Here is a 56547-nt window from a genome sequence, read left to right on the forward strand (position 1 = left end):
ACAACACGGTGGGCGCGGACTGCGCACGCACGCTGATGAACGACTTGCTCACGCGCGGGAGCGTGGAGGGGCTGACGCCGTCGTGCGGCACGAGCCTCACCCGGCCGCCCTTCTTCACCTCCTTCGCCGGCCCGGTGCCTTGAGATGATTGAAGCCAGGAACCTGCACAAGCGCTTCGGCGCGGTGACGGCGGTGGAGGACGTGTCCTTCACCGCGCGGGACGGCGTGATTACGGGCCTCTTGGGCCCCAACGGCGCGGGCAAGACGACGACGCTGCGCATGCTCTACACGCTGGTGCGCCCGGACGGGGGCACCGCGCTGGTGGACGGCGTGGACGTGGTGCAGCGGCCCGAAGACGCGCGCCGCGCCCTGGGTGTGCTGCCGGATGCGCGCGGCCTCTACCCGCGCCTCACCGCCCGCGAGCACGCGCGCTACTACGGCGAGCTGCACGGCCTGTCCGGCGCGGTGCTCGACAAGCGCGTGGACGAGCTCATCGAGTTGCTGGACATGAAGGACATCGCGGACCGGCGCGCCGAGGGCTTCAGCCAGGGCCAGCGGGTGAAGGTGGCGCTGGCGCGCGCGCTGGTGCACGGGCCACGCAACGTGCTGCTGGACGAGCCCACCAACGGACTGGACGTGATGAGCACCCGCGCGGTGCGCACGCTGCTGCGACAGTTGAAGGCGGAGGGACGGTGCGTGGTGTTCTCCAGCCACGTCATGCAGGAGGTGGCCGCGCTGTGTGACCGCATCGTCGTGGTGGCGCACGGCCGCGTGGTGGCGGACGGGACGCCGGATGAGCTGCGCGCGCGCACCGGCAAGGACAGCCTGGAGGAGGCCTTCGTGGCCACCATCGGCAGCGAGCAGGGGCTGATGCAATGAGGCACCTGGCCGGCACCGTCTTCCGCAAGGAATTGAAGGACCACCTGCGCGACAGGCGCTCGGTGCTCACCGCGGTGATGTTCCCGCTGTTGGGCCCCGTCGTCTTCCTGGTGATGTTCAACCTGCTGGCCTCCTGGTACCGGCAGGACCGGCCGCTGGAGCTGCCGGTGGTGGGGCGCGAGCATGCGCCCAGTCTGATGGCCTTCCTGGAGCGCTACGGGGCCACGCTGAAGGAGGCGCCAGCGGACTACGAGGCGCTCATCCGCTCGGGCACGCTGGACGCGGTGCTCATCGTCCCGGAGGACTACGGCAAGGAGTTCTCCTCCGGGCGCACCGCCGAGGTGCAGCTCGTCGTGGACAGCTCACGCCAGTCCGCGCGCCACTCCACCCTGCGCGCGCGCCGGCTGCTGGAGGCGTATGCGGGACTCCTGGGCAACCAGCGCCTCTACGCACGCGGCATCGCGCCGGAGCTGGCCATCCCCGTGCGGGTGGAGGAGCTCGACCTGTCCACGCCCGAGCGCACCGCCGCGGGCGTGCTCAACATGGTGCCCCTCTTCCTGGTGCTGGCCGCCTTCGCGGGCGGCATGCAGCTGGCCAGCGACACCATGGCCGGCGAGCGCGAGCGCGGCTCGCTGGAGCCACTGCTGCTCAACCCCGCGCCGCGCGGCGCGGTGGTGGCGGGCAAGTGGATGGCCACCGTCACCATGGCGGCCGGCGCGGTGCTGCTGACGCTGGTGGGCTACCTGCTCGTGGTGCGGCGCGTGCCATTGGAGGATTTGGGCGTGAAGGCCCGCTTCGACGCGCCCGCCGCCCTGGGCATGGCCGCGGCGGTGCTGCCGCTGACGCTGGCCGCTTCGTCCGTGCAGATGTGGGTGTCCACGTATGCACGCTCGTTCAAGGAGGCGCAGACGTACCTGTCGCTCCTCATGGTGGTGCCCATGCTGCCGGGCATGGTGCTGGCGCTGTCACCGCTGCAGACGAAGCTGTGGATGTTCGCGGTGCCGGTGCTCGGGCAGGAATTGCTGGCGGGCGAGGTGATGCGCGGCGAAGCGCTGGGGCCGCTGCCCTTCTTCATCGCCGCGGCCTCCAGCCTCGCGGTGGCGGCGCTGGCCCTGCGCATCACCTCTCGCCTGCTCACCCAGGAGCGCATCATCTTCGGCCGCGGCTAAGGGTCGGCACGCACCCGCGTGGCTCGGCGCGCACCCGTGTGGCTCGACCGCCCGCCTGCCCTCGCACGCCTTCCGTTTCCTTCCGGACGGTGTGAGGCTGTCGTGCAGATGCCCTCCGAGCCGATGACCCGCGCGATGGTGTTCGACCTCCTCTTCATCAAGGGCCTGCGTGCGGACGGTGCGCTCGTGGAGTTGCTGCGGGGCGAGGGCGTGGAGCTTCGCTCCCTGAAGCCGGAGTACCCCATCCGGGTGCTGAACCGGTGCGTGGACGCCACCTGCGCGCACCTGTATCCGGATCTGGAGATTGAAGACGCACGGCTGCGGCTGGGCCGCGGCTTCGTGCAGGGCTTCGTCCAGACGCTGCTGGGCAAGGCGGTGGCGGTGGGCCTGCCCATGCTGGGCCCGGTGCGCTACCTCAAGCGCTTCCCGGACTACGTGTTGATGGACGACTCTCCGCTGCGGGTGACGCTGGTGCAGCTGGGGGAGCGCACCTTCCGCATGGAGTTCCGCAACGAGTTCCAGGTGCTGTCGGGCTTCATGTCCGGCGTCCTGCTGGAGTGGCTGAAGCTGGCGCGCGCCGAGGCGACCATCACCACCGAGCGCCACTCGCCCATGAGTTTCGATCTACACATCAGCTGGTAGCCCCCTGGGGCGGCAATGTCGGCGGGTGGCCCTTGGTGGGCGACGACGGGTGACATCCGCCCGCGGTTGTCCTCCAATAGGGGCAGATGACGCCCGAGCGAGAAGCCTCCCTTCCCCCCGCACCGGCCTCCGTGGCCTCGGCGCGAGGTGAGCCCCGATTTGGCACATACCAGGGCGAGCTGCCCGAGGTGGACCTCCCCAAGCTGCAGGGGCAGTGGTCCCCCACGCGCACCACGCGCCTGCTCAAGCGCAAGCGGTGGCACTACACCTTCGCGGCCACTCCGGAAGTGGCTGCCCTCTTCGCGGTGGTGGACCTGGGCTACACGGCCAGCGCCTTCGCGGTGGCGCTGGACCTCAAGGAGCGCCGGCCGCTGTGTGACGTGAGCTTCCTGGGCGCGCCCGGGCCCATGGTGGAGCTGGGCGACAAACCGGGGGCGGGGCTCAACGCCCGCTTCCGGACGCTGGGCGGCCGGCTGTCGGTGCGGCGCGGCGAGGAGGACGAGCGCTACCACGTGGAGGTGGACGTCAGCCGGCTGCGCACCGGCAGCCTCCAGTCCTTCCAGTGGGCCGGAGACTTGCTGGTGGCTGGTGGCCCGCCCGCGCTGACGGTGATTGCGCCGGTGGCGGGCGACGGGCTCGTCAACGTGACGATGAAGCGCAACGGCCTGCTGTCCTTCGGCAGCCTGGAGGCGGGCGGCAAGCGCTTCCGGCTCGACGGCGGCGTGGGCGGCATGGACTACACGCAGGGCTACCTGGCGCGGCACACGGCGTGGCGCTGGGCCTTCGCCGCCGGACGGCTGGCGGATGGGACGCCGATAGGCGTCAACCTCGTGGAGGGCTTCAACGAGGGCAACGTCGAGGCGAACGAGAATGCGCTGTGGCTGGGGGACAGGCTGTACCCGCTGGCGCGGGCGCGCTTCGAGTACAACCCGAAGGAGCTGATGGAGCCGTGGCGGCTGACGACGGTGGATGGCGCGGTGGACCTGCGCTTCCAGCCCTTCCACGTGCACCGCGAGGAGCGCGACTTGCGCCTCGTGGTGAGTCACTTCGCGCAGCCGGTGGGCTTCTTCCAGGGCACGGTGAAGGTGGGCGGGCGCACGCTGGAGCTGTCCAACGTGCCCGGCGTCACCGAGGACCAGGACATGCTGTGGTGACGGAGCGGCTTCAGGCCGGACTCTCCCTGGTCCGGCCCAGCCGCAAGAGGCCCAGCATCATGGCGTAGATGGCGGCGTCCACGAGCAGGGCCAGCACGAGGTGCATCGTGCTCTCGTGCCAGTCCATGCTCCAGCGGCCCCAGCCCTGGTTCAGCTCCTCCGCGAGCAGCAGGAACGACATGCCCTCGAACAGCGCGAAGCGCAGCCAGCAGCGCCACGGGACATCGTCGAGCAGGCGTGAGGAGAGCAGGGCAATCAGGGCCGCTGGGACGACCATCATCAGCCTGAGGGCCCAGAAGTCCCCCTTGGTTCCCTCGTACATGCCCCAGAAGGCCATGAAGGCGAGGAAGCCTCCGCCGCAGAGGCATGCCACGTCGAACAGAATGCTCAACCCGTGTCTCAACCACTTCCGCACGGCCACCCCCTTGAAGAAGGCGTGAACCTACCGGCAGGGGTCGCTCACGGCACGGAACAAGCCCGGGGCTCATTGATAACTACTGGTTATCGGTGAGGACGAGCGTCAGGGCGACGTGTGCATGAGCTCGGAGGTGAGTTGTCCCTCGGGGCGGACCTGCTCCAGCCACTCCAGCAGGCCCTGGGCGTTGGCTCTCGCCCGCGCCATGTGAGCCCCGACGGTCAGCGTGAGCGCGCCGGCGGAGGGCTCACGGCGCAGCGTGAGCTCCGTCGGAGCGGTGGCGTCGTCGCCCGGGCGGTACACGTCGAGCACCACCTCCGGCCTGTCTCCGGACAAGAGCCACCTGTGCACGGCGAGGCGCACGTCGTCGTCCGTGGCGAGTCCCCGCTTCGAGGTGAAGGTGCCCTTCAGGACGCGCGGACCCTGGCGTCCCTCGTAGCGGTAGGTGGTGCCGGGGACGGTGAGCCCCTCCGGGCTGGAGGGCTGGGCGTTGGAGGCGGGCGGCTCCTTCTCGCGCCGCAGTGTCACCTGCAAGGCCAGGGCGCCATCCTCCGCGCGAGCATGACGCAGCTCCGTCAGGTGGCCCCGCTCATCGGTGAGCGTGGTGGTGGTGACGTCCTCCGCGCGCAACGTGCCATCCGCACCGGGCAGCAGCAGGCTGGTGGTGGACTCGGTGCGCGTGCGGCCGGGCGCCTCGCTCCTCGACGTGCGCCACTCGAAGCCGGCGAGCCTGCCGTCCAGCTTCAGCACGTGGAGCTCTTCGCCTCGCTCGACCGGACGCGGGTGGCCCGGCGACTGGAGCGTGCGGGCCAGGTCCAGGGTGATGCGGCGGAACGTCCGCGCGTAGCCGGGCTCGTCGTGCGCGCACAGCAGCGGCAGCTCCCGGCTCGTGCTCACCATCAGCTTCATCTGCCCCGGTGCGGTCGTCTCGTAGTCCACGCGGAAGAACAGGGCCGGCGCTCCGTCCACCACGGCAACCTCGGTGGGCAACATGCGCCGCACCGTGACGCCCGGGCCTTCCCGCACCGCCTTCGCCACCGCGAGCAGCGCGCCCGCGGCGTCGAGCGGCCGCTCATAGACGAAGCACGCCAGCGCGGCCCCGGTGCCCAGCGGAATGTCGATGCGCGTGGAGCCTTCATTGCGCGCCAGCGTGGGCGCGGTGCTGGCCTCCACCTCCGCGGTGAAGACGCGCTCGGGTGAGTCCACGCGGTGCTTCGGCAGCGGTGGCAACTCGCGCGCGAAGGGGCCCGTGGGCTCGGGCTCTCGCGGCCCGGTAGAGGTCCCCGTCGTGGCCCCACCCTCCGGGGCCCCGGGTCGCCCGGCTTCCGGCCGCGACATCCGTGTCGGGCCGGCACAGGCGGTGGCGAGGCACAGCAGGAGGGCGAATCGCCGCATCGATGGACTCGGAGCACGGAATGGCACCCGCCAAGAAGGCGCGCGGGACGACGCTATCCCGGTCTGGCGGCGCCTCGAGGGCGCCCTGTTCGGAAATGTCGGGGGGTTTGCGGCGACAAATGTCCCGACATTTCCGAACAGGACGCTCCCGGACCCGCTCACCCGCCCGTGGCGCGGCCCCGGCGTGACTCGACGATGGCGCGGAAGGAGCGGCTGCGCAGTTCCTCCAGGGTGAGGCCCGCGGCGAGCACCTCGTCCTGGTTGAGGGCGCCGCAGCTCAGCCCGCGCAGGAAGAAGTTGAGCAGTCCCTGTCCGGTGGCCGCGTCGTCGAACACGTCGCCCACCAGCGTGGCCTGCGCGGCCTTCTCCAGGAACGCCTTCAGCCGGCGCGAGGCGGCGTCCAGCCCCTCCAGGAAGAACGCGTACACCGCCGCGTAGCGCACGGGCAGCTGCCCCGGGTGCAAATCCCACCCCTGGTACCACGCGCGCTCCAGCGAGTGCCGGATGTGCCGGTACGACAGCTGCCACACCCGGTGCACCGCCTCCATGTTCTCCCGCCGCTGCGTGGGCAGCACCGACTCCTCGCCCTCCGCCCTGTGCGGGGGAATCGGCATGACGTGGGTGGCGCCGTCGGCCAGCAGGATGCCGGTGCCGGCGAGCGACACCTGCACCACGTCCCGCAGGAAGTCGCAGGCCGGGTGCAACATGCTTTGCACGTGCGCGCTGACGCTGAGGGCCGCGGTGTAGTCGTACACACCCAGGTGCACGGTGGTGCAGCGCCCCGCGCCCGCCGCCACCAGCCGGGGCAGGTGCAGCCGTCCCTCCCCGTCGAAGAGGGCCTGCGGCGTCTCCACCATCAGCTCCAGGCCCAGCGCGCCCGGCGTCAGCCCCTTCTCCGTCTCGAACACCTCCAGCATGCGCGCGAGCGCCGCCACCTGCTCGGGCAGTGACACCTTGGGCAGGGTGACGACGAAGGACGGCGGCAGCTTCCCGCCCGTGCGCTCCAGCAGGGTGGTGAGGAACAAATCCAACGTGCGCGAGGAGCGCTCGAACAGCTCCTCCGTGAAGGACTTCACCCGGATGCCGATGAACGGCGGCAGCGTGCCCTGCTCCAGGCCGCGCGCCATCTCCTCGGCGGCGGAGATGGCGTGCCCGTCCTCCTCCGCGTCGGGGCGGTGGCCGTAGCCGTCCTCGAAGTCGACGCGCAAATCCTCCACCGGCTCGCGCTCGAGCTTGTCCACCACGCGCCCGTAGACGCGCTGGGCGAAGCGGCCGCGCTGGGGCAGCCCCAGGCCGTGGGCCAGCTCGGCCGCGTCCGGGGCGTACTCCTTCAGCGCGGCGAGCGCGAGGTCCCCCAGCTTCCGCGCCGTCGTCGCGCGGAAGAGGTGGGCCCCGCCGTACACCACATGTACAGGTTGCCGTCGCGGCGACTCGCCGGGGTACGTCCGCTCGAAGGCGGCGTTGGCCCGGCGCAGGGCCTCGCGGGCGCTGGAGAGACTGGCGGGCGTCAGCGTCGTCTTCACGGCTGCTTCTTCAGCCACGCGGACACCTCGGAAGCGCAGCGCTCACGCAGCGCCACGTCCTGGGACAGCCGCTCCAGCGTCTGTGCGGTGGCTTGCTGCGCCTCGGGCACGGGGTTGGCCTGCAGGAGCGCCTTCATCTGCTCCAGGTGCTCGCGCGTGCGCAGCATGCCCAGGGCCTCGACGATGCGGCGCAGCAGCATGGGCGCGCTGCCCGTGCGGGCCGTCACGTCCTTCCACCGCTTCTGCATCTGCGCCCACCAGTTCTCCCGGCCGGTGCGGTTGCCCAACAGGCCCGCCACGAAGCTGGCCACGTCCTGCGTCTTCACCGTGTCGGTGAAGAGCAGCCCCTGCGCGCGCTCGGCGAGCGCCGGGTTCTCGAAGCCGGTAATCGCCATCAGGTAGCGGCGCTGCGTGGCCGGGTCTGGCTCCTTCGGCATCCGCTGGAGGAAGGTCTCGAAGAGGGCCGTGTCCCCGGCGCGCGCCACCATGGCCACCGCCGCGTCCAGCAGGTTGGGCTCCAGCGCGTCCTTGTCGCCGTCCAGCATGCGGGCCACGCGCGGGCGGGCCTCCGCGAGCGCCTCGGGGCTGCGCGCCAGGCCGCCCACCGCGCGCACCAGCGCCGCGCGCCGCAGCTTCACCCGGTCCGACTCGCCCTTCGCCGCCTGCCAGCCCATCTTCTTGAGGCCGGGGCCGAGCAGCCGCTCCACCCACCGCCGGAAGCGCTCCTGCTCCTCGCCGTCCACCAGCCGGCTCTCCACGTACGCCAGCCGGCCCACCAGTTCGTCCAGGACGGAGTCGTCCTCCTCGTCGCCGAAGCGGCCGGCCAGGTCCAGCAGGTCCGCAATCGACGCCTGCCCGGAGCGCACCAGCGCCCACTGGTCCGCCAGCAGGGAGATGCGCTCGGAGGGCGCGAGCACCTTCACGTTGGCCGCCAGCTTCTCCAGCGCGGGCTTGTCGTACGCCACGCGGTAGAAGCCAGTGGAGCCGGCGTTGGCGGTGAGCCACTTCACCTCGCCCGAGCCCTCCAGCTTCACCGCGGCCTGCGCGTCACGCAGCAGCACGCGCTGCTCGCGCGCGCCCGAGCCGTCCTCGAAGCGCAGCACCATGGGCACCGGCCACTTCTCGCCGCTCTGCACGCCGGGCTCCGAGTAGAAGCGCCGCTGCGACAGGTGCAGGGTGCGCCCGTCCAGCTTCGCCGTCACCAGGGGGAAGCCGCTCTGGCCCACCCACGCGGTGGCCAGCTCCTCCACCGGCTGCTTCGCGGCCTCGCCCAGCGCGTTCCAGAGGTCTTCCTTCACCGCGTTGGCGCGCGCGTGCTTGCGCATGTACTGGCGGATGCCCTCGCGGAAGGGGCCCTCTCCGAGGAAGCCCTCAATCATCCGCAGCACCGCGCCGCCCTTCTCATACGTAATCGCGTCGAAGCTCTCACCGGCCTCGCCCGCGTTGCGCACCACCCCGTGGATGGGGTGCGTGGACTTGAGCGCGTCCAGGTGCAGCGCGCTGGCCCGGTGCGCGTCGAAGTCCAGCCACATGCGCCACTCGGGGCGCCACTGGTCGACAATCTTGAAGGCCATCCACGTGGCGAAGGCCTCGTTCAGCCAGAGGTCGTCCCACCACACCATGGTGACCCAGTTGCCGAACCACTGATGCGCCAGCTCGTGCGTCACCACCTCCGCCACGCGCTTCTGCACGGACAGCGGCGCGGTGGCCGGGTCCAGCAGCAGTGCCACCTCGCGGTAGGTGATGAGGCCGGCGTTCTCCATGGCGCCGGCCTCGAAGTCGGGGATGCCCACCTGGTCCACCTTGGTGAAGGCATAGGGCAGACCGAAGTAGTCCTGGAGCCGGGGCAGCACCGCCAGCGCCGCGTCCTGGCCGAAGCGCGTCAGGTGCGCCTTCTCCGGCAGGGACCAGGTGCGCACCGGCACGCCCTCCACCTTCTGCTCATCGGTGCCCACCAACGGGCCGACGACGAGGGCGATGAGGTAGCTGCTCAGCACCTCTGTCTCCTGGAACGTCACCTTGCGCAGGCCAGCGTCGGGCTCGTCCTTCACCACCGGGCTGTTGCCCAGCACGGTGAGCCCCTGCGGCACGCGCACGGAGAGGGCCCACTTCGCCTTGAAGGCCGGCTCGTCGAAGCAGGGGAAGAGGCGGCGTGCGTCGGCGGCCTCGAACTGCGTGGCCGCCACCTTGCCCGCCTGGTAGAGGCCGCGCAGGCCTTCGGTGAAGCGGCCCGTCCACGACACGTCCAGCGACGCGGCCCCGGCGGGCAGCGGCGTGTCGAAGCGGAGCACCACCGTCTCGCTCTGTGCCATGGGCTGGAGGGAGGACGGCTTGCGCTGCTCGCCACCCGCGCGGAACGTCACCTCACCCAATTGCAGGGCAATGGCGTGGAGGATGATTTCCTTCGACGGCTCGGCCAGCTCCAGCTCGATGGTCTGCTGTCCGGAGAAGGCCCGCGCGTCCAGGTCGAGCGTGACGGTGGCCACGTGACGACGGGGACGGATGGTGTTGGGCAGGCGGAAGTTCTTGTCTTCGGTCGGATGCGCCATAGGGAAGTAGGAATGTATCGTCCGGGCCGCTTCGTGCCTGGACTTAAGTGGCGGGTGTCAGCCGTCACACCCTTGAAGTGCGGGGGCGGCGGCGGGAGGGGGAGGTGGTCGGCCGTGGGACGAGCTGGTGGAAGAGGCTGGACTCGCGCTTGAAGAAGCCTTCCGTATGGAAGGAGTGGGGCAGCTCCAGGAGCAGGAAGTCCAGGTGATGACACAGCTCGTGGAGGAAGGTGCGCAGGTACGTGCGGAAGGCGACCACGCGCGCGTGTCTCGCCGTGCGCATCCACACCTGGAGGCGGGGGCGGCGGCCCGGCGCCCGCGTGTAGAGGCCGTGCAATTCGCCCGTCTCGAAAGAGGGCCGCACCTCCAGCACCTCCACCTTCGCGGGGGCCACGTCGAGCCGCTCGCACAGCGAGTCGCTCAGCCGGGCGGTGGCGTCTTCCAGGGGGGCGCGCTCACCCGAGGCCAGGGCCAGGCGCAGGGCCTCCACGTGGGGCGCCAGCGCGTGGGGCTCGCGCACCCGCAGCGCGGCGACGCCGTCGCTCATCCGGTAGACGCGCTGCTGGGCCGTGGAGAGGTTGTCGTAGTAGTCGAAAGTCACAAGGGTCGAACTCCAACGGCCTGAAGCTAGGGACGCCCCGGACCGCGGGGCACCCTGTGCCGCCCACCTGTCGGGTGGGGCCGGCGGGGGAGCGGGGACGGACGTGCGCTCCCTTGCACCGCCGCCCTTCCTAGCACCCGGCCGGGCACACCCGTGCTGCATACCTTCGCCTGGGGGTTGTCCATGGCACGTCGCGCCATGTTGCTCGCACTGTGCTTCGTGGCGCTGAAGTTCCTCAGCCTGCGCTTCGTGTACCCCCCTCTGATGAGCGCGCTGCTGTGGCTGCCCGCGGGGGTGAGCCTGGCCTTCCTGCTCCGCTCCCCCACGCGCATGTGGCCGGCCCTGCTGGCCGCCATCTTCGTGGCGGAGGCGGGGACGGTGGTACTGGAGGGCATCCCCGTGTCGGTGGCGGTCATCTGGGGGGTGGGCAACGTGCTGCGCGCCCTGCTGGGCGCGGCGCTGCTGCGGCGCTTCGTGGGAGGGCCGGTGCTCTTCCACCGGGTGCGCGACGTGGCCGGGGTGCTCGTCCTGGGGGGCCTGGTGGGCACGCTGCCCAGCGCTCTGCTGGGAGCGGCGGGCGCCGGGCTGTGGGTGGGCACCATGCCCTTCTGGAACGAGTTCCTGGCCTGGTGGCTCAGCGATGCGCTGGGCACCGTGCTGGCGGCGCCGGTGCTGCTGACGTGGTGGCCGCTGGGCCGTGAGGTGCGGGACTCCCGTCGGCTGGCGGAGCTGGGGGCGCTGCTGGCGCTGGTGGCCGGCATCACCGCCCTCATCTTCCAGCGCTCCGGAGCGGCCCCGATGGGGCTGCTCGCCACGCTGCCCTATGCGGCCTTTCCGCTCGTCATCGCCGCGGCGCTGCGCCACGGGCCGCGGGGGGCGTCCAGCGCCATCCTGGTGATGGGGACGCTGGCGGTGGCGTACACGAGTCACGGCCGCGGCCCCTTCGGGGTGCTGCCCATGTCGGTGGCGGAGCGGGTCCTCGCCGTGCAGATTTTCGTGGCGGTGCTCAGCCTGTCCGCGCTCACGCTGGCGGCGGTGGTGGCGGAGCGGCACCGGGCGGAGGTGGCCCAGCGCGTGCTGGCCACCGCGGGCGCGGAGCTGGCGTCGTCGCCGGACTGGGGCGCCACGCTGCCGCGCGTGGTGCGGCTCATCGTCCCGGAGCTGTGCGTCGGCGCCGCCATCTGGATGGTGGACACGCATGGCCTGGTGCAGCGGGTGGCGGCGGCGGGGTGGACGCCCGGGCGCGAGGCGGCGCTGCGCGGCCAGCTGCCTCCGCTGCCCTGCGAGTCGCGCCGCTGGCGGGGGCCCCTGGGCTCGGGGGTGCTGGTACCGCTGCGGGTGCGCGAGGCGGTGGTGGGGGCGCTCGCGCTGGTGGCGGACACCGACGACCACCCACTGGGCCGGCGTGACGTGCTGCTGGCGGAGGACCTGTCGCGCCGGTGCGCCATGGCGATGGAGAACGCGCGGCTGCTCGATGAGGCACACGAGGCCATTGGCGCGCGGGACGAGTTCATCTCCGTGGCGGCGCACGAGCTGCGCACGCCGCTGGCCACGCTCACCCTGCGCGTGCAGAGCCTGATGTCCCAGCTGCGCCGCGCGGGCGAGGGGGACGGGGTGATGGAGCGGCTGGGCTTCATCTCCCGGCAGGTGGCGCGGCTGACGGCGCTGGTGGAGAGCGTGCTGGACGTGGGCCGCGCCAACGCGGGCACGCTGGAGTTGCGGCGCGAGCAGGTGGACCTCACCGCGCTGGTGGAGGAGTGCGTGGACCGCCTCGCGGACGAGGCCGGGCGCGCCGGCTGCGAGCTGCGACTGCGGACGGTGGCCCCGCACGTGTCGGGATATCTGGACCGGGGGCGCGTGGAGCAGGCGCTCACGCACATCCTGGGCAACGCCATCAAGTTCGGTATCGGCGCGCCGGTGGACGTGGAGCTGGCCCAGATGGACGGCCGTGCGCGGCTGACGGTGACGGACCATGGCATCGGCATCCCTCCCGAGGCGCTGAAGCGCATCTTCGGGCGCTTCGAGCGCGGCGTGTCCTCGCGCCAGTACGGGGGACTGGGGCTGGGACTGTTCTTCAGCCGTCAGATTGTCGAGGCCCACGGCGGCTCCATCCACGTGGAGAGCGAGGCCGGCGCGGGGGCCACCTTCGTGCTGGAGCTGCCCGTGCTGCCGGGCCAGTCGCTCCAGCAGGAGCCGGCGCGGCCCCAGCCCGGAGCGTGAGACCGCTTCCGGGGGACTGCGTGGCGCCGCCACGGGCTTCGGCGGGGCCGGATGTTTCCATCATGGGTCGCCCCACAGTCCCGTGTGGGAAATCAATTCCACACAGGGGCAGCCCCGCCGACCCGGGCAGGTGTCGACAGCTGGACGAGCCAGCGGCCGTGCGGGCGCGGCACGCGGGTTGCTCTGACGCGCGGGCATGCATCGTGGAGTGTGGCTGGGGGCGGTGGTGGGGATGCTGCTGTGGGGCGGTGAGGCGGAGGCCGTGCGCAGGAGCACGCCGAAGCGTCAGACAACCGTCTCGCTGGCGGAGCGGGCCGTGTGGCGGGCGAAGGCGTGGGTGGGGCTGAGCTCGCTGCGGACCGTGAGTACGACGGTGAACGACGACTGCTCGGGCTTCACGCAGCTGGCCTACCGAAAGCCGGGGCTGAGCCTGATGCCGGCGGTGACGTTTCCGGGGGAGAATGGCGTGAAGGCCATCTACCGGAAGGCCGTGGACCTGGGCACGGTGCGCGAGACGCCTCGGGCGGGGGACATGGTCTTCTTCCGGGACACGCATGACCGGAACAAGGACGGCAAGCTCAACGACGGCCTCACGCACATCGGCATCGTCGAGCGCGTGTCCGAGGACGGCACCGTGACGTTCGTCCACAAGGCCGGCGGCCTGGTGAAGCGCGGCCGGTTCAACCTGTCGCATCCGGATGAGCGCAAGGATGAGCAGGGCCGCGTCCTCAACGACTGGCTGCGGCGCCGTGACAAGCGCAACCGCGGGTATCTCGCGGGAGAGCTGGTCGCCGGCTTCGCCTCCGTGGACGACCGCTGGGCGGACACGCCGGCGCCGAAGCGTGCGTCGACGAAGCTCGCGTCGGCGAAGCGCCGGTAGGACTTCCGGGGTCGCCTGCCTGCCTGCTGAAGCCGGGTGCGCCCGGGTGGAGGGGTGACGTCAGGGCCGGGAGGCGGTATGCACGGGCCCGATGTCCCCATCGGATGGTCGGCCAGCGCCGGGGCCCGCGGAACCCGAGCACGCGCACACGGCACCCGCGACGCCCGAGCGGGGCCATACCTCTTCCAGCACGGTGACGCCGCTGGCTCCGGTCTCCGGCGCCGCTTCGACTCAGGGGCGCAGGTCTCCGCGCCGCAAGGTGCTGCTCGCGCTCGCCGTGCTGTTCGTCGCGTTCGCCGTGTACGAGTACGTCACGCTGCCGGACGCCGCCCAGTTCGAGAAGGAGAACCCGAAGACCACGGCGCTCATCGAGAAGCGCGCGGAGGAGGCGCGGGAGGCGGGGAAGAAGGTCCGCCGCCGCCAGCAGTGGGTGCCGCTGACGGCCGTCTCCAAGCACGCGGTGGCCGCGGTGCTCATCTCCGAGGACGCGGGCTTCTACGTCCACGAGGGCGTGGACACCTCCGAGGTGCGCAAGGCGCTGGAGGAGGCGTGGGAGAAGGGCCACCTGGGCCGGGGCGCTTCCACCATCACCCAGCAGCTCGCGAAGAACCTCTGGCTGTCCACGGACCGCAGCCTGCTGCGCAAGGCGAAGGAGCTGGTGCTGACGCGCAGGCTGGAGGACGCGCTCACCAAGAAGCGCATCCTCACGCTGTACCTCAACGTCGCCGAGTGGGGGCAGGGCGTCTACGGAATCGAGGCCGGCGCGCGCGAGCACTTCGGCGTGTCCGCGTCGCAGCTCACGGTGGCGCAGGGGGCGATTCTGGCCGCCATGCTGCCAGCGCCCCGCAAGCGCTCGCCGTCCTCCGGCTCGCGGGCGCTGTGGAAGCGCGCGCACTGGATTGTGGACCAGCTCGCGTCGGTGAATCGCATCAACGCCGCGCAGGCGGACGAGGCGCGCTCGGACATCGACCGGCTGCTGGGGCGCAAGCCGGCGGCGGACAGCGCCGCCGACGATGATGACACCGACGAGCGGTGAGGCCGCTCACCCCACCCGGGGCCCGGCGAAGCGCTGGTAGACGAGGGCGCAGACGGCGACGGCGGCCACCCAGGCGATGAGTGTCCCCACGAAGAAGAACACCGCCGTGCAGGCCACCAGCGACAGGATGGCCGCGTGGGACATGGGCCCGCGCAGCAGCTTCACGGCGGCGGCCATGGACAGCACGTAGGTGGCCAGGAACGATGAAGTGGAGAACGGCAGCAGGTCCGCGATGCGCAGCCGGCCCAGCCACGTCACCGAGAGGGCCACCAGGACGACGGCGCACAGCGCCGCGAGCGCCCGGTGCGGCGTGCCCGACGCGGACGTGACGCCGAGCCACGAGGGGAGCTGCCGGCGCTCACCCAGCGCGAAGGCGAGGCGGCTGGTGCCCGCGACGTACGCATTCACCGGGATGAACGAGAGCAGCAGCCCGGCAATCCCCACCACGCGCGAGGCGCTCGGCCCGAAGACCTTCGCCGCCAGGAGGACGAGCGGCGTCTGCGCATGCGCCGCGTCCCCGTGCCCCGTGGCGCCAATGGTGACGATGGCCAGCGGCAGGTAGACGAGGGCGACGATGCCCACCGCGAGCATGCTCGCGCGCCAGATGTCGCGTGGGTCCTTGAACTCGCGGGCCAGCGGCGTAATCGCCTCCCACCCGACGAAGGCCCAGAAGAGCTGCACGGACGCGAGCCCGACGGCGACGGGCCCCTTGGAGAAGAAGGGCGTGAAGGCCCGGGGCTCCACCTCCGGGAGCGCGCGTCCGACAATCAGCGCCAGCCCGACGACAATCACCGCGAGCGTCACCAGCTGCGCCGTCGCGCTGACGCGCAGGCCCACGAAGTTGAGCGCATACGCGGTGACGACCATCGCCGCGCCGAACGCGAAGGCCAGGTCCTGGCCTCCGCCGACCACGCTCGCGCCGTACTCCCCGGCGATGAGCGCCACCACCGAGGTCCCCATGGGCACCTGCGCCAGGAAGAGCCAGCCCGCGACGGCGCCCCAGCGGGGACCGAAGGCGCGTTCAATCGCATCCGAGAACCCGGCCGCATCGGCCCGCTGCCGCGAGAGCGCGGCATAGGTGAGCGCCAGCGGCACCGACAGCAATATCAGCCCCAGCCACGCCAGCACCGACGCGGGGCCCGCCGTGTCCGCGGCGATGGCCGGCAGCACGAGCACCCCGGACCCCAGCACCGAGCCGACGTAGAGCGAGACGCCCTGCCACAGCCCCAGCGTCCGCCGCAGCGACGGGCTCTCTGCGTGGGCAGCGGGAGGGATGTGGGTCGCAGTGACGCTGCTGGATGACATGGGACCTCTCTTTCACGCGCACGTATTCCTCAATGCAGTGGTCGGTACAATGGCCACTCCACGTCGAATCGATATGACCACTGCTCACGCTGCTACGGGCAGAGGAGCTAGCATGCGGCCATGGGCCTTCCCTCCCGTGCGCTCCTGCTGTGTCTCTCCGTGCTGCTCGCGGGCCTGCCCGCCGCCGCGGAGCCCGCGTCACCGTCCGCCGAGCCGGTGGTGGCCATCCTCCCCCTGGGCAAGGTGGACCAGGACGTGCTGGACCGGGTGGCCAAGGAAATCCAGGCGCGGCTGCGCGTGCAGATACGCTTCGAGTCCCCACGCGAACTGCCCAAGGCCGCCTGGTACGCGCCCCGCAAGCGCTGGCGCGCGGAGAAGCTGCTGGAGGCCATCGACGCGGACCCGCCGAAGGGCGCGTGGAAGGTGGTGGCCGTCACCGAGGGCGAAATCTCCACCACCAAGGGGGACATCCACGACTGGGGCATCGCCGGGCTGGGCAACATGGGTGGCCTGTCCTGCGTGCTGTCCACGCACATCTACCGGAAGCACAGCAAGACGAAGGCGGTGCTGCTGCGGCGCGTGGGGGACCTGACCATCCACGAGTTCGGCCACACGCTGGGCTTCGACCACTGCGAGACGGACGGCTGCGTCATGGCGGACGCGAAGGGCAAGGCCATCAGCTCCGCCGACCACAGCTCGGGCAACTACTGCGGGCGGTGCCTCGGGCAGCTGTCACCCGAGGTCCGCGCGTGGATGAAGGAGGAGCGCGCCGCGCCCGCTCCCCACTAGCAGCGCTACAGCCCGCCCACCTCCAGCGCACCGCCCAGCCCGGGGAAGGGCTTGGTGAGGACGGCCTGGAAGATGATGTCCTCGAGCAGGATGTTCACCGGGAACACGGGCGCGCCGATGCCGCTGCGCACCACCGTGTTGCTGACGATGAACCAGACGCGGCGCTTGCCGATGGCGTCCTTCAGCGCGGGCGAGTCGATGCGCACCGCCGTGCGGGAGCCAGGCGCGAAGTCGCGCACGGCGAGGATTTCCGCCGCGCGGTTGTAGTAGGCGGGCCGGTTCACATCCGTGTACGTCTTCGGCTGGTCCGGCGTGGCGGTGCCCTCGAAGGACAGCCGCGCGGACGTGCGCAGCGTCAGGAGGTTCGACGGGTTCACCACGGTGAGCGTGGCGGCCACCTCGTCCACGACGATGTCCAGCCCCTCGGTGTCGACCGTCTCCTCGGGCAAATCGAGCGCCACTTCCGCGTAGGCGGGCTCGAGGACGGAGGTGACGGGGACCGTCGCGTCAAAGGGCTCGGTCTGCACGGAGATTTCCGCCGAGCACGAGGTCAGCAGCAGGAAGCACGAAGCGAAGAGGGCGCGGGTCATCATCGGAAGGTCCAGGAGAGGTCGAGGACGGGAAGCACGGGGAGGCTCTCACCAGGGAGGGCCGGGTCGCTCAGGTCCACGTAGGCGGCGCCGAGCCCGAAGCCCAGGCCGTCACCGCCGTAGCGAATGCCGGCCGCCGCGCGGAAGGCGGAGCCGCCCTTCACGCGCACGCCAGCCTCGGCCACCACGGACCAGTGGCCGGCGAAGTTGAGCCCGGCACCGCCGGTGAAGGAGAGGTAGTCGGTGGTGTAGTGGCCGTAGCGCGCTTCGCCCTGGAGCTGGAGGGGCCCCAGCACCAGGCCATACACGCCGTAGAAGGACGGGCCGGACAGCTCCGGCTCGAAGCTCTGGATGGCGGGGGCCTCGGACTCGACGGTGTCCGAGTAGACGGAGGCACCCACGAAGTGCGTGTAGCGCGCGCCGAGCACGATGCGGTGCGGGCCGGCGGCCAGGGCCCAGCGCAGGCCCAGGTTGGGGGCCAGCAGCGCGTCCGCGTACAGCGACGTGTCTACCGCCACTCCGGCGAACAGCGGTATCGCCGTGCGCTGGAGGCCGAGCACCGGCGCGTCGATGACCTCCGCCGCGTCCGTGGTCATCAAGCGCGCGGTGTTGGTGCGCACGCCCACGGGCTCGGCTTCGGCGGATGCGAGGACAGGGGAGAACAGGGCAGCGAAGGCACAGGCCAGGCGTGTGGATTTCAAACCACGTGCTCCTGAGGAGAGGGGCGTGACTCTTATTGCGGAATCGTGCCACCGGTGGCTCGCCGCCGCTTGATGTGTCGACTGCTGGTCGCCGCAAACACGCGCGCGGTCATGGGGGACCTCGGGGAGATGCATCAGTCCTGGTGATTCACGCCGGAAGTCCGGGCAACCGCCTGCCTGGCCGGCCCCGAGCGTTTGGATTGCGACCGCGTTTCCATGCGCGTACCTTCCGCGCAAGTTACATGGGTTCCCATATAAATCGCGGCGCGGGCGTGGAGCAGGGCGAGGTGCGGGAGGTGATGGACGGCGTCCGCCGCCTCGTGCGGCTCCTGCGCGTCTCCGCCCGGGCGTCCGAGCGGCTGGTGGGCATCAGCGGCGCGCAGCTCTTCATCCTGCAGCGACTGGCGGAAGCCGGGCCCTGCTCCATCAACACCCTGGCCGAGCACACCCTCACGCACCAGAGCAGCGTGTCGGTGGTGGTGGCGCGCCTCATCGAGCGGGGGCTCGTCACGCGGCGGCCTTCGCCGGAGGACGGGCGTCGGGTGGAGGTGGCGCTGGCGCCGGCGGGCAGGGCGCTGCTGCGCGAGGCCCCACCCATGGCGCAGGCCCTCCTCATCAACGGCCTGCGGAAGCTGGAGCCCGGTGTCCGTGAGGGACTGGCGCGCGGACTGTCCGCGCTGGTGGCGGAGCTGGGACTGGACGGAAACGAGGCTCCACTCCTCTTCGAGGACGAGCCGAAGCCGCGCAAGCGGCGCAAGGAGAAGCTGAATGGAGCGGCCTGAAGTAACGCGCGTCGAGGAGGGCCTGGGCACCGGCCCCGAGGCGCGGGAGAAGCTGCCCGTGGCTCCTTCCATGGGGCCCACGCTCGCCGGGGTGCGCGCGCCACGGGTGATGGAGCCGGTGGACCGGCGGGTGGTCTACATCAGCGCCCTCGCGGTGGTGCTGGCCGTGGCGGCGGGGCTGGTGGCGCAGCTGCTGGGCTCGCTCATCTACTTCTTCACCAACCTGGCCTGGTTCGGCCGGCTCTCCGTGGCGCCGGTGTCCCCTGGGGACAACACGCTGGGCGTGTGGGGCATCCTCGTGCCGGTGGTGGGCGCCGTCATCGTCGGCTTCATGGCGCGCTATGGCTCGCGGGCCATCCGCGGGCACGGCATCCCCGAGGCGATGGAGCAGGTGCTCTACAACCAGAGCCGCATTCCACCGCGCATGACGTTCCTCAAGCCGCTGTCGTCGGCGGTGGCCATCGGCACCGGCGGTCCGTTCGGCGCGGAAGGGCCCATCATCGCCACGGGCGGGGCGCTGGGCTCGCTGCTGGGACAGTTGCTGCACGTCACGGCGGACGAGCGCAAGGCGCTCCTGGCCTCGGGCGCCGCGGCGGGCATGGCGGCGACCTTCGGCGCGCCGGTGTCCGCGGTGCTGCTGGCGGTGGAGCTGCTGCTGTTCGAGTACCGGCCGCGCTCCGTCATCCCCGTGGCGCTGGCCACCGCCACCGCGACGGGCGTGCGCCTGGCCTTCGTGGGCGGCGCGCCGGCCTTCGCCATGCCGGACCTGGCGTCGCCGAGCGGCGCCGCGCTGGCCTTCTACGTCGTGCTGGGCGCGGTGGTGGGCGTGGCGTCCACGCTGGTGACCCGGGCGGTGTATGCCATCGAGGACGCCTTCGAGAAGCTGCCGCTGCACTGGATGTGGTGGCCGGCGCTGGGCGCGGTGGTGGTGGGCGTGGTGGGCTACTTCTCCCCGCGCACGCTGGGCGTGGGCTACACCAACATCGAGGACATCCTCTCCGGCCGCTTCGTGGGCACGGCCATGGTGGTGTTCTGCGTCCTGAAGTTCATCTCCTGGTCGGTGGCGCTGGGCAGCGGCACCTCGGGCGGCACGCTGGCGCCACTGTTCACGCTCGGCGGTGGGCTGGGCTCCGGCCTGGGCCTGCTGGCGACGTACGTGGCGCCGGGCCTGGGCGTGGACGTGCGCGTGGCGGCGCTGGTGGGCATGGCGGCCATCTTCGCGGGTGCGTCGCGCGCGCTGCTGGCCTCGGTGGTGTTCGCCTTCGAGACCACGCGCCAGCCCATGGGTCTGCTGCCGCTGCTGGGCGGGTGCGCTGCGGCCTACCTCGTGTCCGCGCTGCTGATGCGCCACTCCATCATGACGGAGAAGCTGGCCCGGCGCGGCGGGCGCGTCCTCACCGAGTACGGCGTAGATGCGCTGGGACAGGCGCTGGTGCGCGACGTGGGGCTGCGCACGGTGGTGTCGTTGGAGGCGGACCGGCCGCTGGACGAGGTGCGCGCGTGGCTCGCCACCGGTGTGCCGGGCACCACGCACCAGGGCTTCCCGGTGGTGGCGGGCGGTGAGCTCGTGGGCGTCATCACGCGGCGGGACCTGCTGGACGGGCGGGAGGCCACGGGCCGGCGTGTGCGTGAGTTGGTGAAGCGTCCTCCGGCGGTGGCGTACGCGGACAGCTCGCTGCGCGAGGCGGCGGACCTGATGGTGGAGGAGGGCGTGGGCCGGCTGCCGGTGGTGCACCGCGAGGCACCCACGCGCGTGGTGGGCATCCTCACCCGCAGCGATTTGCTCGGCGCCAACCGCCGCCGGCTGGACGAATCGCGGCGGAAGGAGCGCGGCGTGGGCGGCCCCCGGCGGACGGGGCCGCAGCCGGCATGAAGCGGAAGCCCACAGAGGCGTCGCCCGAGGTGGCCGCGGCCGAGCGCGCGCGGGTGCTGGAGCTGCTGCGCCAGTACGGGTGGAACGCCACGTCCTTCCAGGTGCTCCAGCCGGGCTTCTGCTACTGGTTCGACCCGGCGGGCGACGCGTGCGTGGCCTACGTGGACACGGGCGGCGCGTGGGTGGCGGCGGGCGGGCCCATCGCCTCGCCGGAGCGGCTGCCCGCGGTGGTCGCCGGCTTCCAGGAGGCCGCGCGCGCGAAAGGGCGGCGCGTGTGCTTCTTCGCCACCGAGCCGCGCTTCACGCAGCTGGTGCCCATGCAGGCCCTGCCCGTGGGCGAGCAGCCCGTGTGGGACCCGACCCACTGGGACGAGGTGGTGCGCGGCAGCCGCAACCTGCGCGAGCAGCTGCGCCGCGCCCGCAAGCACGGCGTGACGGTGCGCGAGGTGCCCGCGCCCGTGCTGGAGGACCCCACGCACCCCACGCGCCGCGCGCTGGACGGGCTCAAGTCGCGGTGGCTGGCGTCGCGCCGCATGGCCCCCATGGGCTTCCTGGTGCAGCTGCGCCCGTACGCCTTCGCGCGAGAGCGCCGCGCCTTCGCCGCCGAGGTGGAAGGAAAGGTCGTGGGCTTCCTCGCGGTGTCCCCCGTGTACGCGCGCGAGGGCTGGTTCCTTCAAGACTTGCTGCGAGACCCGGAGGCGCCCAACGGCACGGCGGAGACGCTGGTGGACGCGGCCATGCGCGCGGCGGCGGCGGAGGGCCGGCGCTACGTGACGCTGGGGCTGGCGCCGCTGTCCGGGCCGGTGCGGCCCTGGCTGCGGCTGGCGCGCGTGTGCGGGCGGCCGCTGTTCGACTTCGAGGGCCTGCGCGCCTTCAAGGCGAAGTTCCGTCCCGACACCTGGGTGCCCATCCACGTGGCCTGGCCCGAGCCGAGCGGCGGGCTGGCCGCGGTGTACGACGCGCTGCGCGCCTTCGCGCGGGGCAGCCTGGTGCGCTTCGGCGTGGCCACGGTGCTGCGGCGTCCCCGGCTGCTGGTGCATGCGCTGGCCCTGCTGCTGGTACCCTGGACGGCGCTGCTGGCGCTCCCCCTCACCCGGCGCTGGTTCCCCTCCCTGTCGGTGCAGTGGGGCTGGGTGCTGTTCGACGTGGGGCTGTCGGTGGGCCTCTTCTCGCTGGTGCGGCGCTGGCGCGACTCGCTGGCCACGGCGCTGGGGATGCTCACCGCGTCGGATGCGTGCCTCACCTTCGTGCAGGCCGCGACGTTCAATGTGGCACGGGCGCGCGGTCCGGTGGACTGGGCCGTCATCACCGCCGCGGTGCTCGCGCCCGCGACGGCCTCCGCGCTGCTCTTCCGCTCACGAGACTTGCGCCTGCCCGGGCGTCAGGCCTGAGCGGGGGCGCCCGCCTCTTCGCTCTCGACGGGGACTTTGACGCCGTGGCCGGGGTGGAGGAAGGCCTCGCCGTGCTCCACGCGGTCCACCGCGTGGAAGCGCACCATGAACTCGCGCTGCGCCGGTGAGCCCTGCTCCAGTTCGAAGTGCGTGTCTCCCACGTGCACCACCGTGCCGAGCCTCCGCCCCTCCAGGTCCTTCACGGTCATTCCCTCGCGCAGCTCTCCCGGGTCCACCATCTGACGCCTCCTGCATGGGCAACCCTTCAGTGGCCGACACTCGTTCCCCCCAGAGTCTGGACCCGACCCGGGGACAATGGTTTTTTCCGGGAAGACTCGTTCCGGCCCCCGCACCGTGAACTTCTCGCGTTGCGCATGTGGTCGGTAGGGAGGGACTCGATGCGAACGCCGCCCGGCGTTGCCCTGCCGCTCGCCGTCCTGCTGTATGCCCTCACCGGGCACGCGCAACCGCCCCCGAAGCAAGCCGTCCCACCACCCGCCGACCTGCCGCCCGGTGTGTCGCCCGTGCTGTGGAAGCTGGCGGTGCCCGAGGGCGCCGCGCCCACGCCGGAGAGAGTCTCCCTGGGCCAGAAGCTCTTCAATGACAAGCGCCTGTCGGTGGACGACTCCACGTCGTGCTCCACCTGCCATGACGAGAAGTTCGGCTTCACGGACGGCAAGCCGGTGTCGGAGGGCGTGAAGGCGCAGAAGGTGACGCGCAACAGCCCCACCATCCTCAATGCCATGTTCAACGCCTCGCAGTTCTGGGACGGGCGCGCGGCCACGCTGGAGGACCAGGCGAAGCTGCCCATCCTCAATCCGCGCGAGATGGGCCAGCCCAATCCGGAGGCGGTGGTGGCCAAGGTGAAGGCCATCCCCGAGTACCAGGCGGAGTTCCGCAAGGTCTTCAACCGGGACGTGAATTACGACGACCTGGCGGCGGCCATCGGCGCCTTCGAGCGCACGCTCTACTCCGGCAACGCGCGCTTCGACCGCTTCATCATGGGCGACGCGAAGGCGCTCAATGACTCCGAGCGCCGCGGCTGGGCCCTCTTCAACGGCAAGGGCCGCTGCAACACCTGCCACGCGGGCAACGTCGTCTCGCCGCTGTTCAGCGACCAGAAGTTCCACAACATCGGCATCGCCGCGCACAAGCAGGACTTCGTGAAGATGGCGCGCGAGGCGCTCAAGGTGGTCCGCACCGGCGACGAGAAGCAGATTGACGAGCTGGCGCTGCAGACGAACTTCTCCGAGCTGGGCCGCTTCCTGGTGACGAAGCAGGAGAACGACGTGGGCGCCTTCAAGACGCCCACGCTGCGCAACATCGGCATCACCGGCCCGTACATGCATGACGGCTCGCTGACGACGCTGTGGGACGTGATGGACCACTACAACAAGGGCGGCGTGGCCAACCCGTACCTGGACGGGGGGATGCAGCGGCTGGGGCTGACGGAGGGCGAAATCGACGACGTGGTGGCCTTCCTCTTCACGCTCACCGACGAGCGCTTCGCCTCGCAGGGCACGAAGCGCCTGGCCGAGCAGCGCGCCCGCAAGGGCCAGCGGCCGGAGCGCGATACCGCCGTGGCCATGGGGAAGAAGGGGAACCTGGGCGACCTGGCTCCCAACCCGGACCTGGACGTGAAGAACCCCGCGGCGATTGGTGTGTACGGCACCGAGGCGTCCGTGAAGCCCGCTTCGACGAAGAAGCCTTGAGGAGGTGGTCGCTTATGGGCAACAAGTTCCGCAGCATCGAGACGAAGCACCACGAGGAGCGCGACGCCTTCTTCGACGACTTGAAGAGGCTGGACCGCCGGGCCTTCATGCGGGTGGCGGGCATCTCCGCCGGCATCGTCGCCGGCATGGGGCTGAGGACGCCGCAGAGCTTCCAGCTGGTCAACGTGGCCGAGGCGCAGGGGACGAAGCCGCGCTTCTCCTTCGCGTACATCTCCGACACGCACCTGTATGACCAGAAGCTGAATGACCGCTTCGTCCGCTCCATCCTCAAGGCCGTGGACGACGTGAATGCGTTGGATCCGCAGCCGGACTTCGTCCTCTTCGGAGGAGACCTGGCGCAGCTCGGGCAGGCCGTCGAGCTGAAGCTGGGCGCGCAGATTCTGAAGAACCTGAAGGCGCCCGTGAAGATGATGGTGGGCGAGCACGACTGGTTCCTCGACATGGGCGAGCTGTGGCGGGAATTGTTCGGTCCGCCGAACTACTCGTTCGACCACAAGGGCGTGCACTTCGTGGTGCTCAACTCCATCCTGGAGAAGGACTTCTGGACGGAGCGGAAGCTCACGCCGATGGAGCGGATGAAGATTGTCGCCGGCCTGGACAATGGCATCCAGTCGCGCTTCGAGGTGGGCGGCGAGCAGCGTGCGTGGCTCCAGCAGGACCTGGCGAAGGTGGACAAGAAGACGCCGCTCATCGTCTTCAGCCACTCGCCGCTCTACAAGTACTACCGGCCGTGGAACTTCTGGACGGACGACGCGGACGACGTGCAGGCGCTTCTCAAGCCCTTCGAGAAGGTCACCGTCATCCACGGGCACACGCACCAGCTGCTGAGCAACCAGATTGGGAACATCAGCTTCCACGGCATGTTGTCCACGGCGTGGCCGTGGCCGTACGCGCCGGAGGGGCTGCCGAAGCTGACGGTGCAGATGAACCGGCCGGACCCGTTCAGCCAGTTCGACGGGTGCGGCAACGGGCGCATGGACGTGCTGGAGTCGGGGCTGGTGGACAAGCTGTACAACCTCTGGGAGCGCAACCCCATCACCGTGCGCGCGAGCTACCTCGCGTCGGGTGGGAAGCAGGACGCGCCGCCCCGAACCAAGCTGCCGAGCTACTGAGCGCGAGGGGACACCATGACCATCCGGATGAAGCTGCTTGTAGGCGCGGGAGCGCTCCTGTCCTTCGCGGGCGGTGTGGCGCTGGCCGGTGAGGACTCCGCCGCCCCCGAGGTGAAGAAGCACGCGGTGCCGACCTCGAAGGACGGCGACCTCGTGGTGGGGCTGTGTGACGGCGTCACATCATTGGAGGTGGACGGCGTGAAGGAGGGGCAGAAGCTGACGCGCGAGCAGGCGCTGCGCGTGTCGGGGGCCCTGATGGAGCAGTGGCTGAAGAAGAACCCGGACGCGAACTGGGACCCGGCGCCGGCCGTGGCGCAGGCGCCGCCGCCGACGAAGACGCCGGAGGCGCCGCGCAGTCCGCCGGCGGTGCCCTCCACGCCGCAGAAGCCGTCGTCCGGAGGGACGATGGTGGGCGGTGGAGTGAAGCCGGAGAGCGGTGGGAAGGACGTGAAGAAGCAGCAGGGTGCCAACCTCCAGGACGGGCACACCTACGGCGCGTTCTCCCAGCGGGACGAGGCCATCTGGGCGGCGTCCACGCAGGCCTTCGTGGAGGAGGGCAACCGCGTGTTCCACGACGCGGAGCTGCTGGGCGGCACGGTGGCCGTGTCGTGTGACATGTGCCACCCGGACGCGTCGAACACGCACCCGGAGACGTATCCGAAGTACCAGGTGCAGCTCGGTCGCGTGGCGCTGCTGCGCGACATGATCAACTGGTGCATCGAGAACCCGGTGCGCGGCAAGCCGCTCGCGGACGACGACCCGAAGATGCGCGCGATGGAGGCGTATATCTACGCGAAGCGGAAGGGGACTCCGCTGGAGTACGGGAAGAAGTAACCGGGTTGCAGTGCCTGATATGACCTCCGGCCGGCCCTGATTTCGGGCCGGCTGGGGGATGACGGATGTTGCACAGGGTTCAGTGGTTCTTGCTGTGCGCAGTGCTGTGGTCGTGCGCGTCGACTCCGGCGTCCCCTGTCGAGCGGGACGCGGCGGAGTACCGGAGGCGTACACCCGGCTGGATGAGGGCGCGTGGTGCGGACGCGGGGCACGTTCGTGCTCCCTCCGAGCGCGGTTCAGTCACCGCAGCGGAACTGGGGCTACCCGTGGGTGTTGCCCGGGCAGTCCGAGCCTGTCTTCGTCATCCGCTGGTATGGACGGGAGTTGCTGCCGAGCCAGAAGCGATTGCTGCAGATGGCACAGGCGTTGGCGACGAAGCCTCGGGAGAAGCACCACATCTTCCCGCGGCAGGAGGACCTCAGGAAATGGTTTGAGAGCCGGGGCATCAACATCCATCAGGAGACGATGCTGCTCGACATCGACACCCATCACCGCATCCACAAGGGACTGATGGGTGGACCCTGGAATCAGGCATGGCAAAGCTTCCGTCGGGCGCATGAGGGCGCAACCAGGGACGACATGTATCGATATGCGCGAGAGCTCATCATCCGGTTCAACCTGATTGGTCCCATCCTGCCCTACCATCTGCTGGTAGGTCCCTCCATCGAGTACTGATGACCATGCCGCGCTTCTTCACCCTTCCTCTCCCGGACTACAGCACCCAGAAGGGCAGCTACAACGCCGCCTATAAGTGGGGGCTGCCAGGAATCACCTGTCCCCTCTGCAAGGCAACGTGGGCCAGGAGTGGGCTCAACTACCCCGCGGTGGACCTCTCCGCTCTTCCTGTCGCGAAGAAACTATCGAAGGCCTACCTGGAAGAAGACTTCGAGGAATACGAACGGCTGCGCGACCAGGTCCGACCTCTCCTTCCCCCGGACTATCCGATCGAGACCGGGGCCATGTTCGGCCCCTTGGTGGGAAAGGCCAGGGGCCCCTTCTCCGCGTTCATCATCCAGGCCGGAGATGTCTTGCTCGTCCAGCCCGACGTTCTGACGTTGTTGCAGGCAGAAGGACTCCGCGGCCTGCGAGGCTGCCGCACGGAGATCCTCTTCCGCCCGAAGGGCGTCCCAGAACTCCTCGACCTGCACATCGAGCCACGCGGGCTCCTGCACGCGGACTGCATCCCCAAGAGCACGCCCCCGCCGTGCCCGAAGTGCGGCCGGCATGGCTTCAGCCTCCCGAAGGAGCCCATCCTCGACGGAGCCTCCCTCCCCCAGGACCTGGACCTCTTTCGCCTGCGCAACTTCGCGACCGTGCTCATCGTCACCGAGCGCTTCAAGGACGTCGTAGAGCGTTTCGAGCTGGACGGCCTGACCTTCCGCGAGCTGCCGGTGCGCTGATGCAATCCCGTCACCGGCAGGCCGCCGTGGAAGCGCCTCGCCCTTCCCAGCAGGCCAGGGAAGGCACCGCCCGCCCACAGCACCGCGCGTCCTGTCTTCCTACCTTCATTCCCGAGAGTCCGTAGCCCTGCTCGGGAGGAAGCCGTGGCCGAAGCACAGGCGCAGACACCATTGAGTGCACTCCGCATCGACCGCTCCGCCTCGCCCCTCAAGCGGCACCGTCGGTTGCGCTGGCTCATCCCCGCGGTGCTCCTGCTCGCTGTCCTCACCCTGCTCGGCGTCTCCTTCTCCCGCCGCGCTCCCACCGTGCGCGTGGCCGAGGTCCGCGAGCCACTGCCGGGGGAGCAGCAGACCGAGCTGTCCGCCGCTGGCTATGTCGACTCGCGGCGTCGCTCGGTCATCGCGCCGCAGCTGCCCGGCCTCCTGGTGGACGTCACCGTGGAGGAGGGCGAGCCCGTGAAGCAGGGGCAGGTGATTGCCCGCCTGGACGACCGCGATGCCCGCGTGGCCCTCGACCGCGCCGATGCCGAGGTCCTCGCCGCGAAGGCCCGCCTCGCCGCCGCGCGCGCCCAGGCAGAGAATGCCCGGCGCACCACCCAGCGCACCCGCAACCTCGCGAAGCAGGGCGTCATCCCCAGCGCCGAGCTCCTGGACGTGGAGACCGCCGGCAGCGCCTCCCAGGAGGAGCTCAATGCCGCCAGCGCCCAGCTCGGCGTCGCCGTCCGGGCCCGCGAGGGTGCTCGCCTGCAGCTCTCACACACCGTGGTGCGGGCGCCCTTCGCTGGCGTGGTGGCACGCAAGCTCGCGGACGAGGGCGCCATGCTCGCGCCGGCCGCGCTCGAGGGCACCGACCTGGGCGGCATCATCGAGCTGGTGGACCTGGACGCGCTGGAAGTCGAGGCCGAGGTCAGCGAGGAGCAGCTCTCCCGCATCCAGCCGGGACAGCCCGCGCTCATCTTCCTGGACGCCTTCCCCGACCGCGCCTTCTCCGCGACCGTGGCCACCGTGCGTCCCGCCATCGACCGCTCCAAGGCCACCGCCACGGTGATGGTCCGCTTCCAGTCCGTTCCCAAGGGCGCGCTGCCGGACATGGGCGCCAAGGTGTCCTTCCTCCGCGAGCCGCTGCCCCCCGACGCGCTGGACCCGAAGGCCCAGACCTCGCGCGTGCCCTCCAGCGCCGTGGTGCAGGACGGCAACGGGTCCGCGGTGTGGGTGGTGAAGGACGGGCGGCTCGCGCGGCAGCCGGTGCGCCTGGGCCCGCGCGTGGGAGAGGAAGTCTCACTGGTGGAGGGGCCTCCGGCGGGGACGCAGGTGGTGGTGGCGCCGGACTCACGGCGGCTGCGGGAGGGCCGTCGCGTGAAGGTGGAAGCGGGGAGCGGATGAGCCTCGAAGCTGTCCCAGCCGCGCTCCCCATGGTCCGTCTGGAGGGCGTGTCGAAGACGTACCGGCGCGGCACCGTGGCGGTGCCCGTGCTGGAGGCGGTGGACCTGTCCATCGCCACCGGCGCCTTCGAGGCCTTCATGGGCCCGTCCGGCTCCGGCAAGTCCACGCTGCTCAACCTCATCTCCGGGTTGGACAGGCCCTCCACGGGCATCGTCGAAGTGGCCGGCCGCAACCTGGCCGAGCTGGACGACCGCGAGCTGAGCGACTGGCGCGCCGCGCACGTGGGCTTCATCTTCCAGCTCTACAACCTCATCCCCGTGCTCACCGCGGCGGAGAACGTGGAGTTGCCACTGCTGCTCACGCCGCTGTCGCGCGCCGAGCGGCGCCGGCACGTGGCCGCCGCGCTGGACCTCGTGGGCCTGTCCCACCGGGTGAGCCACCGCCCGCCGCAGATGTCCGGCGGCGAGCAGCAGCGCGTGGCCATTGCCCGCGCCATCGTCACCGACCCGGACCTCATCATCGCGGACGAGCCCACGGGGGACCTCGACCGCAAGGCGGCCGAGGCCGTGCTGGACCTCTTCGGGGTGCTCCACCAGGAACTGCACAAGACGCTCGTCATGGTGACGCACGACCCGCACGCCGCCGAGCGGGCCGGGCGGGTGCACCACCTGGAGAAGGGGGTGCTCCAGTGAACTACGTGCGGCTCGCGTGCCGCGACTTGCTGCGCAATCCGTTGCGCCTGACGCTCACCATCCTCGCGGGCGCGGTGGGCGTGACGGCGTTCATCTTCCTGCGCACCGTCATCGACATCTTCTACTTCGGCGCGGAGGCGGCGCAGGTGGACCGCCTCATCGTCCGCAACAAGGTGTCCATCACCCAGCCGCTGCCGCTGTCCTACTACGCGCGCATCGCCGCGCTGCCGGGCGTCACCGCCGTGACGCACCAGGAGTGGTTCGGCGGAACGCTGGGCGAGACGCAGAAGGACTTCTTCGCCAACTTCGCCATCGACCCCAGCACCTTCCTCGACGTGTTCCCCGAGTTCCTCACCACGCCCGCGGAGCTGTCCGCCTTCCGGAGCGACCCGTGCGGCGCGCTGATAGGCGAGAAGCTGGCCCGGCGCTTCGGCTGGAAGACGGGAGACCGGGTGACGCTCAAGGGGCAGATATACCCCGGCGATTGGACGTTCAACGTGCGCGGCATCTACACGGGCGCGCGCCCCAGCACGGACACCACCGCGCTGGTGTTCGGCTACCGCTGCCTCAACGAGAGCCCGCAGCTGCCCAAGGCTATGAAGGACCAGGTCGGCATCTACGCGGTGCGGGTGGATGACCCGGCGCGCTCGGCCCAGGTGGCGGCGGCCATCGACGCCATGTTCGACAACAGCCCGTACCCCACGAAGACGGAGAGCGAGAAGGCCTTCCAGCTCGGCTTCGTGGCCATGTCATCCGCCATCCTCACCTCGGTGAAGGTGGTGTCCACCGTCATCCTGCTCATCATCCTGCTGGTGATTGGCAACACGCTGGCCATGGGCGTGCGCGAGCGCACGCGCGACATCGCCACCCTGCGCGCCATGGGCTTCCGCCCGAGCACGGTGGTGATGCTGGTGCTGGCCGAGTCCTCCGTCATCGGCTTCGCGGCGGCGGCGCTGGGCGTGCTGGCCGCGCCGTCGCTGGTGAATGGCTTCGCGCGCCTTGTCGCCTCGCAGTTCGGCCAGCTCCCGGACAACGTGATGCGGGGGCGCACGCTCGTCGTGTCCGCGCTCGCGGCGGTGGTGGTGTCGCTGCTGGCGGGAATAGGGCCCGCCCTGCGCGCGGTGCGCCTGCCGGTGGCGGAGGGCCTGAGGAAGGTGGCCTGAGCCATGGTGCCGCTCTTCTACAACGCACGCAGCCTCTGGGCGCGCCGGCTGTCCACGGGCCTCACGGTGGTGGGTCTGGGGCTGGTGGTGTTCGTCTTCTCCGCGGTGCTGATGCTGGCCAATGGCATCGAGTCCGCGCTCGCCTCGGGCGGGGATGCGTCCAACGCCGTCATCCTGCGCAAGGGCGCCACCGGCGAGCTGGTCAGCGGGGTGGAGCGGGACGCGGTGCGCATCCTCACTACGGACCCGGCGGTGGCGTCCGGGCCGGACGGTGCACCGCTGGTGTCCGGTGAGTTGGTGGTGCTGGTGACGCTGCCGCGCGGGGGGACGCAGGAGATGAACACCACCGCGCGGGGTATCAGCGCGGGGAGCTTCACGGCGCGGCCAGAGGTGCGGCTCGTCTCCGGACGCAAGCCCCGGTCGGGCACGAATGAAGTCGCGCTGGGCAGCGCGCTGGTCGGCTCCTCACCGGACGCCACCCTGGGCGGCGAGCTGCACTTCGCACAGCAGCGCTGGCCGGTGGTGGGCGTCTTCGAGGCCCGGGGCGGCGCCTTCGAGTCCGAGCTGTGGGCAGATGCCACGCGCCTGGGGGCGGCCTTCGGACGGGACGGCTTCAGCTCCGCGCTGGTGCGGCTGCGCTCGCCCGTGGCGGTGGCGGACTTCGTGAAGCGCGTGGAGGCGGACCCGCGCTTCACGCTGGAGGCGAAGCCGGAGCCCGAGTACTGGGCGGACCAGGCCAGCGGGCTGGCGACCTTCATCCGCGTGCTGGGCCTGTTCGTGTCCTTCGTGTTCAGCGTGGGCGCGGTGCTGGGGGCGATGATTACGATGTACGCCCAGGTGGCGACGCGCATCGCTGAGCTGGGCATGCTGCGCGCGGTGGGCTTCCGGCGGCGCAGCGTGCTGGCCAGCGTGGTGGCGGAGTCCGCCATGCTCGGCGCGGCGGGCGGAGTGCTCGGCGCACTCGGAGCGCTGGCCACGCGGTGGATTCACATCCGCACGCTGAACTTCCAGACCTTCGCCGAGGTGAGCTTCGGCTTCACGCCCACGCCGGGCATCGTCGTGGGCGCGCTGCTGTTCGGCACGCTGATGGGGCTCCTCGGGGGACTGTTGCCCGCGCTGCGCGCGGCGCGCCTGTCCATCCTCGACGCGCTGCGCGCCTGAAGCGCGGGGCTCACGCCGCCTTGGAGACGTGCACGGTGAGCGGCTCCGGTCCCCGGGGCAGCGCCGCCGTCACGGGCCGCCGGGTCAGCGCCTTCCAGAACAGCTTCGGCGAGAAGATGGACGTCGGCGGCCGGAGCATGTGCATCACCTCCATGAAGGTCCGCACGGCCTCGTCGTCCGTCGACGTCAGCTGCTGGAACCGCTCGCCGTACCAGTACAGGAAGCTGCTCCCCAGGGGCCGCATGGCTCCCAGCTCGGGCAGCCGGAAGTCCTCGGTGGTGGACAGGGCCCAGGGCACCTTCAAGAGCTGGCCGGCGCGCTCGAAGTAGCGGCGCGACAGCCCGTCCAGACCCTTGCGCAGGCACTCGCCCAGCGCCTCCACGAGCAGCGCGCTGGAGGTGATGCCCTGGCCGTAGATGGGGTTGAACGAGCAGAACGCGTCACCCACCACCACCAGCCCCTCGGGGACGCGGGGCAGCCGCTCGAAGTGGCGCCACTGGCTGTGGGAGTAGCGGTAGCTGAGGATGGGCCCGAGCGGCTCGGCCTGCTTCAGGGCCTCGTACAGGTGGGGCTGCGCGAGCGAGCGCGCATACGCGAGGAAGCCCTCCTCGTCCGTGGGCGGATAGTCCTTGAGCCAGCCGCTGAGCGTCACCGTCCACCGGCCCCCCTCGACGGGAACGATGGCGCCGAAGCGCCGATTCGTCGGGAGCTCGGCGGAGACGATGAGTGACTTCCACCCCGCGTCGAAGCCCGGGGGAATGCGGTACAGGCGCGTGGCGTAGCCGACGTCAATCTGGATGCGCGTCTCCTCCACGCGCGGCAGGCCCAGGGCCTCCAGCCACTGCGGCATCCGGCTTCCCCGTCCGCTGGCATCCACCACCAGGTCCGCCTCCAGCCGCGTCTCCTCGGTGCTCCCGGGCGCGCGGACCTTCAGGCCCGTGACGCGGGTGCCGTCCGCGACGTGCAGGAAGCCCGTGACGTCGTGCCGGTCCAGGATGCGCACGTTGGGGAGCGCCGCGAGCATGGTGCGGACGCGCCACTCGAAGAGGGGCCGCGTCTGCGAGTACATGGTGACGCCGCTGGGGACGCGCTTGCGCCAGACGCCGGCCACGTGCCACGCGCCGTCGGCGGCCATGTCCAGCGCCTGGGCGCCAGCGGCCTGCAGGTCCTCCATCAGCCCGGGGAAGATGGCCGCCGCGATGTCCATTCCGCGCTTGAGCAGGATGTGCGTCTGCGTGCCCTGCGGGACGCCCTTGCGTACGACAGGGGTGTTCTCCAGGCCATCCCGCTCCACCACGGTGACGCGCTCGAAGTACCGCGCGAGCAGTCCCGCGGTGAGCAGTCCGGCCATGCTGCTTCCGCACACGATGGCGTGGCGGGGAGACACGATGGGGTTGGGGGGAGGACCCATGACGACACCTCGCGCTTGGGAAATGCGGGGACGCTACGTACCGGAAGCCCGCATCCTTTATACACGCGCACAGACCGGGTCCTTGCGGACCACCGGTCTGTCTCACACCCGACCGAAGAGTCGCCGCGGCTCCCAGAGTGGGCGTGTGACACCCACGACGAGCGGGTGGCTGAGCAGCAGCGCGAGGACCGCGCCCCCGGCCAGCGAGAGGAGGACGCCGGGCACTCCGTGCAACAAGGAGAAGCCACCGGCCTTCTCGATTCCACGCACCACGAAGCCGTGCAGCAGGAACGGCGGCAGGCTCCGTCCGCCCAGAAGGGTGAGGACACTGTCGCCCCGGGGACACACCCGGAAGAGCGCCCAGGTGAGCGCGAGCGCGCAGCCGAGGAGCGCGAGCCGTGTCGCCATGCCCGTGAGCGGGGCCACGCCGAGCGCCGCATAGCTGGCGCTGCCGTACAGCCACTGCGGGTTCGGAGCAGCGAGCGTCCCGGAAGCCATGGCCCAGACCGCGCCGCCCAGCGCGACGAACAGGGCCCCGGCAAGTACGCGGTGGCGCGGGCCTTCACCCAGCAGCCATTCCCTCCGCGCCAGGTAGCCGGCGACGAAGCAGGGGAGGAAGACGAACGTCCGCGAGAGGCCGAAGAGATAGCCCACCCATGGCAGCAGGCCCGCTCCGACAGCGATGAGGACGGACACCAGGAGCGGCATTGGCAGGCGGCGAAGCAGCGGCAGCACGAGCCGCCAGCACGCGAGGCTCCACAGGAACCAGAGCAGCCAGTACGGCTGCACCAGCCACGTGCGGCTCGAGCCCCTGCCGAGCACCCACGCGTCGAACGCCACGTACAGCACCTGGAAGATGACGAGCGGCGCGAGCAGCGACCACGCGATGCCGGCCAGCGCCTTCCGGCTCCACTCCGCGCGCGACAGGTGCCCGGAGAGGAACGCGAAGGCGGGGATGTGGAACAGGTAGAAGGCCGTGTAGAGCGCCCGCGCCAGCGGCTCGCGGGCGATGAGCGGCTCCAGCGAGTGCCCCATCACCACGAGCGCGATGAGCACGCCGCGCACGTTCTCCAGCAGGGACACTCTTCCAGGGGTCGTCACACCGGGGTCATACCGGTGCGGGCGGGGCTTGGACAAACTTCCCAAGCGACGACTGCCCATGCTCAGGGGCCCTGGAAGCCCTTCGCGCGGAAGGTGAGCACGAGCGTGTCCCGGTGTCCGGTGCCGCCCAGCGGCTGGATGGGCGTGCTCTCGTGAATCACGCGCTCGTCGTCGAGCAGCAGCGCGGACCAGGGCTCGGTGAGCGTGAAGCGGATGCCGCTCGGTCCGGCCGCCTCGAACACACGTGTCTCGCCGCCCTTGATGCCTTCGCGGCCCGTGAGCAGCACGGCGACGAAGTCCACGCCGTCGCGGTGCGCGCCCTCGGGCGTCGGCCGGCCGATGCCGTCCGTCGTGTCGATGCGGAACTGGTGCGCTTCCACGTACCAGGGCCGAGCCCCTTTCAGCCCGGAGCAGCACGCACCCAGCTCGCTCAGCAGTCGCGACCACGCGGGCTGCGAGATGACGCCCGGGGAAATCGGCTCGAACCAGCGCTCCAGCCCGCCGTGCAGCGCGTTGTATTCGACGGGCTGCCAGTGCGCGCGGTGCGGCACCTGGGAGACGGAGGCGCCGTCGACGACGAAGCACGAGTGCCGGCGCGAGCGGTAGCGACCACCGTCTCGCAGGTACCCGTCGAGCGGCAGGTCGTTCCACGTCGGCAGCAACGCATCGAGCTCGGGAGCCGGCGTGTGCACCAACTCGCATAGGCCCGCGCGACTGAGGACGGCGTAGCCGCGCTCGCGCAGGACGGAGAGGACATCCGAAGGAGAGGTGACGGGCGGCGAGAAGCTCATGGGCGTGACGGGGAGGCAGTGCTGGCGCGGACCATGACGGCAGGGCGTGCACGTTGCAAGCGCGTGGGCACCCGTGCGCACCGCGGGCTGCGATGATGGCGCCACGCGAATTCTCCGCGTCACTCGCGTGTGGGAACGGCCACGGCGCATTGCAGCAGAGATTCCTGTGACTTCTGGGAATCCATGGAGGTGTTACCGTCCCGCCGCTGTCCGGGTCTGTCGCCCGCGCACGTGCGTGCCGGCGCGGACGGGCCCGTTTCCCGAGGAGAAGACTGTGAGCCGACCTGTTGAAGCGCGCCCGGCCCCGGGCGCCGTGCGGTCCATCCGGCATGCCTCCCGTGCACTGGGTGCTTCGTGTGTGTTGCTCGTCCCATTCCTCGCCTGGTGCGCCGGCCCCGACGCCTCGAAGGGCACGCGGCTCGCGAGCGCCGCACCGGTGGAGTCGGCGCAGGGCCGCGACGACGAACAGGCAGCAAGGCCGGTGCCGCGCGACGTGCGGGAGATGCTGCGCGAGATGAATGCGCAGAACGTGGAGAACACCATCCGCACGCTCGTCTCGTTCGGCACCCGCAACACGCTCTCCGTGCAGGACGACCCGGCGCGCGGCATCGGTGCGGCGCGCGACTGGCTCCGCTCGCGCTTCGAGGCCATCGCCGCCAACTCGGGTGGGCGCATGACGGTGGAGCTCCAGAGCTACGTGCAGGAGCCCGCCTCGCGCATCCCCGTCCCCACCGTCATCACCAACGTCGTCGCCACGTTGAAGGGCAAGCAGGCCGCGTCCGAGGGCCGCGTCTACGTCGTCAGCGGCCACTACGACTCGATGTGCGGTGACCCCATCAACCCCACCTGCGACGCGCCGGGCGCCAATGACGACGCCTCCGGAGTGGCCGCCGTGCTCGAAATGGCGCGCGTCATGGCCACGCGCGAGTTCGACGCCACCATCGTCTTCATGGCCGTCGCGGGCGAGGAGCAGGGGCTCTACGGCTCCACGTACTTCGCCACGCAGGCGAAGGCGGCGGGGCGCAACATCGCCGGCATGTTCACCAACGACATCGTCGGCAGCTCGCGCGCGGATGACGGCTCGCCGGACCCGTTCACCGTGCGCGTCTTCGCGGAAGGCGTGCCCACGGCCGAGACGGCCACGGAAGCCAACACCCGCCGCTCGGTGGGTGGAGAGAACGACTCGCCCTCGCGCCAGCTCGCGCGCCTGGTGAAGGACGTCGGAGAGAACAGCGCCACCGGCATGCGGGTGAACATCATCTACCGCAGGGACCGCTACCGCCGGGGCGGGGACCACATCCCCTTCCTGCAGCAGGGCTACGCGGCGCTGCGCTTCACCGAGCCGCACGAGAACTACGCCCACCAGCACCAGGACGTGCGCAGTGAGAACGGCACCGTCTTCGGCGACCTGCCCGAGTTCGTCGACTTCGCGTACATCACCCGCGTGGCCCGGGTGAACGCCGCCGCGCTCGCGGCCCTCGCCCGTGCGCCGGCCGTCCCCGCCAACGCGCGCATCATCACCGCGAAGCTCACCAACGACACCGAGCTGGCCTGGGACGCGAACCCCGAGCCGGACGTCGCGGGCTACGAAATCGTCTACCGCGAAACCACGGAGGCGCTGTGGACGCACGTGCTCCCGGTGGGCAACGTGACGACCTTCACCGTGCCGGGCCTGTCCAAGGACAACTTCTTCTTCGGCGTGCGCGCCGTGGACAAGGACGGCCACCGCAGCCCGGTCGCCTTCCCGAAGCCCGCGCCCTGACGGACGCTACCGGCTCGTGGCCGCGGTGGTGGGCGCAGCGTCGTGCCGCACCACCCGGCCCTCCTTCATGACGAAGAAGACGCGCTCGGTGGCGCGCACGTCGCGCAGCACGTCGCCGGGCACGGCGATGACGTCCGCCACCTTGCCGGGCTCCAGGCTGCCCAGCTCCTGCGAGAGCCCGAGCAGCTCCGCATTCACGGTGGTGGCGGCGCGCAGCGCATCGGTGGGGCTCATGCCGTACTCCACCAGGATGCCGAGCTGCTCCGCGTTGCGGCCGTGCGGGATGACGCCCGCGTCGGTGCCGAAGCCGATGCGGACCTTCCGCGCCAGTGCGAGGCGCATCGACTCACGACGGGCCTTCGCGGCGATTTGAATCTTCTCCCAGACGCGCGGGTGGAACTTCGCGCCGCGCGCCTTCTGCTCGTCGTAGATGCGCTGGTTGAGCGGCGTGGGGATGAGCACGGTGTTGCGCTCGACCATCATCCGGAACGCCTCGTCGTCCAGGAAGGTGCCGTGCTCGATGGAGTCGGCCCCCGCTTTGATTGCGCGCTTCGCCCCGGTGGCGCCGTGGGCATGCACGGCCACCTTCTTGCGGAGGCTGTGGGCCTCGTCCACCGCCGCGTCCATCTCCGCCTGCGTGAGCTGGGGCACGTCCACGTCATCGCCCTCGGAGAGCACGCCGCCGGTGACGCACACCTTGATGACATCCGCCCCGTACTTCAGCGCCTTGCGCACCTGGCCGCGCAGGGCATCGGGCCCGTCCGCGACACCCCCGGCCGACTCCTCGGCGAGCGCACCCTCGCGGAAGCCGTGGGTGTCGCAGTGGCCACCGGTGGCACCCAGCGCGGCGCCGGAGGCGATGATGCGCGGCCCTTCCAGCATCCCGCTCCGTGCCGCGTTGCGCAGGCCGATGTCGATGACGTGCGCGGAGCCCAGGTTGCGCACCGTGGTGAAGCCCGCACGCAGCGTGCGGCGCGCATGCTCGCCTGCCTCCAGCGCCAGCTCCGCCACCGGCTTCTGGAGCGAGTCCAACTGGTCCTGCCGGTAGTCATCGCTTCGCTCGGAGTCCAGGTGGACGTGCGCGTCGATGAGGCCGGGCAGCAGCGTGGCGTCTCCCAGGTCCACCACCTCCGCGTCCTTGGGAAGGGCGGCCCCGGAGCCCACGGCCTCGATGCGCCCGTCGCGCACCAGCACCACTCCGGGTGACACCACCTTGCCCGAGCGGGCGTCGAAGAGCCGCTGCGCGCGGAGCACGGTGGGACGTGCGGCGAGCGCGGCGGAGGGGAGGAGCAGCAGGAGCGCGAGGAGGCTGGCGGGTCGGGTCATCGCGGACAAGACTCCCGGTGTGCTGGCGGGGCGTCAAGCCGTGGGAATGGCGGGCGTCGCGAGGTGTTGCCGGCCCGCCTTCGACTCCAGGGAGATGAGGACATGCACAGGGTGTTCATCGCGTCGCTGCTGACCGGGCTGCTGACGGCCCCCGTGGCCCTGGCCGAGGAGGACCCCTTCCTCTGGCTGGAGGAGGTGCAGGGGACGCGGGCGCTGGAGTGGGTGCGCGCGCAGAACGCGAAGACGCTGGCGGTGCTGGAGAAGGACCCGCGCTTCGAGACCTTCCACGCGGAGGCGCTCACCTTCCTCACCGCCACCGACCGCATCCCCACCCCCGACTTCCGGGCGGGCGGCGTGGACAACTTCTGGCAGGACGCGTCGAACCCGCACGGCGTGTGGCGGCACACCTCGCTCGACAGCTACGCGAGCCCCACCCCCGAGTGGCGGACGGTGCTGGACCTGGACGCGCTGTCGAAGACCGAGGGCACGAACTGGATATGGAAGGGCAGTGACTGCCTGCCGCCCGCGGACCAGCGGTGCCTGCTGCGGCTCTCCGACGGCGGCAAGGACGCGGTGTCGGTGCGCGAGTTCGACGCCGCCGCCGGGAAGTTCGTGGACGGCGGCTTCCGGCTCCCGGAGGGCAAGCAGTCCTCGGAGTGGCTGGACGCGGACACGCTGCTGGTCGGCCGGGACTGGGGCGGCGACACGCTCACCGAGTCCGGCTACCCCTTCGTGCTCAAGCGCTGGAAGCGCGGCACGCCGCTGGCGGAGGCACAGGAGGTCTTCCGGGGCGAGCGCAAGGACGTGCAGGCCTCGCCCCAGCTGCTGCGGGACTCCGAGGGCCAGCTGCGGGGCGTGCTCGTCAATCGCGCCGTGACGTTCTTCGAGTCCGAGTTCTATCTGCTCGGCGACGCGGCCCCCATGCGCGTGCCCCTGCCGGGCAAGGCGTCGTTCCAGGCCTACGTGGTGGGCCAGGTCCTCTTCACGCTCGAGGAGGACTGGGGCCGCTTCAAGCAGGGCGCGCTTCTGTCCTACGCCCTCGCGGACCTGCGGAAGGACGCCGCGTCGGCGCGTCCCCGGCTCGTGTTCCAGCCCGGCCCGCGTCAGGCCATCGACGGTGTGGCCGCGATGCAGACCCGGCTGCTGGTCAACGTGTACGAGGACGTGAAGGGCTTCATCGACGTCTATGAACCCATCAAGGACCGCTGGTCCCACCAGCGGCTGGCGCTGCCGAAGAACGCGTCCGTCGGCATCACCGCGACCTCGTCGGCGCATGACCGCTTCTTCGTGAAGTCCCAGGGCTTCCTCGAGCCGACCGGCCTGTGGCTGGGAGACGCCACGAAGGCGACGGTGCAGAAGGTGAAGTCATTGCCGGCGCGCTTCAACGCGTCCACGCACCGGGTGGACCAGTACCAGGCGGTGTCGAAGGACGGCACGCGGGTGCCGTACTTCGTGGTGCGCTCGAAGACGCGCAAGCTGGACGGGACGGCGCCCACGCTGGTGCACGGCTACGGCGGCTTCCAGGTGTCGAAGACGCCCGTGTATCAGCCGGAGGTGGGCAAGCTCTGGCTGGAGCGCGGCGGCGCGTACGTCGTCGCCAACATCCGGGGCGGCGGCGAGTTCGGTCCCCGCTGGCACCAGTCCGCGCTGCGTGAGCACCGCCAGCGCGCGTTCGACGACTTCGCGGCGGTGTTGGAGGACCTCGTCCGCAGGAAGGTCAGCTCACCGCGCCGCATGGGCATCTACGGGCGCTCCAATGGTGGCGTCCTCACCAGCGTGGCGTTGACCCAGCACCCCGAGTTGTTCAACGCGGCCGTCATCGAGAGCCCGCTCATCGACATGCTGCGCTACCACAAGCTGCCGGCCGGCGCGTCGTGGGTGGGCGAGTACGGCAACCCCGAGGTGCCCGAAGACGCGGCGTTCATCGCGAAGTACTCCGCCTACCAGAACCTGAAGCCAGACGTGCGCTACCCCAAGCCGTACATCACCACCAACACCAAGGACGACCGCGTCCACCCGGGCCATGCGCGCAAGTTCGCGGCGAGGCTGGAGGCCATGGGACTGCCGTACCTCTACTTCGAGAACACCGACGGCGGCCATTCCAACGACGCGGACCCGCTGCTCAACGCGCGCCGCTGGGCGCTGCACCACGTGTACCTCGCGCAGCAGTTGATGGACTGAGCGTCACGTCCTCCGCAGCAGCCGCGCCAGCACGAGGCCGTGGGTGATGAACACCAGCGGCACCACGAACAGCGGCAGCAGGGAGAAGGGGAAGCGCGTCAGCGTGGCGGGCACGAGCAGGTTGCCCTCGGAGAAGATCATCCGCTGGGCGTTGCCCACGACCCAGAGGATGTCGACCAGGCCCGCCACGCTCCAGGCCAGCACCACGCCGCGCTTCAGCGGTGTGTCCGCGGGCAGCGCGAGAGCCGCCACCACCGGCGCCGCGAGCCCGACGGCGATGTCTCCCCAGCCCGCCTGAAGAGCAAAGGCGCCTGGGAGCTCGCCCCGCTCGTACTGCACCAGGAAGCCGATTCCCGCCACCACGCGCACCACGTGGTAGTGCACCGCCAGCCGCGGGTCCACGGTGAGCACCGCGGCGCGGAAGTCACGCGAGGCGGCGCAGGCAATACAGAAGGCCAGCACGCTGCCGCCGATGAGCATCGGGATGATGAAGGGCGGCACGAACCGCATCACGCCGGACGCGGAGATGAGCAGGGCCACGCAGGCCCAGACGAGCAGACCGGTGCGAAGCCCCCGGTGCATGGGCAGGCGCGGCTGGGAAGACGGTGCCGCGGGCACAGGGTCATTCATGAGGGCCCTCCACGTGTCACACCTCGGCGTGTGGGCCGGATGCTCGCACTTCGTGCCCGGTGATGGCTCTTCACCCCATCCGGCGCCGCCGCCGCGCGTCTCCCGCGTGACGCTCTCCGACAGGCCCTCGCGGTGCAACGCACCCGCGCGGAGGGCATATCGCCCACCGTCGAAGTCCTTGCGCCACGCGTGGCATCCGGGGCGCACGGAATAGTGCCGGGAACCTCGTCGCACGACTTCGTTCCTCCAACGACGGGCCCCGCGTCGTGCGCGGTCCGCACCTTGGAGTCACTCATGTCGAGAAGTCGGTTCCCCCTGCATCGCTCGTGGTTGGGCGCGGCATCCCTGGCCGTGGCGCTGAGCACCGCCTGCGGAAGCCCCCCGGACGTTCCCACGCCGGAAGTCCCCGAGTCCCCCGCCGACGCCCTGCCCATCTCGCTGGATTCCGCCTTCGTGGCCGTGCCCCGGGCGGTGAGCGCGTCACAGAAGCAACAGGTGGAGCAGCAGCTCCAGGGTGTGGTGGACGACTCCGGCACCAGCTTCTACCTGGCCATCCGGCGCAGCGAGCTGGCGCAGCGGTGGTTCATGTCTTCGTACCTCAAGCAGGCCCACCCTGGCGGCGTGCTCTACGACGCGGCCACCTCGCTGGGTACGCGCGTGGTGAGCTTCAAGGAGCAGAACGGCAAGCTCTTCGTCCTGGACGTGGCGGACGGCAAGGCCATCAGCGACGTGTTCGACCCGGACATCCTGGTGGAGGCGTACCCGGTCGTCACCGACTACGGCCCGTTCAACCGCACGCGCGGCTCGGACCAGTACGTGCTCATCGACCCGACGGCGGGCCTCAACCGCTTCGGCGTGGTGGGAGACCTGCTCGGGCCCCGCCGCATCCCGTTCAACATGGAGCTGAGCTTCGCGCAGCGCTTCCGCACCCTGGCGGACGGCGTCGCCTTCGAGCAGGTCTACACCGGCTACATGGACGTGCCGGACGACCTCGCGTTCTACTTCCTGGAGAACAACCCGTACCGCTACTCCGGCACGCTCGCCCTCTCCCTGCGCAAGTACAGCGAGGGCCCGGGCTTCACGCCCACCCCGCGGCCGGACACGGACCACTACTTCCTGAGCGACGAGCGGTACATCCCCAACACCGGGGGCTACACCGAGCAGACGCCGATGAAGTGGAACATCCGCCCGGGCATGAAGCCCATCCGCTGGTACATCACCCCCACCGTCCTCACGCTGCAGAACGACCCGCGCTACCAGCAGTACGACGTGGCGGGTGCGGTGAAGCGCGGCATCGAGGGCTGGAACCAGGCGTTCGGCTTCAAGGCGCTGGAGGCTGTCGTCGCGGAAAACACGCAGAGCTTCGCGGACGACGACAAGAACTTCCTCATCTTCGACACGGATGAAGGGATTCCCTTCGCCTTCGCGAACATGCGCACCAACCCCAATACTGGCGAGATTCGCGGCGCCAGCGTGTACCTGCCCGCGCTGTGGCTGTTTCTGGCGGACCTCGACTACAGCGACGACCTGAGTGGGGCCGCGCTCACCGGGGCCCAGGCGCCGCATACGTCCCTGCGCATGTCCTGGGCCGGCATGTCGGGCGGCTCGCTGTGCGACCTGGAGGTGCCGAAGGCGGGCGCACTGTCCGCGTCACCGGCGCTCGCCTCGCTGACCAAGAAGCAGAAGGTGGAGGCGAACCTCACCAACGTGGTGCTGCACGAGATTGGCCACACGCTGGGCCTGCGCCACAACTTCGCGGGCTCGCGCGTGTACGCCGGTGGCCCCTCGACAGTGCGCTCCACGTCGGTGATGGACTACATCGTCGAGGAGGACACCGTGTACGGGACCGCGCCCGGGCCGTATGACGTGGAGGCGGTGCGCTACCTCTACGGGCTGTCCACGGAGGTGCCCACGCTGCCGTTCTGCACGGACGGGGACACCATCGTGGACCCGCTCTGCAACCGGCATGACCGCTTCGATGACCCGCTCACGAAGTGGTACGTCCCCGAGTTCCACGACACCATGACGCAGCTGATGTACAGCACGGCGAACCTGGACCGGCTCAAGTCCCTGGTCGGCTTCTACATGAACCCCGTGCTGCAGTTCGTGCGCGCGGGCAATGCGCAGACGCAGGTCACCGCCTACCAGCTCGCCATGGCCCAGTTCCGGCCCCCGCTCCAGGTGCCCGCGGGCTCGCCCCCGCACTACGCCGCCCGGGCGGATGAGCTGGCGCGGCGCACCCTGGCGCGCCTGTACCTGGACCCGGCGGCGGACCGCGGCTCCTTCAAAGCCAACCCGCCCAACTCGTCCACGCTGCTGCCGCTGGTCATCGCCGACGTGAGGGCCATCCTGCTCAACGTGGACGGCGTGCGCAGCTATGCCTCGCGCCGCACCATGGTGGACATCCTGAAGAGCCAGCAGGCCCTGGCCTCGTACTCGGCGCTGCGCGAGGTGCGGGACATGCTCACCGCGCAGCTCCCGTCGCTGAGCGGTGACGAGCGACTGCAGGTCGAGGACCTGGTCGCGCGCATCTCCGAGGCTGTCTCGCCGTACTACCTCTGACGGAGTGTCGCCGGCCGGTGGTCTGTTCTGGCCACCGGCCGCGCGCTTCGGGCGCAATGCGGCGACGGTACTAGTGGTGTTACATGGGAGCGTCCGGTACCCCACGCCGTCGCTGTCCCGCGCCCGACGCTCACCTGCACGGAAGTCGGGGTGGCGAATTCCCATCGAGTGCCAGCGCGAAACTCTTTCAAGGGGATTTCACCGGACAGCTCGACAGCACAGCACGACCCGGATGTCCCCGGAGGCCTCCGCGGAGGACTCAGCAGGTGACGCCAACGACTCAAGATGGGGGGAGCGCATGCGGTCCAGACATGTGGAGTGCCTGTTCGCGGTGGCGTTGCTGGTGGCCGGGGTGGGCTGTGGCCCGGTGGAAGACGTCGGCGCGGACACGGCCAGCGTGATGGCCACGGCCGAGCAGGAGTTGGGCTCGGCGAATGGCCTGTCCTTCAACGGCCTGTCGTTCAATGGGATGTCCCGCAACGGCCTGTCCTTCAATGGGCTGTCCTTCAACGGGCTGTCCACCGCGGGCCTGTCGTCGTCGCAGTTCGGCACGTGGTTCCAGTCGAACCCGGCGCTCGCGGACATGGTGATGCGGTACGTGGTGCGCTGCGCGGTGCCGGCAGGCGAGGTGCGCGGCTACACGGACCCGCGCAACGGGCGGGCGTATGCGTGGTTCGGGTTGCTCGGCCTCGCGCCAGACTGGGCCCACGGACAGAAGGCCACCACGGCGGAGCAGCAGGTGGTGTCGGCCTGCCTGGCCGCGCACACCAACAAGCGGGGCATCACCATGGCCATCTCCGTGCTGGGGGAGAACAGCCGGGGCCAGCCCATTCCCTACAGCGGCGCGGAGTTGGCGGCGTTCTCCGAGCACGAGGCCTGCTTCTTCGGCAACCTCTTCACCGGTGAGGGCGTCTACGTGGGCAGCGACCAGGGCCTGCTGTCCGGGCGCAAGAGCTCCCTGCGTGAGTGCGCGCTCTCACCGGGCCCGCTGCAGATGGAGGACAACTGCCCGCCAATGGTGCCCGTGGGGAACTGCGAGCTGCACTGTGACTTGCGACTGCTGAGCCCCTACTACGGCTCCTGCTATAGGAACGGCATCCGCTACAAGGCCCTCACCACGAGGATGCTGGCGTCGGACGTCTACCAGTGCGGTGACGGCAGGTGCCAGGTCACCGAGTCGTGTGGCCTGGGGGTTGGCTACCGGGACTGCCTGCTGGACTGTGGGCTCTGCACCCTATGAAGCAGGCCCTGGGCCCGAGCCTCCGCGCGGCGTAGTGTTCCGGGCCTCATGCGCACACTCTACGGACTGCGGTACTCGAGCTGGACGGAGAAGGTCCTCTGGGCGTTGGACCACCACCGGGTCTCCTTCCGCTACCGCGAGCACATGCCCCTCATTGGCGAGCCCCTGCTGCGCTGGCGCACGCCGAAGGGCGTGCACCCCTCCGTCCCCATGCTGCTCGACGAGGACGGCGCCATCACCGGCTCGTTCAACGTCGCGAAGCGCGCGGAGGCCATGGGGTCGGGCGCGCCGCTCTTCCCTCCCGAAGCGGCGGAGCTCAACGCCCGCTGGGAGGAGACGGGGGACCGCGTGCTCAAGGTGGCCCGCGCGCACGTGCTCATGGGCCTGCTCCACAACCCGCGCGCCCAGCGCGAGAGCCTCCCTGGCTTCGTGCCCGGCTTCCTCCGGGGCCTGATGGCGCCGTCCGCGCGGATGGGCGCGCGCTTCATCGCCCGGAAGCACCAGGCCGCCTCCGACGTGGAGGCCGCCATCCAGGAGACTGTCGTCCCCGCCCTCGAGCGGCTCCGCGCCGAGCTGGGCGGCCGGCCCTACCTGGCCGACGGCTTCACCTACGCGGACATCAACGGGGCAGCCATGCTCCAGGTCCTGCGCGCACCCGATGACCGCTACCTGCCCCTGGGCCCCGGCACGCGCGAGGTGTGGAGCCACCCGGCGCTCGCCGAGCGCTTCCAGGATTTGCTCGAGTGGCGCGACGGCCTCTACGCGAAGCACCGTCTGCGCTGAGGCGCGCTACCCCAGCCACTCGGGGTTCTTCACCGTGCCGTCGAAGTGGTGGCTCGTCTTGTACTTCTCGAACGCGCCATCCTTCGCGGCCTGCTGCGTCTTCGCGAGCAGCCCCTTCACCTGCGCCTCCGACAGCGGCTTGAAGCCCCGTGCCACGGACAGCGCCTGCTCCAGCCGCTCTTGAGAGTCGATGCCGGTGATGACCACGCTCACTGGCAGGGACAGGCTGTAGCGCAGGCACTCCGGCGCGGTGACGGTCTTGCTGTCCAGGATGAACGGGTCCCCCATGGGCTTCATCCCGAGCACGCCGATGCCCTCGCGCACCAGCACGGGCAGCACCTGCTTCTCGAAGCTGTCGTAGTGCGCGTCCATGACGTTGAGCGGCAACTGCACGGCGTCGAAGCGGAAGCCGTGCTGCTTCGCCGCCTCCAGCATCTTCAGGTGCAGCGCCGGGGACTTGTGTCCCGTGAAGCCCAGGAAGCGCGCCTTGCCCGCCTTCTGCGCCTCCACCATGGCCTCCATCGCGCCGCCCTTCGCGAAGGCGCGCTCCGGGTCATTCGCGTGGATGACCTCGTGGAGCTGGAGCAGGTCCACGTGGTCCGTCTGGAGCCGCTTCAGCGACTCGTCAAGCTGCTTCGCGGCCGTCTTCCTGTCCCGGCCGTCGAGCTTCGTCATCAGGAAGGCCTTCGCGCGGTAGCCGTCCCGCAGCGCCTGGCCCATGCGCACTTCGCTCTGCCCGTCGTTGTAGTCCCAGCAGTTGTCCAGGAAGGTGATGCCGCCGTCGAGCGCACGCCGGATGAGCTGCACGCTCTCCGCCGCGTCCTTCTGCGTGCCGATGTGGAAGCCGCCCAGGCCGATGCATGACACCTCCTGGCCGGTGCGTCCCAGCTTCCGCCGGGACACCGTCTGCACCTGGGACGCTGCCGGTGCCGCCGCGCCGGCGAGGCCCGGGGCCGCCATCAGCGCGAGCGTCGCATCGAGGAACTCTCTTCGATTCATGAGCCGGGCCTCCCGCCCGCGCGGAGCGCCAGTGCGCCCACGCGCGGGAGCGAGGTTGCCCACGCCGTCAGGTCCCCTCAACCGAAGGCCCCGGGGAGTGTGAAGGAGCCACCGCTCAGCAGCGGAGGCTCAGGGCTTCTGTCCACCACCCTGCGGCGGCGGTGCGCCCTGGCTCATGCGCTGGCGAATCAGCTCCTGAATCTGCTCGGGCGTCTTGCCCTGGAAGTCCTCGCGCTTGAGGCCGCCCATGGGGGCGCCCGAGGGCGAGACCTCCATCTTCCGGTAGTCGGCGGGCACGGTGAAGAGCGAGTCGGGCTGCTTGCCCTCCTGGATGTTGGTGAGGTTGAGCTCCGTCACCTGTCCATCGGCGCTGAAGGTCTGCGCGCGCACGTAGGGGACCTGGGGCAGGTCCGTGGGCCGCCACAGCTTCTGGCGCATCGGCTTGCCATCCACGCTCGCGGGAGAGCCCTCGTACACGGTGGCGGCGTGGCCGTTCACCTTCTCGGTGCCCGTCTTCTTGTAGCCCTGCTCCAGGAAGCAGGCGTCGTAGTCCTGCGTCTTCCCCATGCAGGAGCCGGGGAGCTTCATCGGCAGCTCATCCAGGCTCCGCACCGATGCAATCTTCTGCGCGTGCATCAGCGTGGTGCCGGTGCGCTTGTCGAAGTCGAACAGGATGGACATGGCCATGCCGGTGCCCTGGGGCGGGGCCGGTACCTGCGTGTCCATGCGCAGCAGGCCCGTGCGCCCGTAGATGCGGCCCTTCATCTCCGGCGGGGCCTTCTGGCCGGGCGGCGCCTTCTGGCCGGCGGGTGCGGACACCTTCGTCGTGGCATCCGCGGACCAGTCCGCGAGGGCGGGGGAGGCCACCAGCAACGCGGCGGCGGCGAGTCCTGACAGCGTGTGACGCAGGGTGGATGGGCTCATACGCGCCACCACAGTCCACGGCCCGCACGCCTGTCAAACCGCCACGGGTACGAGGACGGAAAAAGCGAACGGCGCCGGCCCTCGCGAAGTGTCGCGGGAGCTTGGGCGCCGTGGCCGTGAAGCACCGTGCTGAAGCTCAGCCCGGCTGGCAGACCTGGCGGAGGATGTCGAGCGACTCCAGCGCCTTGCCCGCGCCAATCACCACCGCGGACAGCGGGTCCTCGGCGAGGAACACGGGCAGGCCCGTCTCCTCGCGCAGGAGCGTGTCCAGGTTCTTCAAGAGCGCGCCGCCACCGGCGAGCACGATGCCGCGGTCGGCGATGTCACCGGCGAGCTCCGGCGGGGTGCGCTCGAGCGTGAGCTTCACCGCCTCGACGATGCCGTTGACGGGCTCGGCGAGCGCGTCGCGGACCTCGTCGCTGGACACCGTCAGGGTGCGCGGCACGCCGGCCACCAGGTCGCGACCCTTGATCTCCATGGTCATGACCTCGTCCGTCGGGTACGCGGTGCCGATGCCCATCTTGATGAGCTCGGCCGTGCGCTCACCGATGAGCAGGTTGTACTTGCGCTTGACGTACTGGATGATGGCTTCGTCCAGCTTGTCGCCGCCGATGCGCACGCTCTTGGCGAACACGATGCCGGCGAGGCTGATGACCGCGACGTCGGACGTACCACCGCCGATGTCGACAATCATGTTGCCGCTGGGCTCCGTCACCGGCAGGCCCGCGCCAATCGCCGCGGCCATCGGCTGCTCGATGAGGTAGACCTCGCGGGCGCCCGCGTTCGCCGCCGCCTCGCGCACCGCACGGCGCTCCACCTCGGTGATGCCCGAGGGGATGCCGATGATGATGCGCGGGTTGACGAGCGTCTTGCGGTTGTGGGCGCTCTGGATGAAGTAGCGCAGCATCGCCGCGGTGATTTCGAAGTCCGCGATGACGCCGTCCTTCATCGGACGGATGGCCACGATGTTGCCCGGGGTGCGCCCGAGCATCTCCTTGGCCTCCTTGCCCACCGCGAGGACCTTCTTGCCCCCTCGCGCGTCCTGCTGCACGGCCACCACGGAGGGCTCGTTCGACACGATGCCCTGGCCGCGGATGTAGATGAGGGTATTCGCCGTGCCCAGGTCGATGGCGAGGTCACGCGAAAAGAGGGTGTGAAGCCAGTCAAACATACGAGGGCGGGAACTTTCGGGGAGGCGGCGGAATTTCCCCAGAGCGTGAGGGGGAGTCGCGCGGAAGGTACTACGCACCGCAACACGGAGGAAGAAAAGCCGGAAGCAGCTTCCACTTCAGGTTGGAGAGCAGTCGGCCAGCGGACGCGCGCTGCCCCGGGTCTCAGTGCAGGGAGGCAGACTCAGCCTGGGCCTGCTCGAAGCGCCGGGCCACCACCCCGGCCTCCTCGGGCGTCCCCTCGGGCAGCGCCCCCTCGGGCAGCGTCCCCGCCTCCTCGGCCTGCCGGTACTCGGGCGTGTGGCGGAGGGCATCGCTGGTGACGTGGAGCAGGGCGTCGCGCACGGGCTCGAACAGCAGCGCGGTAAGGTACCAGGCGGGCGCGTAATCCAGGCGGATGAGGCCGTGCACGCTCCACCGGTGCGGCGAGTAGTCCCACGGGCAGCGGCCGAGCAGCCGCTTCAGGGCCCAGCCCGTGCCGTACTCCGCCGCGAAGATGAGGGCGGTGTAGGCCAGGGCGCGCAGGGGCCGGGGCAGGGGCTTGAGCCGGGCGGAGACCTCTTCCAGCGCCAGCGCCGTGCCTCCGTAGATGGGGTGCATCCACAAGTAGGTGCGCGCGGTGGCGCTCCTGTCCCGCTTCATGGCGGCGCCGGTCCCCGTGAACAGGACCTCCAACACCCACCCCGTACACCCGTAGAGCAAGAATCGTGAAAGCACATCCGGAACCTAAGAATCGCTCGAAGGTTGGGGCAGTGGCTTGACGGTGACCCCTGGCCGGCCGCCGTCAGACTGAGACTGAGGGGCGGGGCAGGTGTGCTCCATCGAACGGGAGACCTGTCCGATGAGGCGGGGCGGACATGAACCTACAAAGGGTACGGGAGTGCTTTACTCGCCGGAGGGCCGCGTAATAACTGGAGGGGTGAAGCGCGCCCACGGCCACAGCTCGCGAAGGACTGGCGCCGGGAGCGGAGCGCGCGGGCCGTGGCTCGTCGCCATGGTGGGTGTCTTCCTGACGCTGGGGCTGAGCCTCGGGAGCGCCGCGCTCGCGGAGCCGGGGTCGCGGCTCGAGGTGTCGAGGCCCGGGTCGGGTGGCGGGGCCGAGGCACCGTGGCTCGCTCCGGGCAGCCAGGCCGGGGTGGTGGGGCTCCTCGTGGGCGACGCGGCCGTGGGTGCGGGGGCGCATGGCCTCCGGGGCGTCACCGAGGCCCCCGCGCGAAAGCCCCTCTGCCTGCGCTTTCATGGCGCGGGCTTCGACACCTGGGCCGCCCTCGAGGGCGCGCCGTCCTTCTTCCCCGCGCACCCGAGCTGGGGCGCGGCGCGCGGGCGCGGAGCCTTCCCGGCCGCCTTCGCGGTGCCGCGCTGGAGCCGGGCGCGACAGGCGCCCTCGGACACGGCCATCGCCCGCCGGGTGCGCTACCCGGTGGCGTCGGTGTCCGCGCGCAGCGGCCTCGCGGACCAGCCGCCCCTCGTCACCCGACCCCTGCGCGGGCCTCCCGCGCGCGGCTGATGGCGAGCACTGCCCCGGTGCGGGCGGTGCCCTCCTTCATCTCCCAGGTGTCCTCGCCGGGCCACCGCCCCGCGAGCCTCCTCCTCCCAGGTGCCCTCTCGCAGCCGTCCCGGTGACGGCGCCGCGCGAGTCCAGCCAGCCGTGTGCCCCGGAGGGGTCGTCCACGTGACGCTCCGTCCCCGGGTCCATGGCCCCCATTTCCCTTCTGCTCGTACGCGCCCATGGTGGCGCGGAGGTGTCTTGATGCACGGAGCCCACGAGGTCCTCCAGGCCATCGCCATCGTCCTGTGCGTGGCGGCGGTGACCACCGTCCTTTTCCAGCGGCTGCGCCAGCCCGTCGTCCTCGGCTACATCCTGGCCGGCCTGGTCGTTGGCCCCTACGTCCCCATTCCCCTGGTGGCCAACCCGGAGGTGGTGACGACGCTCTCGGAGCTGGGCGTCATCCTGCTGATGTTCTCGCTCGGGCTGGAGTTCAGCCTGCGCAAGCTGTTCTCGGTGGGCCTGACGGCGGGGCTCACCGCCGTCATCCAGTGCGCCATCATGATCTGGCTCGGCTTCGTGGTGGGCCGCGCCTTCGGGTGGACGTCCCGCGAGAGCATCTTCACCGGCGCGCTCATCGCCATCTCCAGCACCACCATCATCGCCAAGGCCTTCGACGAGCAGGGCATCAAGGGCCGCCTGCGCGAATTGGTGGTGGGCGTGCTCATCGTCGAGGACCTCATCGCCGTGCTGCTGATGGCCACGCTGACGGCCATCTCCACCGGCGCGGGCCTGTCCATGGGCGCCCTGGCGCTCACCACGGGACGGCTGGTGGCGTTCCTCGTGGGCCTGGTGGTGGTGGGCCTCTTCATCATCCCCCGCGCGGTGCGCGCCGTCGTCCGGCTCAACCGCCCGGAGACGACGCTGGTGGCCAGCGTGGGCATCTGCTTCGCGGTGGCGCTGCTGGCGCAGGCCTTCGGCTACTCGGTGGCGCTGGGGGCCTTCCTCGGGGGCTCGCTGGTGGCGGAGTCCGGCGAGGAGAAGGTGGTGGAGCACCTGGTGCAGCCGGTGCGCGACATGTTCGCGGCCATCTTCTTCGTGTCGGTGGGCATGCTCATCGACCCGGCGCTGGTGGCGAAGTACTGGGCGGCCATCCTGGTGCTCACCGTCGTCGTCGTCTTCGGGAAGATTCTCGGCGTCACCCTGGGCGCGTTCCTCACGGGCAACGGCACGCGCACGTCCGTGCAGGCGGGGATGAGCCTGGCGCAGATTGGCGAGTTCTCCTTCATCATCGCCGGCCTGGGGCTGTCCCTGAAGGCGACGGGGGACTTCCTCTACCCGGTGGCGGTGGCCGTCTCCGCGATTACGACGCTCACCACGCCCATGCTCATCAAGGCCTCCGGCCCGGCGGCGACGTGGGTGGACCGCAAGCTGCCCAAGCCCCTGCAGACGTTCGCGACGCTGTATGGCACCTGGGTGGAGCGGCTGCGGGAGGCGCCTCCCAGCCAGACGCGGGGCGCGGTGGTGCGGCGGGTCGTCCGGCTGCTGCTGGTGGACGCGGCGCTGCTCATCCTGCTGGTGATTGGCACGTCGCTGGCCGCCGCGAAGGTGACCCTGTTCGTGGAGGAGCGGACGGGGGTGGACCGCTCGCTCGCGGGCCACCTCATCATCGCGGGGGCCGTCGTCCTCGCGGTGCCGTTCCTCATCGGCATCATCACGCTGGCGCGCCGGCTGGGGACGCTGCTCGCGGAGGCGGCGCTGCCCCAGCGGACGGATGGGAAGGTGGACCTGGCGGCGGCGCCCCGGAGGCTGCTGCTCGTCACGCTGCAGGTGGTGACGGTGCTGCTCATCGGCGTGCCGGTGGTGGCCATCACCCAGCCGTTCATGCGGGGCGCGACGGGGCCGCTCATCATCCTCGCGCTGCTGGTGACGCTCGGCATCGCCTTCTGGCGCGGCGCCACCAACCTGCACGGCCATGTCCGCGCGGGCGCCCAGGTCGTCGTGGCGGCGCTGGCCGCGCAGTCCCACTCGAAGGAGCCGGGCTCGGAGGAGCACGCCCTGGACGACGTTCCGAAGCTGCTACCCGGCCTGGGCGAGCCGGTGCCCGTGCGGCTGGAGGACGCGAGCCCCGCGGTGGGCCGGACGCTGGCGCAACTGAACCTGCGCGGGCTGACGGGCGCCACGGTGCTCGCCATTCAGCGTGGGGAGGAGAGCGTGTCCGTGCCCACCGCGAGCGAGGTGCTGCGCGCGGGCGACGTGCTCGCGCTGACAGGCACCCACGACGCGGTGGTGGCGGCGAAGGGGCTGTTGGAGGGCGGCGCCGTGCTCAGCGCTTCACCGCATACTTGAAGATGACATAGAGAGCGCGCACGCCGTCCTTCCAGCCAATCTTCTTGCCCTCTTCGTAGGTGCGCCCGTGGTAGCTGATGGGCACCTCGAAGACGCGCCAGTTGCCGCGGGCCACCTTGGCGGTGATTTCCGGCTCGAAGCCGAACCGCTCCTCCTCCACGTCCACCGAGCGCAGCACCTCGGTGCGGAAGGCCTTGTAACAGGTCTCCATGTCCGTGAGGTTCAGCCCGCTCGTCATGTTGGAGAGCGTGGTGAGCGTCTTGTTCATCACCGTGTGCCAGAAGTACAGCACGCGCCGCGGCGTCCCCGTGAAGCGGCTGCCGAAGACGACGTCCGCGTCCCCGTCGAGGATGGGCTGGATGACCTTGGGGATGTCGCGCGGGTCGTACTCCAGGTCCGCGTCCTGGACGATGACGATGTCCCCGGTGGCCTCGGCGAAGCCGCGGCGCAGCGCCGCGCCCTTGCCCTGGTTGTTCTCCTGGAACAGCACCCGCACCTCGTTGCGGTTGTGGGGCGTACCGCCCAGCACCCCCACGCCCTGCTCGGCGAGCTGGCGCAGGAACTCGCGGCTGCCGTCCTTCGAGCAGTCGTCGATGAGGACCAGCTCCTTCGGGAAGTCGACGGCGATGCAGCGGCGGAGCAGCTCCGCGAGGGTGGGAATCTCGTTGTAGACGGGGATGACGAGCGACACGAGCATGGCGGCTCGCGCCTCTACCCCATTTCCCCGCCGGGGGCGAATGTCCTGCACCCACCGTGCGAAGACGCGTGGGGGTGACGCACCTTGCCCGGTTTGCATGAAATTCCTCCGCTGCCTCGGCAGAGGGTCCAGGGGGGGCCTTCTGACCGTGTGGCAAGGGCGGAGCGCGCCATGAACGACCCACTGGAACATGTGGGGCACGGAGTCGTGTTCGCGGAGGCCCCGGCGGGGGCCGCGGAGGGGTTGCTCTCAGGGCTAAGGGAAATCCTCTACGGCGCCTGGTACATGCCGCACGGCCACTGCTACCAGTGGCAGCCGGACCTGGTGGCGCTGCACGTGCTGTCCGACGCGCTCACCGGCGCCGCGTACCTCTTCATCTCCCTGTCGCTGTTCGTGCTGGTGCGGCGCATCCGGCTGCCCTTCGGGGGGATGATTCTCTCCTTCGGCGTCTTCATCGGCGCGTGCGGGCTGACGCACCTGATGGAGGTGTGGAACGTGTGGAACTCGGCCTACTGGCTGGCCGGAGGCGTGAAGGGGGTGACGGCGGTGGCGTCGGTGGCCACGGGGCTGTACCTGGTGCCGCTGCGCCGCCAGGTGGCGGCGGTGGTGGCCTCCGCGCGGCTGTCCGAGGAGCGCCGGGTGCGGCTGGAGACGAGCAGCCGGGAGCTGGAGGGGCTCTACGCGAAGCTGAAGGCGTCCGAGGCACAGCGCACCGGCTTCTTCGCCAACGTCAGCCATGAGCTGCGCACGCCGCTGGCGCTCATCCTGGGCCCGGTGGACCGGCTGCTGGAGCGCGGCGGGCTGAGCGCGGAGGACCGCCGGGATTTGGAGGTGGTGCGGCGCAACACGCGGGTGCTGATGCGGCACGTGAATGCGCTGCTGGACGTGGCGAAGCTGGACGCGGGGAAGATGAAGGCGTCCTACGCGGAGACGGACCTGTCGCGGCTGGTGCGCCTGTGCGCGGAGAACTTCGAGGGGCTGGTGGCGGAGCGGCGGCTGGGCTTCTCGCTGGAGCTGCCGGGCATGCTCCCCGCGCAGGTGGACCCGGAGCAGGTGCAGCGGGTGGTGCTCAACCTGCTCGCCAACGCGGTGAAGTTCACCCCGGAGGAGGGCTCCATCCGCGTGGCCCTGGGCGCGGAAGCGGGGTGGGGGCGGCTGGTGGTGGAGGACAGCGGGCCGGGCGTGCCGCCCGAGCTGCGCGAGGTCATCTTCGAGCGCTTCCGCCAGGGCGAGGGCGGCACCACGCGCGAGTTCGGCGGCACCGGGCTGGGGCTGGCGATTGCGCGCGACTTCGTGACGCTGCACGGCGGCAACCTCCGCGTGGAGGAGCGGCCGGGCGGCGGGGCGCGCTTCGTGGTGGAGCTGCCGCTGCTGGCGCCCTCGGACACGCAGCTGCGCTCGGTGCCGGAGCCGGACACGCTCCCGCTGGTGGCCCGGGCGGAGGTGGACGTGCTGCGGACCCCGGAGGACGGGCCGGTGGTGGTGCCGGAGGACCCCTACCGTCCCCGGGTGCTGGTGGTGGAGGACACGCGGGAGATGCGGCGCTTCGTGGCGGAGACGCTGGCGCAGGACTTCCGGGTGGCCACCGCGGCGGACGGCGAGGACGGGCTGCGGCAGGCGGAGGCGCTGCGGCCGGACGTCATCGTCAGTGACGTGATGATGCCGCGCATGGGCGGCGACCTGCTGGTGCGCGAGGTGCGCGCGAGGGAGGGGCTGGAGTCCACGCCCATCCTCATGCTCACCGCGCGGGCGGACGACGCGCTGCGGGTGGACCTGCTGCGCGCGGGGGCGCAGGACTACCTGGTGAAGCCCTTCCTGGCGGAGGAGCTGCTGGCGCGGGTGTCCAACCTGGCGGTGGTGAAGCGCACGCGCGAGGTGCTGCAAGGGGCGCTGGACGCGCGCACGTCGGACGTGGAGCTGCTGGCGCGCGAGCTGGGGCTGCGCAAGCGCCAGCTGGAGGCGGCGCTGGAGACGACCAGCTCGGCGCGCGAGTCGGCGGAGCGGGCCAGCGAGTCCCGGTGCACCTTGCTGCGGCTGGTGTCCCACGAGCTGCGCACGCCGTTGTCGGTGCTGCAGCTCACCCAGCACGCCTTCCTGCGCGAGGTGGGCCCGCTGAAGCCGAAGGCGTCGGAGATGTTCGAGCGGATGGTGCGCTCCACGCTGCGGCTGCGGGACATGACGGAGATGGTGCTCCAGTACAACCAGCTGGAGCAGGGGCGACTGGTGGTGCGGCGCGAGCCGGTGGACCTGGTGGAGCTGGCGGAGGAGGTGCTGGGAGAGGTGCGCGTCGAGGCGGACCGCAAGGGGCTGAAGCTGGCGCTGGCGCGGCCGGCGGGGAAGGCCCTGGCGCAGACGGACCCGCGCATGGCGGAGCTGGTGCTGCTCAACCTGGTGATGAACGCGGTGAAGTACACCCAGGAGGGCGGCATCCACGTGGCGGTGGAGGTGGTGGCGGACGCGCGGCGCATGCGGGTGCGAGACAGCGGCCCCGGGATTCCGCCGGAGGCCCAGGCGCGCGTCTTCGAGCCCTTCCAGCAGCTGGAGCCGCTGGACCACAAGTCCAAGCCGGGCATGGGGCTGGGGCTGACGCTGGTGCGCGAGCTGGTGTCCGTGCTGGGCGGGAAGGTGTCGCTGAAGTCGGAGCCGGGCGTGGGCAGCGAGTTCGTCGTCGAGCTGCCGTCCTGAGCGCGTTGGATTCTCAGTTTCTGATAATTCAGGTTGATCTGTCAAGGAAGAGTTTTCTACCCTCGCAACGCTTCCTGAGTGCCCACCCGCTTCACGGAAACGAGAACGAGATGAAGAGGCTCTTCCTGTGTGCAGTCGCGCTGTCGATGGCAGTGGCCTGTTCGAACGGGCCGGCGGAGCAGGCGGAAGAGGCGGAAGGCTTCGCGCTCCTCCAGCATGACGAGACGACGCTCGAGGCCACGTACCGCGCGGGTGGAGCGTCCGTGCGCGCGCTGGTGGTGGAGACCGAGTCCAAGGTCGTCGAGGTGACGTACGACTTCGGAGACCCGGTCATCGGGTTCCACATCGACTACAACCAGGGCGTCGGCAACTTCATGCCGAGCGGCGCCCCGCTGGATGCGGCGCAAGCCCAGCTGATTGCCCCGCTGCTGGCTGGCATCTCGGCCATCGTCCCGCAGACGGAAGCCACGCCGCGCACGCGCGTCGAGGACGCCGCCATGCGCCAGACGAGCTTCATGCAGATTGTCCCGGTGGGCGAGACGCTCACGCCGTACGAGTACGTCTCGGAGCGCGGCTGGGTCCACCTGTCGTGCAGCTGCGGGACGCAGTACATCGGGTCCGGCTACTACCGTCAGGCGGGCATGGGCTGCAGCTGCAACGGCGGTGACAACGGCTGCAAGGGGCGCTGCGGTCAGGGCTGCGGCATCACCAGCACCCCGCCGTGCGTGGGCACGACGGCGTACACGCAGGACTGCGCCAAGCACGACTACGGCCTGGGTAGCTTCGCCGCCGCGTCCGACGACTACTCGTTCGCGAGCAACAACTGCAGCTGCAGTGGCGTAGGCACCTGCTACTGAGTTGTGAAAAGGCGCTGACGAGCGCGAAGCAGCAGCCGCCTGGCGTGGGCTCCGCCCCTCAGAACAGGGGGTGGTGTCCACCCCATGCGCCCGGCCGCTCCCGGCACGAGGTGCGCGTCTTCACAGGGACGGAGCGCACGCCTCGGGGCTGGTCTGGTGGTTGCACTGCCGGCCTTGATGAAAATTCTCGTTCGCAAGGAAGGCTGGCTGACGACGGCCGTC

The 56547-nt window shown here is 70.6% G+C and carries 49 protein-coding genes and 1 pseudogene (2 of these 50 only partly in view); 31 read left to right on the forward strand and 19 right to left on the reverse strand.

The window, feature by feature from the left end; all coding sequences use genetic code 11:
- The 5 genes from G4D86_RS39435 to G4D86_RS39455 form a co-directional block, all read left to right on the forward strand.
- A protein-coding gene (locus G4D86_RS39435; RefSeq protein ID WP_163999576.1) for an alpha/beta hydrolase crosses the window boundary here: on the forward strand, window positions 1–143 show its 3' portion. 1384 nt of this gene lie to the left of the window's left edge; 143 of the gene's 1527 nt are visible here — the last part of the coding sequence; its start codon lies off the left edge, out of view; its stop codon occupies window positions 141–143.
- A 1-nt stretch (window position 144) separates the two neighbouring features.
- On the forward strand, window positions 145–879 hold the full coding sequence (locus G4D86_RS39440; protein WP_163999462.1) for an ABC transporter ATP-binding protein: 735 nt from the start codon (window positions 145–147) through the stop codon (window positions 877–879).
- Entirely contained in the window at window positions 876–2048 is a 1173-nt protein-coding gene (locus G4D86_RS39445; RefSeq protein ID WP_163999463.1) for an ABC transporter permease, read from the forward strand. The genes G4D86_RS39440 and G4D86_RS39445 overlap by 4 nt, the downstream gene beginning before the upstream one ends.
- Before the next feature lie 108 nt (window positions 2049–2156).
- Window positions 2157–2690, forward strand: a complete 534-nt coding sequence (locus G4D86_RS39450) for a DUF2378 family protein (protein ID WP_240360742.1) — start codon at window positions 2157–2159, stop codon at window positions 2688–2690.
- A gap of 86 nt (window positions 2691–2776) precedes the next feature.
- Entirely contained in the window at window positions 2777–3844 is a 1068-nt protein-coding gene (locus G4D86_RS39455) for a DUF2804 domain-containing protein (RefSeq protein ID WP_163999465.1), read from the forward strand.
- Between the two features lie 10 nt (window positions 3845–3854).
- Here the strand turns inward: G4D86_RS39455 and G4D86_RS39460 are convergent, their stop codons facing one another.
- The 5 genes from G4D86_RS39460 to G4D86_RS39480 form a co-directional block, all read right to left on the reverse strand.
- Window positions 3855–4235 carry a hypothetical protein gene (locus G4D86_RS39460; protein WP_163999466.1) on the reverse strand — a complete coding sequence of 127 codons (381 nt, stop codon included), beginning with the start codon at window positions 4233–4235 and terminating at the stop codon, window positions 3855–3857.
- Window positions 4236–4364: 129 nt separating this feature from the next.
- Window positions 4365–5654, reverse strand: a complete 1290-nt coding sequence (locus G4D86_RS39465) for a hypothetical protein (protein ID WP_163999467.1) — start codon at window positions 5652–5654, stop codon at window positions 4365–4367.
- Between the two features lie 158 nt (window positions 5655–5812).
- Complete coding sequence (locus G4D86_RS39470) at window positions 5813–7177, reverse strand: DUF6986 family protein (protein ID WP_205520187.1); 1365 nt, start codon at window positions 7175–7177, stop codon at window positions 5813–5815.
- Window positions 7174–9726 (reverse strand): M1 family metallopeptidase, encoded by a 2553-nt coding sequence (locus G4D86_RS39475; RefSeq protein WP_163999469.1) that lies wholly within the window; start codon window positions 9724–9726, stop codon window positions 7174–7176. Before G4D86_RS39475 ends, G4D86_RS39470 begins: the two co-directional genes overlap by 4 nt.
- A gap of 64 nt (window positions 9727–9790) precedes the next feature.
- Complete coding sequence (locus G4D86_RS39480) at window positions 9791–10327, reverse strand: hypothetical protein (RefSeq protein ID WP_163999470.1); 537 nt, start codon at window positions 10325–10327, stop codon at window positions 9791–9793.
- A gap of 183 nt (window positions 10328–10510) precedes the next feature.
- Between G4D86_RS39480 and G4D86_RS39485 the strand changes: the two genes are divergently transcribed.
- From G4D86_RS39485 to mtgA, 3 genes are all read left to right on the forward strand, one after another.
- Window positions 10511–12547 carry a sensor histidine kinase gene (locus G4D86_RS39485; protein ID WP_163999471.1) on the forward strand — a complete coding sequence of 679 codons (2037 nt, stop codon included), beginning with the start codon at window positions 10511–10513 and terminating at the stop codon, window positions 12545–12547.
- Between the two features lie 196 nt (window positions 12548–12743).
- A complete protein-coding gene (locus tag G4D86_RS39490) occupies window positions 12744–13427 on the forward strand; it encodes a CHAP domain-containing protein (RefSeq protein WP_163999472.1) in 684 nt (227 codons plus the stop codon).
- A gap of 91 nt (window positions 13428–13518) precedes the next feature.
- Window positions 13519–14463: a monofunctional biosynthetic peptidoglycan transglycosylase gene (gene mtgA / locus G4D86_RS39495; RefSeq protein WP_240360730.1), complete on the forward strand. Its 945-nt coding sequence runs from the start codon at window positions 13519–13521 to the stop codon at window positions 14461–14463.
- Between the two features lie 6 nt (window positions 14464–14469).
- Here mtgA and G4D86_RS39500 read toward each other — a convergent pair whose 3' ends face one another.
- Window positions 14470–15768 (reverse strand): APC family permease, encoded by a 1299-nt coding sequence (locus tag G4D86_RS39500; RefSeq protein ID WP_163999473.1) that lies wholly within the window; start codon window positions 15766–15768, stop codon window positions 14470–14472.
- 120 nt (window positions 15769–15888) lie between these two features.
- Between G4D86_RS39500 and G4D86_RS39505 the strand changes: the two genes are divergently transcribed.
- On the forward strand, window positions 15889–16557 hold the full coding sequence (locus G4D86_RS39505; protein ID WP_163999474.1) for a hypothetical protein: 669 nt from the start codon (window positions 15889–15891) through the stop codon (window positions 16555–16557).
- 5 nt (window positions 16558–16562) lie between these two features.
- On the opposite strand, the gene G4D86_RS39510 is transcribed toward G4D86_RS39505, so the two are convergent.
- Window positions 16563–17150, reverse strand: a complete 588-nt coding sequence (locus G4D86_RS39510; protein ID WP_240360731.1) for a hypothetical protein — start codon at window positions 17148–17150, stop codon at window positions 16563–16565.
- Window positions 17147–17848, reverse strand: a complete 702-nt coding sequence (locus G4D86_RS39515) for a hypothetical protein (protein WP_163999475.1) — start codon at window positions 17846–17848, stop codon at window positions 17147–17149. The genes G4D86_RS39510 and G4D86_RS39515 overlap by 4 nt, the downstream gene beginning before the upstream one ends.
- 242 nt (window positions 17849–18090) lie before the next feature.
- Here G4D86_RS39515 and G4D86_RS39520 point away from each other — a divergent pair, with 242 nt between their 5' ends.
- From G4D86_RS39520 to G4D86_RS39530, 3 genes are read left to right on the forward strand one after another with little or no spacing between them, the layout of a single operon-like run.
- Complete coding sequence (locus G4D86_RS39520) at window positions 18091–18630, forward strand: MarR family winged helix-turn-helix transcriptional regulator (protein ID WP_240360732.1); 540 nt, start codon at window positions 18091–18093, stop codon at window positions 18628–18630.
- Window positions 18617–20503, forward strand: a complete 1887-nt coding sequence (locus tag G4D86_RS39525; RefSeq protein ID WP_163999476.1) for a chloride channel protein — start codon at window positions 18617–18619, stop codon at window positions 20501–20503. The genes G4D86_RS39520 and G4D86_RS39525 overlap by 14 nt, the downstream gene beginning before the upstream one ends.
- A complete protein-coding gene (locus G4D86_RS39530; RefSeq protein ID WP_163999477.1) occupies window positions 20500–21894 on the forward strand; it encodes a bifunctional lysylphosphatidylglycerol flippase/synthetase MprF in 1395 nt (464 codons plus the stop codon). The genes G4D86_RS39525 and G4D86_RS39530 overlap by 4 nt, the downstream gene beginning before the upstream one ends.
- Here G4D86_RS39530 and G4D86_RS39535 read toward each other — a convergent pair.
- The gene (locus G4D86_RS39535; RefSeq protein WP_163999478.1) at window positions 21885–22133 is read right to left on the reverse strand and encodes a DUF2171 domain-containing protein; all 249 of its coding nucleotides are present in this window, start codon (window positions 22131–22133) and stop codon (window positions 21885–21887) included. The two genes, G4D86_RS39530 and G4D86_RS39535, sit on opposite strands and share 10 nt — an antisense overlap.
- Before the next feature lie 159 nt (window positions 22134–22292).
- Between G4D86_RS39535 and G4D86_RS39540 the strand changes: the two genes are divergently transcribed.
- From G4D86_RS39540 to G4D86_RS39580, 9 genes and pseudogenes are all read left to right on the forward strand, one after another.
- A complete protein-coding gene (locus G4D86_RS39540) occupies window positions 22293–23606 on the forward strand; it encodes a cytochrome-c peroxidase (RefSeq protein ID WP_163999479.1) in 1314 nt (437 codons plus the stop codon).
- Between the two features lie 14 nt (window positions 23607–23620).
- Complete coding sequence (locus G4D86_RS39545; RefSeq protein WP_163999480.1) at window positions 23621–24739, forward strand: metallophosphoesterase family protein; 1119 nt, start codon at window positions 23621–23623, stop codon at window positions 24737–24739.
- A 27-nt stretch (window positions 24740–24766) separates the two neighbouring features.
- Window positions 24767–25573: a c-type cytochrome gene (locus tag G4D86_RS53345; protein ID WP_275899202.1), complete on the forward strand. Its 807-nt coding sequence runs from the start codon at window positions 24767–24769 to the stop codon at window positions 25571–25573.
- A gap of 65 nt (window positions 25574–25638) precedes the next feature.
- A pseudogene (sitA6, locus tag G4D86_RS39555) lies at window positions 25639–26248 on the forward strand (SitA6 family polymorphic toxin lipoprotein).
- Between the two features lie 5 nt (window positions 26249–26253).
- The gene (sitI6, locus tag G4D86_RS39560; RefSeq protein WP_163999581.1) at window positions 26254–26973 is read left to right on the forward strand and encodes a SitI6 family double-CXXCG motif immunity protein; all 720 of its coding nucleotides are present in this window, start codon (window positions 26254–26256) and stop codon (window positions 26971–26973) included.
- Window positions 26974–27117: 144 nt separating this feature from the next.
- Window positions 27118–28356: an efflux RND transporter periplasmic adaptor subunit gene (locus G4D86_RS39565; RefSeq protein WP_163999482.1), complete on the forward strand. Its 1239-nt coding sequence runs from the start codon at window positions 27118–27120 to the stop codon at window positions 28354–28356.
- The gene (locus G4D86_RS39570) at window positions 28353–29048 is read left to right on the forward strand and encodes an ABC transporter ATP-binding protein (RefSeq protein ID WP_163999483.1); all 696 of its coding nucleotides are present in this window, start codon (window positions 28353–28355) and stop codon (window positions 29046–29048) included. Before G4D86_RS39565 ends, G4D86_RS39570 begins: the two co-directional genes overlap by 4 nt.
- Window positions 29045–30211 (forward strand): ABC transporter permease, encoded by a 1167-nt coding sequence (locus G4D86_RS39575; RefSeq protein WP_163999484.1) that lies wholly within the window; start codon window positions 29045–29047, stop codon window positions 30209–30211. The genes G4D86_RS39570 and G4D86_RS39575 overlap by 4 nt, the downstream gene beginning before the upstream one ends.
- Window positions 30212–30214: 3 nt before the next feature.
- A complete protein-coding gene (locus tag G4D86_RS39580; protein WP_163999485.1) occupies window positions 30215–31372 on the forward strand; it encodes an ABC transporter permease in 1158 nt (385 codons plus the stop codon).
- 10 nt (window positions 31373–31382) lie between these two features.
- On the opposite strand, the gene G4D86_RS39585 is transcribed toward G4D86_RS39580, so the two are convergent.
- The 3 genes from G4D86_RS39585 to G4D86_RS39595 all read right to left on the reverse strand — a co-directional run bounded on the left by G4D86_RS39585 (window position 31383) and on the right by G4D86_RS39595 (window position 34675).
- Complete coding sequence (locus tag G4D86_RS39585; protein WP_163999486.1) at window positions 31383–32783, reverse strand: FAD-dependent oxidoreductase; 1401 nt, start codon at window positions 32781–32783, stop codon at window positions 31383–31385.
- A 102-nt stretch (window positions 32784–32885) separates the two neighbouring features.
- Complete coding sequence (locus G4D86_RS39590; protein WP_240360734.1) at window positions 32886–33866, reverse strand: acyltransferase family protein; 981 nt, start codon at window positions 33864–33866, stop codon at window positions 32886–32888.
- Between the two features lie 80 nt (window positions 33867–33946).
- On the reverse strand, window positions 33947–34675 hold the full coding sequence (locus tag G4D86_RS39595; protein ID WP_163999488.1) for a 2OG-Fe dioxygenase family protein: 729 nt from the start codon (window positions 34673–34675) through the stop codon (window positions 33947–33949).
- Between the two features lie 358 nt (window positions 34676–35033).
- On the opposite strand from G4D86_RS39595, the gene G4D86_RS39600 reads away from it, so the two are divergent.
- Window positions 35034–36437 (forward strand): M20/M25/M40 family metallo-hydrolase, encoded by a 1404-nt coding sequence (locus tag G4D86_RS39600; protein ID WP_205520190.1) that lies wholly within the window; start codon window positions 35034–35036, stop codon window positions 36435–36437.
- A gap of 6 nt (window positions 36438–36443) precedes the next feature.
- Here G4D86_RS39600 and G4D86_RS39605 read toward each other — a convergent pair whose 3' ends face one another.
- Window positions 36444–37763, reverse strand: coding sequence for a metal-dependent hydrolase family protein (locus tag G4D86_RS39605; RefSeq protein ID WP_163999489.1), 1320 nt, complete (start codon window positions 37761–37763; stop codon window positions 36444–36446).
- A 102-nt stretch (window positions 37764–37865) separates the two neighbouring features.
- Between G4D86_RS39605 and G4D86_RS39610 the strand changes: the two genes are divergently transcribed.
- Window positions 37866–39944 carry a prolyl oligopeptidase family serine peptidase gene (locus G4D86_RS39610; RefSeq protein ID WP_163999490.1) on the forward strand — a complete coding sequence of 693 codons (2079 nt, stop codon included), beginning with the start codon at window positions 37866–37868 and terminating at the stop codon, window positions 39942–39944.
- 3 nt (window positions 39945–39947) lie between these two features.
- Here the strand turns inward: G4D86_RS39610 and G4D86_RS39615 are convergent, their stop codons facing one another.
- On the reverse strand, window positions 39948–40574 hold the full coding sequence (locus G4D86_RS39615; RefSeq protein ID WP_163999491.1) for a hypothetical protein: 627 nt from the start codon (window positions 40572–40574) through the stop codon (window positions 39948–39950).
- Between the two features lie 294 nt (window positions 40575–40868).
- Between G4D86_RS39615 and G4D86_RS39620 the strand changes: the two genes are divergently transcribed.
- The 3 genes from G4D86_RS39620 (at window position 40869) to G4D86_RS39630 (ending at window position 45159) form a co-directional block, all read left to right on the forward strand.
- Window positions 40869–43136, forward strand: a complete 2268-nt coding sequence (locus tag G4D86_RS39620; protein ID WP_163999492.1) for a zinc-dependent metalloprotease — start codon at window positions 40869–40871, stop codon at window positions 43134–43136.
- Between the two features lie 298 nt (window positions 43137–43434).
- Entirely contained in the window at window positions 43435–44376 is a 942-nt protein-coding gene (locus G4D86_RS39625) for a hypothetical protein (protein WP_240360735.1), read from the forward strand.
- Between the two features lie 48 nt (window positions 44377–44424).
- Window positions 44425–45159, forward strand: a complete 735-nt coding sequence (locus G4D86_RS39630) for a glutathione S-transferase family protein (protein ID WP_163999493.1) — start codon at window positions 44425–44427, stop codon at window positions 45157–45159.
- Between the two features lie 6 nt (window positions 45160–45165).
- On the opposite strand, the gene G4D86_RS39635 is transcribed toward G4D86_RS39630, so the two are convergent.
- The 4 genes from G4D86_RS39635 to G4D86_RS39650 all read right to left on the reverse strand — a co-directional run bounded on the left by G4D86_RS39635 (window position 45166) and on the right by G4D86_RS39650 (window position 48968).
- The gene (locus G4D86_RS39635; RefSeq protein ID WP_163999494.1) at window positions 45166–46158 is read right to left on the reverse strand and encodes an aldo/keto reductase; all 993 of its coding nucleotides are present in this window, start codon (window positions 46156–46158) and stop codon (window positions 45166–45168) included.
- Between the two features lie 129 nt (window positions 46159–46287).
- A complete protein-coding gene (locus G4D86_RS39640; protein WP_163999495.1) occupies window positions 46288–47082 on the reverse strand; it encodes a hypothetical protein in 795 nt (264 codons plus the stop codon).
- 136 nt (window positions 47083–47218) lie between these two features.
- A complete protein-coding gene (locus G4D86_RS39645; RefSeq protein ID WP_011556714.1) occupies window positions 47219–48253 on the reverse strand; it encodes a rod shape-determining protein in 1035 nt (344 codons plus the stop codon).
- Between the two features lie 163 nt (window positions 48254–48416).
- Window positions 48417–48968, reverse strand: coding sequence for a putative ABC transporter permease (locus G4D86_RS39650; RefSeq protein ID WP_163999496.1), 552 nt, complete (start codon window positions 48966–48968; stop codon window positions 48417–48419).
- Window positions 48969–49170: 202 nt separating this feature from the next.
- Between G4D86_RS39650 and G4D86_RS39655 the strand changes: the two genes are divergently transcribed.
- Both G4D86_RS39655 and G4D86_RS39660 read left to right on the forward strand, forming a co-directional pair.
- Window positions 49171–49758, forward strand: a complete 588-nt coding sequence (locus G4D86_RS39655) for a hypothetical protein (protein ID WP_163999497.1) — start codon at window positions 49171–49173, stop codon at window positions 49756–49758.
- 243 nt (window positions 49759–50001) lie between these two features.
- Window positions 50002–52086, forward strand: coding sequence for a monovalent cation:proton antiporter family protein (locus G4D86_RS39660; protein WP_163999498.1), 2085 nt, complete (start codon window positions 50002–50004; stop codon window positions 52084–52086).
- Here G4D86_RS39660 and G4D86_RS39665 read toward each other — a convergent pair.
- The gene (locus G4D86_RS39665) at window positions 52064–52783 is read right to left on the reverse strand and encodes a glycosyltransferase family 2 protein (RefSeq protein WP_163999499.1); all 720 of its coding nucleotides are present in this window, start codon (window positions 52781–52783) and stop codon (window positions 52064–52066) included. The two genes, G4D86_RS39660 and G4D86_RS39665, sit on opposite strands and share 23 nt — an antisense overlap.
- 171 nt (window positions 52784–52954) lie before the next feature.
- Here G4D86_RS39665 and G4D86_RS39670 point away from each other — a divergent pair, with 171 nt between their 5' ends.
- The 3 genes from G4D86_RS39670 to G4D86_RS39680 all read left to right on the forward strand — a co-directional run.
- Window positions 52955–55468: an ATP-binding response regulator gene (locus G4D86_RS39670; RefSeq protein WP_163999500.1), complete on the forward strand. Its 2514-nt coding sequence runs from the start codon at window positions 52955–52957 to the stop codon at window positions 55466–55468.
- Window positions 55469–55578: 110 nt separating this feature from the next.
- The gene (locus G4D86_RS39675; RefSeq protein WP_163999501.1) at window positions 55579–56325 is read left to right on the forward strand and encodes a hypothetical protein; all 747 of its coding nucleotides are present in this window, start codon (window positions 55579–55581) and stop codon (window positions 56323–56325) included.
- 177 nt (window positions 56326–56502) lie between these two features.
- A protein-coding gene (locus tag G4D86_RS39680; protein ID WP_163999502.1) for an exo-rhamnogalacturonan lyase family protein crosses the window boundary here: on the forward strand, window positions 56503–56547 show its beginning. It continues 2898 nt past the right edge of the window; only the first 45 of its 2943 coding nucleotides appear in the window; its start codon is at window positions 56503–56505; its stop codon lies beyond the right edge, outside the window.

It is taken from the genome of Pyxidicoccus caerfyrddinensis (assembly GCF_010894405.1).
GTDB classification, from domain to species: Bacteria; Myxococcota; Myxococcia; order Myxococcales; family Myxococcaceae; genus Myxococcus; species Myxococcus caerfyrddinensis.

What these genes read in the sequence shown, in the direction of transcription:
- G4D86_RS39450 (WP_240360742.1), top strand. Translation starts at nt 2,157, where the DNA reads ATGCCCTCCGAGCCGATGACCCGCGCGATGGTGTTCGACCTCCTCTTC.
- G4D86_RS39665 (WP_163999499.1), bottom strand. Translation starts at nt 52,783, where the DNA reads ATGCTCGTGTCGCTCGTCATCCCCGTCTACAACGAGATTCCCACCCTC.
- G4D86_RS39605 (WP_163999489.1), bottom strand. Translation starts at nt 37,763, where the DNA reads ATGACCCGACCCGCCAGCCTCCTCGCGCTCCTGCTGCTCCTCCCCTCC.
- G4D86_RS39545 (WP_163999480.1), top strand. Translation starts at nt 23,621, where the DNA reads ATGGGCAACAAGTTCCGCAGCATCGAGACGAAGCACCACGAGGAGCGC.
- G4D86_RS39525 (WP_163999476.1), top strand. Translation starts at nt 18,617, where the DNA reads ATGGAGCGGCCTGAAGTAACGCGCGTCGAGGAGGGCCTGGGCACCGGC.
- G4D86_RS39490 (WP_163999472.1), top strand. Translation starts at nt 12,744, where the DNA reads ATGCATCGTGGAGTGTGGCTGGGGGCGGTGGTGGGGATGCTGCTGTGG.
- G4D86_RS39465 (WP_163999467.1), bottom strand. Translation starts at nt 5,654, where the DNA reads ATGCGGCGATTCGCCCTCCTGCTGTGCCTCGCCACCGCCTGTGCCGGC.
- G4D86_RS39610 (WP_163999490.1), top strand. Translation starts at nt 37,866, where the DNA reads ATGCACAGGGTGTTCATCGCGTCGCTGCTGACCGGGCTGCTGACGGCC.
- G4D86_RS39635 (WP_163999494.1), bottom strand. Translation starts at nt 46,158, where the DNA reads ATGAATCGAAGAGAGTTCCTCGATGCGACGCTCGCGCTGATGGCGGCC.
- G4D86_RS39670 (WP_163999500.1), top strand. Translation starts at nt 52,955, where the DNA reads ATGAACGACCCACTGGAACATGTGGGGCACGGAGTCGTGTTCGCGGAG.
- G4D86_RS39440 (WP_163999462.1), top strand. Translation starts at nt 145, where the DNA reads ATGATTGAAGCCAGGAACCTGCACAAGCGCTTCGGCGCGGTGACGGCG.
- sitI6 (WP_163999581.1), top strand. Translation starts at nt 26,254, where the DNA reads ATGCCGCGCTTCTTCACCCTTCCTCTCCCGGACTACAGCACCCAGAAG.
- G4D86_RS39630 (WP_163999493.1), top strand. Translation starts at nt 44,425, where the DNA reads ATGCGCACACTCTACGGACTGCGGTACTCGAGCTGGACGGAGAAGGTC.
- G4D86_RS39595 (WP_163999488.1), bottom strand. Translation starts at nt 34,675, where the DNA reads ATGAGCTTCTCGCCGCCCGTCACCTCTCCTTCGGATGTCCTCTCCGTC.
- G4D86_RS39455 (WP_163999465.1), top strand. Translation starts at nt 2,777, where the DNA reads ATGACGCCCGAGCGAGAAGCCTCCCTTCCCCCCGCACCGGCCTCCGTG.
- G4D86_RS39510 (WP_240360731.1), bottom strand. Translation starts at nt 17,150, where the DNA reads ATGATGACCCGCGCCCTCTTCGCTTCGTGCTTCCTGCTGCTGACCTCG.
- G4D86_RS53345 (WP_275899202.1), top strand. Translation starts at nt 24,767, where the DNA reads ATGAAGCTGCTTGTAGGCGCGGGAGCGCTCCTGTCCTTCGCGGGCGGT.
- G4D86_RS39505 (WP_163999474.1), top strand. Translation starts at nt 15,889, where the DNA reads ATGGGCCTTCCCTCCCGTGCGCTCCTGCTGTGTCTCTCCGTGCTGCTC.
- G4D86_RS39620 (WP_163999492.1), top strand. Translation starts at nt 40,869, where the DNA reads ATGTCGAGAAGTCGGTTCCCCCTGCATCGCTCGTGGTTGGGCGCGGCA.
- G4D86_RS39535 (WP_163999478.1), bottom strand. Translation starts at nt 22,133, where the DNA reads ATGGTGGACCCGGGAGAGCTGCGCGAGGGAATGACCGTGAAGGACCTG.
- G4D86_RS39580 (WP_163999485.1), top strand. Translation starts at nt 30,215, where the DNA reads ATGGTGCCGCTCTTCTACAACGCACGCAGCCTCTGGGCGCGCCGGCTG.
- G4D86_RS39660 (WP_163999498.1), top strand. Translation starts at nt 50,002, where the DNA reads ATGCACGGAGCCCACGAGGTCCTCCAGGCCATCGCCATCGTCCTGTGC.
- G4D86_RS39585 (WP_163999486.1), bottom strand. Translation starts at nt 32,783, where the DNA reads ATGGGTCCTCCCCCCAACCCCATCGTGTCTCCCCGCCACGCCATCGTG.
- G4D86_RS39640 (WP_163999495.1), bottom strand. Translation starts at nt 47,082, where the DNA reads ATGAGCCCATCCACCCTGCGTCACACGCTGTCAGGACTCGCCGCCGCC.
- G4D86_RS39445 (WP_163999463.1), top strand. Translation starts at nt 876, where the DNA reads ATGAGGCACCTGGCCGGCACCGTCTTCCGCAAGGAATTGAAGGACCAC.
- G4D86_RS39645 (WP_011556714.1), bottom strand. Translation starts at nt 48,253, where the DNA reads ATGTTTGACTGGCTTCACACCCTCTTTTCGCGTGACCTCGCCATCGAC.
- mtgA (WP_240360730.1), top strand. Translation starts at nt 13,519, where the DNA reads ATGTCCCCATCGGATGGTCGGCCAGCGCCGGGGCCCGCGGAACCCGAG.
- G4D86_RS39625 (WP_240360735.1), top strand. Translation starts at nt 43,435, where the DNA reads ATGCGGTCCAGACATGTGGAGTGCCTGTTCGCGGTGGCGTTGCTGGTG.
- G4D86_RS39520 (WP_240360732.1), top strand. Translation starts at nt 18,091, where the DNA reads ATGGGTTCCCATATAAATCGCGGCGCGGGCGTGGAGCAGGGCGAGGTG.
- G4D86_RS39500 (WP_163999473.1), bottom strand. Translation starts at nt 15,768, where the DNA reads ATGTCATCCAGCAGCGTCACTGCGACCCACATCCCTCCCGCTGCCCAC.
- G4D86_RS39485 (WP_163999471.1), top strand. Translation starts at nt 10,511, where the DNA reads ATGGCACGTCGCGCCATGTTGCTCGCACTGTGCTTCGTGGCGCTGAAG.
- G4D86_RS39475 (WP_163999469.1), bottom strand. Translation starts at nt 9,726, where the DNA reads ATGGCGCATCCGACCGAAGACAAGAACTTCCGCCTGCCCAACACCATC.
- G4D86_RS39540 (WP_163999479.1), top strand. Translation starts at nt 22,293, where the DNA reads ATGCGAACGCCGCCCGGCGTTGCCCTGCCGCTCGCCGTCCTGCTGTAT.
- G4D86_RS39615 (WP_163999491.1), bottom strand. Translation starts at nt 40,574, where the DNA reads ATGAATGACCCTGTGCCCGCGGCACCGTCTTCCCAGCCGCGCCTGCCC.
- G4D86_RS39675 (WP_163999501.1), top strand. Translation starts at nt 55,579, where the DNA reads ATGAAGAGGCTCTTCCTGTGTGCAGTCGCGCTGTCGATGGCAGTGGCC.
- G4D86_RS39570 (WP_163999483.1), top strand. Translation starts at nt 28,353, where the DNA reads ATGAGCCTCGAAGCTGTCCCAGCCGCGCTCCCCATGGTCCGTCTGGAG.
- G4D86_RS39530 (WP_163999477.1), top strand. Translation starts at nt 20,500, where the DNA reads ATGAAGCGGAAGCCCACAGAGGCGTCGCCCGAGGTGGCCGCGGCCGAG.